This window comes from Aquabacterium sp., from assembly GCF_029946005.1.
In the GTDB taxonomy this organism is placed as follows: Bacteria; Pseudomonadota; Gammaproteobacteria; order Burkholderiales; family Burkholderiaceae_C; genus Aquabacterium.
Window position 1 is genome coordinate 1 of sequence record NZ_JAQSDR010000014.1, and the last position, 57,478, is coordinate 57,478.

50 protein-coding genes, 2 tRNA genes and 1 pseudogene (1 of these 53 cut by a window edge) are annotated in these 57,478 nt (G+C 62.2%); 19 read left to right on the forward strand and 34 right to left on the reverse strand.

Features of this window, described 5'->3' with window-relative positions:
* Positions 1–440 (forward strand): annotated as a pseudogene (locus tag PSV38_RS09955) (hypothetical protein); the annotation flags it as partial.
* A gap of 191 nt (positions 441–631) precedes the next feature.
* Here the strand turns inward: PSV38_RS09955 and PSV38_RS09960 are convergent.
* Positions 632–1,255 carry a tyrosine-type recombinase/integrase gene (locus PSV38_RS09960; protein WP_300547022.1) on the reverse strand — a complete coding sequence of 208 codons (624 nt, stop codon included), beginning with the start codon at positions 1,253–1,255 and terminating at the stop codon, positions 632–634.
* Positions 1,256–1,921: 666 nt separating this feature from the next.
* The gene (locus PSV38_RS09965; protein WP_300547024.1) at positions 1,922–2,554 is read right to left on the reverse strand and encodes a ParA family protein; all 633 of its coding nucleotides are present in this window, start codon (positions 2,552–2,554) and stop codon (positions 1,922–1,924) included.
* A 351-nt stretch (positions 2,555–2,905) separates the two neighbouring features.
* On the opposite strand from PSV38_RS09965, the gene PSV38_RS09970 reads away from it, so the two are divergent.
* The 8 genes from PSV38_RS09970 (at position 2,906) to PSV38_RS10005 (ending at position 10,350) form a co-directional block, all read left to right on the forward strand.
* Positions 2,906–4,294, forward strand: a complete 1,389-nt coding sequence (locus tag PSV38_RS09970; protein ID WP_300547026.1) for a site-specific integrase — start codon at positions 2,906–2,908, stop codon at positions 4,292–4,294.
* A gap of 38 nt (positions 4,295–4,332) precedes the next feature.
* The gene (locus PSV38_RS09975) at positions 4,333–4,662 is read left to right on the forward strand and encodes a type II toxin-antitoxin system RelE/ParE family toxin (protein WP_300547028.1); all 330 of its coding nucleotides are present in this window, start codon (positions 4,333–4,335) and stop codon (positions 4,660–4,662) included.
* Positions 4,659–5,030 (forward strand): XRE family transcriptional regulator, encoded by a 372-nt coding sequence (locus tag PSV38_RS09980; protein WP_300547030.1) that lies wholly within the window; start codon positions 4,659–4,661, stop codon positions 5,028–5,030. The genes PSV38_RS09975 and PSV38_RS09980 overlap by 4 nt, the downstream gene beginning before the upstream one ends.
* 140 nt (positions 5,031–5,170) lie before the next feature.
* Positions 5,171–7,120 carry a hypothetical protein gene (locus PSV38_RS09985; RefSeq protein ID WP_300547032.1) on the forward strand — a complete coding sequence of 650 codons (1,950 nt, stop codon included), beginning with the start codon at positions 5,171–5,173 and terminating at the stop codon, positions 7,118–7,120.
* Between the two features lie 412 nt (positions 7,121–7,532).
* Entirely contained in the window at positions 7,533–8,021 is a 489-nt protein-coding gene (locus PSV38_RS09990; RefSeq protein WP_300547034.1) for a hypothetical protein, read from the forward strand.
* A 97-nt stretch (positions 8,022–8,118) separates the two neighbouring features.
* Positions 8,119–9,219 carry a plasmid recombination protein gene (locus PSV38_RS09995; RefSeq protein WP_300547036.1) on the forward strand — a complete coding sequence of 367 codons (1,101 nt, stop codon included), beginning with the start codon at positions 8,119–8,121 and terminating at the stop codon, positions 9,217–9,219.
* The gene (locus tag PSV38_RS10000; RefSeq protein WP_300547038.1) at positions 9,216–9,653 is read left to right on the forward strand and encodes a hypothetical protein; all 438 of its coding nucleotides are present in this window, start codon (positions 9,216–9,218) and stop codon (positions 9,651–9,653) included. Before PSV38_RS09995 ends, PSV38_RS10000 begins: the two co-directional genes overlap by 4 nt.
* A gap of 154 nt (positions 9,654–9,807) precedes the next feature.
* The gene (locus PSV38_RS10005) at positions 9,808–10,350 is read left to right on the forward strand and encodes a hypothetical protein (protein WP_300547040.1); all 543 of its coding nucleotides are present in this window, start codon (positions 9,808–9,810) and stop codon (positions 10,348–10,350) included.
* Positions 10,351–10,830: 480 nt separating this feature from the next.
* Here the strand turns inward: PSV38_RS10005 and PSV38_RS10010 are convergent.
* The 6 genes from PSV38_RS10010 to tolB all read right to left on the reverse strand — a co-directional run bounded on the left by PSV38_RS10010 (position 10,831) and on the right by tolB (position 14,688).
* A tRNA-Lys gene (locus tag PSV38_RS10010) sits at positions 10,831–10,906 on the reverse strand.
* Positions 10,907–11,017: 111 nt separating this feature from the next.
* Positions 11,018–11,093: transfer RNA gene (locus tag PSV38_RS10015), tRNA-Lys, on the reverse strand.
* Between the two features lie 29 nt (positions 11,094–11,122).
* The gene (locus tag PSV38_RS10020) at positions 11,123–11,887 is read right to left on the reverse strand and encodes a tRNA threonylcarbamoyladenosine dehydratase (protein WP_300547042.1); all 765 of its coding nucleotides are present in this window, start codon (positions 11,885–11,887) and stop codon (positions 11,123–11,125) included.
* A 12-nt stretch (positions 11,888–11,899) separates the two neighbouring features.
* Positions 11,900–12,700 carry a tol-pal system protein YbgF gene (gene ybgF, locus PSV38_RS10025; RefSeq protein WP_300547043.1) on the reverse strand — a complete coding sequence of 267 codons (801 nt, stop codon included), beginning with the start codon at positions 12,698–12,700 and terminating at the stop codon, positions 11,900–11,902.
* A 17-nt stretch (positions 12,701–12,717) separates the two neighbouring features.
* The gene (pal, locus tag PSV38_RS10030) at positions 12,718–13,269 is read right to left on the reverse strand and encodes a peptidoglycan-associated lipoprotein Pal (RefSeq protein WP_300547467.1); all 552 of its coding nucleotides are present in this window, start codon (positions 13,267–13,269) and stop codon (positions 12,718–12,720) included.
* A 72-nt stretch (positions 13,270–13,341) separates the two neighbouring features.
* Positions 13,342–14,688, reverse strand: a complete 1,347-nt coding sequence (gene tolB, locus PSV38_RS10035; RefSeq protein WP_300547045.1) for a Tol-Pal system beta propeller repeat protein TolB — start codon at positions 14,686–14,688, stop codon at positions 13,342–13,344.
* A 155-nt stretch (positions 14,689–14,843) separates the two neighbouring features.
* Between tolB and PSV38_RS10040 the strand changes: the two genes are divergently transcribed.
* Positions 14,844–17,234: a diguanylate cyclase gene (locus PSV38_RS10040; protein ID WP_300547046.1), complete on the forward strand. Its 2,391-nt coding sequence runs from the start codon at positions 14,844–14,846 to the stop codon at positions 17,232–17,234.
* On the opposite strand, the gene rng is transcribed toward PSV38_RS10040, so the two are convergent.
* The 9 genes from rng to PSV38_RS10085 are packed head-to-tail and all read right to left on the reverse strand — an operon-like array spanning position 17,202 to position 24,826.
* Positions 17,202–18,704 carry a ribonuclease G gene (rng, locus tag PSV38_RS10045; RefSeq protein WP_300547048.1) on the reverse strand — a complete coding sequence of 501 codons (1,503 nt, stop codon included), beginning with the start codon at positions 18,702–18,704 and terminating at the stop codon, positions 17,202–17,204. The genes PSV38_RS10040 and rng overlap by 33 nt on opposite strands.
* Positions 18,705–18,732: 28 nt before the next feature.
* Positions 18,733–19,392, reverse strand: a complete 660-nt coding sequence (locus PSV38_RS10050; protein WP_300547049.1) for an NAD(P)H-binding protein — start codon at positions 19,390–19,392, stop codon at positions 18,733–18,735.
* A gap of 9 nt (positions 19,393–19,401) precedes the next feature.
* Positions 19,402–20,025 (reverse strand): Maf family protein, encoded by a 624-nt coding sequence (locus PSV38_RS10055; RefSeq protein WP_300547051.1) that lies wholly within the window; start codon positions 20,023–20,025, stop codon positions 19,402–19,404.
* Positions 20,022–20,492: a 23S rRNA (pseudouridine(1915)-N(3))-methyltransferase RlmH gene (rlmH, locus tag PSV38_RS10060; RefSeq protein ID WP_300547053.1), complete on the reverse strand. Its 471-nt coding sequence runs from the start codon at positions 20,490–20,492 to the stop codon at positions 20,022–20,024. The genes PSV38_RS10055 and rlmH overlap by 4 nt, the downstream gene beginning before the upstream one ends.
* Complete coding sequence (rsfS, locus tag PSV38_RS10065) at positions 20,489–21,232, reverse strand: ribosome silencing factor (RefSeq protein WP_300547054.1); 744 nt, start codon at positions 21,230–21,232, stop codon at positions 20,489–20,491. Before rsfS ends, rlmH begins: the two co-directional genes overlap by 4 nt.
* Positions 21,233–21,898, reverse strand: a complete 666-nt coding sequence (gene nadD, locus PSV38_RS10070) for a nicotinate-nucleotide adenylyltransferase (protein ID WP_300547055.1) — start codon at positions 21,896–21,898, stop codon at positions 21,233–21,235.
* Positions 21,885–22,793 carry an oxygen-dependent coproporphyrinogen oxidase gene (gene hemF, locus PSV38_RS10075; RefSeq protein ID WP_300547057.1) on the reverse strand — a complete coding sequence of 303 codons (909 nt, stop codon included), beginning with the start codon at positions 22,791–22,793 and terminating at the stop codon, positions 21,885–21,887. The genes nadD and hemF overlap by 14 nt, the downstream gene beginning before the upstream one ends.
* A 7-nt stretch (positions 22,794–22,800) precedes the next feature.
* A complete protein-coding gene (gene purD, locus PSV38_RS10080; protein WP_300547059.1) occupies positions 22,801–24,087 on the reverse strand; it encodes a phosphoribosylamine--glycine ligase in 1,287 nt (428 codons plus the stop codon).
* A gap of 16 nt (positions 24,088–24,103) precedes the next feature.
* Positions 24,104–24,826, reverse strand: a complete 723-nt coding sequence (locus PSV38_RS10085) for a YebC/PmpR family DNA-binding transcriptional regulator (protein WP_300547061.1) — start codon at positions 24,824–24,826, stop codon at positions 24,104–24,106.
* A gap of 140 nt (positions 24,827–24,966) precedes the next feature.
* Here PSV38_RS10085 and PSV38_RS10090 point away from each other — a divergent pair, with 140 nt between their 5' ends.
* Entirely contained in the window at positions 24,967–26,541 is a 1,575-nt protein-coding gene (locus tag PSV38_RS10090) for a helicase HerA-like domain-containing protein (protein ID WP_300547062.1), read from the forward strand.
* A 27-nt stretch (positions 26,542–26,568) separates the two neighbouring features.
* Here PSV38_RS10090 and PSV38_RS10095 read toward each other — a convergent pair whose 3' ends face one another.
* Positions 26,569–27,000 (reverse strand): hypothetical protein, encoded by a 432-nt coding sequence (locus tag PSV38_RS10095; RefSeq protein WP_300547064.1) that lies wholly within the window; start codon positions 26,998–27,000, stop codon positions 26,569–26,571.
* A gap of 139 nt (positions 27,001–27,139) precedes the next feature.
* A complete protein-coding gene (gene lplT / locus PSV38_RS10100) occupies positions 27,140–28,417 on the reverse strand; it encodes a lysophospholipid transporter LplT (RefSeq protein ID WP_300547066.1) in 1,278 nt (425 codons plus the stop codon).
* A 116-nt stretch (positions 28,418–28,533) separates the two neighbouring features.
* Between lplT and alr the strand changes: the two genes are divergently transcribed.
* The 3 genes from alr (at position 28,534) to radA (ending at position 31,623) form a co-directional block, all read left to right on the forward strand.
* Complete coding sequence (gene alr, locus PSV38_RS10105; protein WP_300547067.1) at positions 28,534–29,640, forward strand: alanine racemase; 1,107 nt, start codon at positions 28,534–28,536, stop codon at positions 29,638–29,640.
* Positions 29,641–29,736: 96 nt separating this feature from the next.
* Positions 29,737–30,240, forward strand: a complete 504-nt coding sequence (locus tag PSV38_RS10110) for an acyl-CoA thioesterase (RefSeq protein ID WP_300547468.1) — start codon at positions 29,737–29,739, stop codon at positions 30,238–30,240.
* Between the two features lie 12 nt (positions 30,241–30,252).
* Positions 30,253–31,623, forward strand: coding sequence for a DNA repair protein RadA (gene radA, locus PSV38_RS10115; RefSeq protein WP_300547068.1), 1,371 nt, complete (start codon positions 30,253–30,255; stop codon positions 31,621–31,623).
* 666 nt (positions 31,624–32,289) lie between these two features.
* On the opposite strand, the gene murJ is transcribed toward radA, so the two are convergent.
* Entirely contained in the window at positions 32,290–33,852 is a 1,563-nt protein-coding gene (gene murJ / locus PSV38_RS10120) for a murein biosynthesis integral membrane protein MurJ (protein ID WP_300547070.1), read from the reverse strand.
* 159 nt (positions 33,853–34,011) lie between these two features.
* Here murJ and rpsT point away from each other — a divergent pair, with 159 nt between their 5' ends.
* Positions 34,012–34,308 (forward strand): 30S ribosomal protein S20, encoded by a 297-nt coding sequence (gene rpsT / locus PSV38_RS10125; RefSeq protein ID WP_300547072.1) that lies wholly within the window; start codon positions 34,012–34,014, stop codon positions 34,306–34,308.
* 93 nt (positions 34,309–34,401) lie between these two features.
* On the opposite strand, the gene PSV38_RS10130 is transcribed toward rpsT, so the two are convergent.
* Positions 34,402–34,719, reverse strand: a complete 318-nt coding sequence (locus tag PSV38_RS10130; protein WP_300547470.1) for a DUF3579 domain-containing protein — start codon at positions 34,717–34,719, stop codon at positions 34,402–34,404.
* A gap of 265 nt (positions 34,720–34,984) precedes the next feature.
* Between PSV38_RS10130 and PSV38_RS10135 the strand changes: the two genes are divergently transcribed.
* A complete protein-coding gene (locus PSV38_RS10135; protein WP_300547074.1) occupies positions 34,985–36,187 on the forward strand; it encodes an aspartate aminotransferase family protein in 1,203 nt (400 codons plus the stop codon).
* 2 nt (positions 36,188–36,189) lie between these two features.
* Positions 36,190–37,122 (forward strand): ornithine carbamoyltransferase, encoded by a 933-nt coding sequence (gene argF, locus PSV38_RS10140; RefSeq protein WP_300547076.1) that lies wholly within the window; start codon positions 36,190–36,192, stop codon positions 37,120–37,122.
* Positions 37,123–37,140: 18 nt separating this feature from the next.
* Here the strand turns inward: argF and PSV38_RS10145 are convergent, their stop codons facing one another.
* The 13 genes from PSV38_RS10145 to PSV38_RS10205 form a co-directional block, all read right to left on the reverse strand.
* A complete protein-coding gene (locus PSV38_RS10145; RefSeq protein ID WP_300547077.1) occupies positions 37,141–38,571 on the reverse strand; it encodes a methyl-accepting chemotaxis protein in 1,431 nt (476 codons plus the stop codon).
* A gap of 64 nt (positions 38,572–38,635) precedes the next feature.
* Positions 38,636–40,018: a methyl-accepting chemotaxis protein gene (locus PSV38_RS10150; RefSeq protein WP_300547078.1), complete on the reverse strand. Its 1,383-nt coding sequence runs from the start codon at positions 40,016–40,018 to the stop codon at positions 38,636–38,638.
* A gap of 4 nt (positions 40,019–40,022) precedes the next feature.
* Positions 40,023–40,736 carry an RNA polymerase sigma factor FliA gene (locus tag PSV38_RS10155; RefSeq protein WP_300547080.1) on the reverse strand — a complete coding sequence of 238 codons (714 nt, stop codon included), beginning with the start codon at positions 40,734–40,736 and terminating at the stop codon, positions 40,023–40,025.
* Positions 40,737–40,753: 17 nt separating this feature from the next.
* Positions 40,754–41,581, reverse strand: coding sequence for a flagellar biosynthesis protein (locus PSV38_RS10160; protein ID WP_300547082.1), 828 nt, complete (start codon positions 41,579–41,581; stop codon positions 40,754–40,756).
* Between the two features lie 14 nt (positions 41,582–41,595).
* Entirely contained in the window at positions 41,596–43,374 is a 1,779-nt protein-coding gene (gene flhF, locus PSV38_RS10165; protein ID WP_300547083.1) for a flagellar biosynthesis protein FlhF, read from the reverse strand.
* A complete protein-coding gene (gene flhA, locus PSV38_RS10170) occupies positions 43,371–45,482 on the reverse strand; it encodes a flagellar biosynthesis protein FlhA (RefSeq protein WP_300547085.1) in 2,112 nt (703 codons plus the stop codon). The genes flhF and flhA overlap by 4 nt, the downstream gene beginning before the upstream one ends.
* Positions 45,479–46,621 carry a flagellar biosynthesis protein FlhB gene (gene flhB, locus PSV38_RS10175; RefSeq protein ID WP_300547087.1) on the reverse strand — a complete coding sequence of 381 codons (1,143 nt, stop codon included), beginning with the start codon at positions 46,619–46,621 and terminating at the stop codon, positions 45,479–45,481. The genes flhA and flhB overlap by 4 nt, the downstream gene beginning before the upstream one ends.
* A 182-nt stretch (positions 46,622–46,803) precedes the next feature.
* The gene (locus tag PSV38_RS10180; protein ID WP_300547089.1) at positions 46,804–47,208 is read right to left on the reverse strand and encodes a hypothetical protein; all 405 of its coding nucleotides are present in this window, start codon (positions 47,206–47,208) and stop codon (positions 46,804–46,806) included.
* 14 nt (positions 47,209–47,222) lie between these two features.
* Positions 47,223–48,413 (reverse strand): porin, encoded by a 1,191-nt coding sequence (locus PSV38_RS10185; protein WP_300547091.1) that lies wholly within the window; start codon positions 48,411–48,413, stop codon positions 47,223–47,225.
* A gap of 161 nt (positions 48,414–48,574) precedes the next feature.
* Positions 48,575–50,122: a SpoVR family protein gene (locus PSV38_RS10190; protein ID WP_300547093.1), complete on the reverse strand. Its 1,548-nt coding sequence runs from the start codon at positions 50,120–50,122 to the stop codon at positions 48,575–48,577.
* A complete protein-coding gene (locus PSV38_RS10195) occupies positions 50,119–51,417 on the reverse strand; it encodes a YeaH/YhbH family protein (protein WP_300547095.1) in 1,299 nt (432 codons plus the stop codon). The genes PSV38_RS10190 and PSV38_RS10195 overlap by 4 nt, the downstream gene beginning before the upstream one ends.
* Before the next feature lie 19 nt (positions 51,418–51,436).
* The gene (locus tag PSV38_RS10200; RefSeq protein ID WP_300547097.1) at positions 51,437–53,359 is read right to left on the reverse strand and encodes a PrkA family serine protein kinase; all 1,923 of its coding nucleotides are present in this window, start codon (positions 53,357–53,359) and stop codon (positions 51,437–51,439) included.
* A gap of 229 nt (positions 53,360–53,588) precedes the next feature.
* Complete coding sequence (locus PSV38_RS10205) at positions 53,589–56,174, reverse strand: ATPase, T2SS/T4P/T4SS family (protein ID WP_366526653.1); 2,586 nt, start codon at positions 56,172–56,174, stop codon at positions 53,589–53,591.
* Positions 56,175–56,383: 209 nt separating this feature from the next.
* Between PSV38_RS10205 and PSV38_RS10210 the strand changes: the two genes are divergently transcribed.
* Together PSV38_RS10210 and PSV38_RS10215 are read left to right on the forward strand one after the other, a co-directional pair.
* Positions 56,384–56,695 carry a DUF2282 domain-containing protein gene (locus tag PSV38_RS10210; protein WP_300547099.1) on the forward strand — a complete coding sequence of 104 codons (312 nt, stop codon included), beginning with the start codon at positions 56,384–56,386 and terminating at the stop codon, positions 56,693–56,695.
* A gap of 5 nt (positions 56,696–56,700) precedes the next feature.
* Positions 56,701–57,478: the 5' portion of a DUF692 domain-containing protein gene (locus tag PSV38_RS10215; protein ID WP_300547100.1), read on the forward strand. Its footprint extends 143 nt past the window's final position; 778 of the gene's 921 nt are visible here — the first part of the coding sequence; its start codon is at positions 56,701–56,703; its stop codon lies beyond the right edge, outside the window.

Genomic DNA, 57,478 nt, shown 5'->3' on the forward strand with positions numbered 1-57,478 from the left:
CCAAAAACACGGCGGTAAACCGTCTGGCAAGGACGTCGGCGAGTTACCGCTTACGCCGCAACGTCATGCGCATGACATTTCACCCGCAGGGCATGCAGCCGCGGCTGAAGAACTGGCCCCAGGTGGCCACCTTGCTGTTGAATCGGCTGCATCGCGAATTGGCGGCAGACCCAACGCACCAGGCATTGCGCCAGTTGCTGGCCGATGTCAGTCGGTTCCCGGGCGTGAGTGCGTCATGGCGCAGCCAGGACTGGCTCAGCGGCTCGCCACCGCCCATCTTCCCGATGGAATATGACTTGGGTGAGCACACGCTCAAGGTGTTCTCCATGGTGTCGACGTTTGGCACAGCGCTGGACGTAACGGCTGACGAGTTGCGAGTGGAAACGTTCTTTCCGGCAGATGAGTTCTCTCGGAGTTTCTTCCACATGCTGTCGGCTTGACCGAACGACCGGCGCCGCGCCTTTGCTTGGCTGAGAGAGGCGCTACCGCGACCGTCGCAGAACCCGACATCGGCGAATTACCGCTCGTGGCCGGGAGTTCCAGTTCGGTTTGCTTTCCCATAGCGGCCTATCGCTTGGTCGAGTCATCCACCAGGCCGGAACCCGGCGGATGGTTGGTTGCTATGGGATAGTCAGATCTCCGTCTGCTCCGAGATCTCTAGGGCGTCATCGACCTCCATGCCGAGGTATCTCACGGTCGATTCCAGCTTGGAATGCCCGAGGAGCAGTTGTACCGCGCGCAGGTTCTTGGTCCGCCGATAAATCAGCGTCGCCTTGGTTCGACGCATTGAATGCGTACCGTAATCGGCCGGATCAAGGCCAAGCTCCTTAACCCAACACTCAAGGATCCGGGCGTACTGCCGAGTGCCAATGTGAGGTGATCCGTGGAGGCGGCTTGGGAACAGGAAGTCTTCAGACTTCAGTCCAGCGGCTTTGATCCATTGCTGCACAGCATCACGAGCGGCCTGGGTGATTTCGAACTGAACCGGGCGCTGGGTTTTGTGCTGCATCACGATAGCTCGTGTCGCAACTTGATCACCATGACAGACGTCGCGGACTTTCAGGGCGACGAGGTCGCATCCACGAAGCTTACTATCGATACCCAGGTTAAAAAGTGCTAGTTCGCGTACCCGGTGGTCCATCTGAAAGCGGACGCGAAGTGCCCAGATGTCTTTGAGCTTGAACGGTGCCTTCTGGCCGACGATCTTGCCCTTGTTCCAGGGTTCGCGGTGAAGGGTGTTGGCTGAAGTTTCCATGATGGTCTCCCATCGAGTTGAGGGGCGTCAACGATGCTCCATTTCGATGCTGCTGCCTATGTTGGTGACGCCGGATGACCGCTCATTGGGAAGCTGCCGGAATATCAGTCCCGGCCAGTAGCGGACGGTCGTGTGTCCCGCACGGGAAGACTTTCGACATGTTGGAGTACCGCCCGGTAGGCGCGCACGGCCAGCGGCGTGACGCCGAGGGCTACGCCGAATACGAGAACGTGCAGGCGTAGGCGTGCCGCTGAGACACGGGGGAGAACGCCCATTCCGCAGGGCACCGGGCTGAAACCCGAGGTCGGCTTTTCTTGTTGAGGTGCGGACCCTGACCGCTCCACCGCAATGCATCCATCGTTTGGTGGTCAAGACAGCTAGTTTTCATCCAGCGAACCAGGGTTCGATCCCCGTGGTTGTACCAAGACACGCCTGTGCTCGCCGGCGGTCCTGAGGCACAGTTAGCCGCACTCCGCAACTAGGCCGCTGACGCGAGCAAACCCCTGTGCTCGGCCAAGTCACTCTGCCGAGCGCGGAAGGGCGCTGACAACTCCGACGTAAGCGCGGGAGCGCAATCCGGCACGGGTGGAATACCGCAGGATTGCGTAGTCGGCACTCACAGCAAGTCCGACGCAGAGCAAATTGTCGCTCGGCTCGAGATGAAGTCTATGTGTGTTGGCGCCGATTCAAAATTGAGCCACGGCTCAGTTTTCGGTCGGCGTCAACAGCCTTGGAGATCAGGACGTGCAGCGGGGCCAACATCGTGTTGGGCTCGTCCGGAGAGCCTTCGATCTGCGAGAGCACATGCAAGGTGCCCGTGGAGAACTCGCGAATGGAGGCTGTATCCGGCGGCAACGGGCAAAGGACGGTATCGGCTGCAAAAGCGGCTGCCGTCGGCACGGGACCAATCGCGCCCTGCGTGTCGATCAGGACGAAGTCGTAGTTGTCCTCAATGATCGGCGCGGACAGCGCCACGGCAAGTCGGGTGCGACGATCTGGCCGTGCATCCAGCCAGAACTGGAGCCGAGCATTGCCATCGTTGCTCTTGATGAGGTGCAGGTTTGGTCGGTACGTGCGGGAGATGCACGATTCGGAAACGATCCCCGATGTGACGACCTCGACCAGGCCGTGGGGCGCCTCGTACTCCAGCGGGTAGTACTTCGACAGCGTGGGTTGAATGTCGCCATCGAACAACAACACGCGCGCGCCCATGTCGGCGAGCAAGCCGCCGAGATTGGCCAACGTGGTGCTTTTGCCTACCCCACCCTTACTATTCAGGGCGGTGACTTTCCTGGTCATTGTGTGCTCCTCCGGTGTCAAACGGAGAGGGCACTGCAAAAGCGAAAACCCGCCTGCGGATCTCAATGATCTACAAGCGGGCTACAAATAAATTTGGTGGGCCCCGACAGATTCGAACTGTCGACCAACGGATTAAGAGTATGCGAAAGCCGGTGTTTATCAGTGTTTCGCACTGTTGACCGCAAAGCAGCACACCCCACAAAATCCATGTTAATCAACAACATACAAGCCTACATGAATCCGTAGGTCGTTGACTTGCGTTGATTGAAATGTCAATATCGTGGCTACATGGTGGCTACATGAGAAAAAGACCTCTCCTTGCAACCACCCCACGAACGCATCGGGGGATGCATGACAGACACCAAAAACACCAAGCCAACGCGATTCAAATTCACCCGTGAAAGCGTGGATGCTGCCCAGTGCCAAGAAGGCAAGTCACAGTCCATTTACTGGGACACCATGCAAACGGGGCTGGGCCTGCGCGTCACGGCCCATGGTGCCCGCGCCTTCATCTTTGAAGCCAAGCTGGGACGGCAAACCATCCGAATGACCATCGGCGCGGCATCCATGCCGATACGGGTTCCCAAGGACAAAAAGGGCAACCCCACGGGGCCGGGTGCTGACGGCGTGGCCGCTGAGTACAGTTCAAAAATCAAACAAGGCATTGACCCGCGCCAAGAGAAGGCCGCGACCATCGCAACAGACCAGGCCGACCGAGCCGCCGTCAAGGTGGGCAAGCAGCGCCTAGAAGTCATCGCCCTGACGGCCTGGGCCGACTATTGCAAGGCCCGCCGCCGTGCCTGGAGCGAGCGCAACTACACCGACCACATCGGCTTCGTCTCACCCGGTGGCGAGAAGCGCAAGCGGGCCAAGGGTGACACCATCCCCGGCCCGCTGCACTCTTTGCTGAATCGCCCACTGGCTCAGATTGACAGCGAGGCCGTGCGCCAATGGGTGGAACGCGAAGCCAAAACACGCCCGGCCCGTGCCCTGCTGGGCTTTCGCTTGTTGCGCGCTTTCATCAACTGGTGTGCCGAGGACGAAACCTATGCACCCCTGGTACAGCCTGAAGCCTGCAAACCCAAGAAGACCCGCCAAGCCTTGCCAAAGGTGGCGGCAAAGGACGATTGCTTGCAGCGCGAACAATTGGCCCTTTGGTTTGCCGAGGTACGCAAGCAGTCAAACCCCATCATTTCGGCCTACCTGCAAGCCTTGCTGATAACAGGCGCCCGCCGTGAAGAACTGCTGGGGCTGCAATGGTCTGACGTGGATTTTCAATGGCAGACCCTGACCATTCGCGACAAGGTGGACGGCGAAAGAACCATCCCGCTAACCCCGTTCGTGGCGCAAATGCTGGCCGCACTGCCCCGCCGCATGCAGCACAACGGCAAACCGAACCCCTGGGTCTTCTCAAGCCCGCAAGCTGAAAGCGGACACCTTCAAGACCCGCGCATCAATCACAACAAGGCATTGCAAGCCGCTGGACTGCCGCACCTCACCTTGCACGGCCTGCGCCGCTCATTTGGCACCCTCAGCGAGTGGTGCGAAGTGCCGGTGGGCATCGTGGCGCAGATTCAAGGCCACAAGCCCAGCGCCATTGCCGAGAAGCACTACCGCGTGCGCCCCATCGACCTGCTGCGCCAGTGGCACGCCAAGATTGAAGCCTGGATGCTGGAGCAAGCAGGGATTGAATTCGACGCTGGCAAGCCCAACGGCCTGCATGTTGTCACCGCTGCCTGAGCACTTGCCAAACATACAAGAATCAATATAATTCAAGCATGAAGGATATCGAGTTCAGAGGCACCGCCCTTGATGACCTGCGAGCATTCCCACAGACAGCCATGCGCGAAGCGGGCTATCAACTGGACCGCGTGCAGCACGGTTTGCCGTCGAACGACGCCAAGCCCATGACCAGCATTGGGCCGGGTGTGACTGAGTTGCGAATCTGGGACGAGGCGGGCACGTTTCGCGTGGTCTATGTGGCCAAGCTGGCAGGCACGGTGTTTGTGCTGCACTGCTTTCAGAAGAAGACGCAGCAGACCGCGAAGCGAGACATTGACCTGGCCAAGAAGCGGCTCAAAGACTTGATGAAGGAGTTTGCATCATGACCACCAAACAACGATTTGCCAGCATCTGGGACGCCATCGAAGACACCCCCCAGGAAGCCGCCAGCCTGCGCACCCGGTCGGGTTTGATGATGAGCATCACCGAGGCCATCCAGCAGCAAGGCATGACCCAAGCGCAAGCCGCCGTTTTGTTTGGCGTCACCCAGCCTCGCATTTCCGACCTGATGCGAGGCAAGGTCAACCTGTTTTCATTGGATGCCTTGGTGGACATGGCCACGACTGCGGGCATGGCGCCAACCATCACCGTGACCATGCCAAAGAAGCCAGCACCACGCACAACAGCGCGCAAGACGCCGCCCCTGGCCAAGCCCAAGGCTTCGCCAAAGGCATTACACAAAACCGCCGCCTGACCGTTCAGGGACTTGCAGGGCGCGCAGTCTGCATAATGTTTTGAGCCCCAGCTAGGCCCGGCCCGCAAGCCAGTCTGAAAGACTATGCCCCCGCATGGTCCCGCTGGGGCATCTTCTTGGCGGGGTGTGCACGGGGGTGCATGTTGAGCGAGTCAAAACGTTTCCTTTTTTGGGCAAGCATTCCTGAAGACAAGCCCGTCAAGGTCGGCGAAATCCCCTTTTTGGTGGCCGAAGCAATTCACACGAGCGAACTTGCACAAGCAGCAGCAGAAGTGAACGTATGGGAGGAGATTCAACGGCTCGTGAAACCTGACGGGTGGACCGTGCGCAACCCGCTGGACATGGGGCCGCACACATGCCCACTTGGGCAGGCATTGAGAACTGCCGTGATTTTCCCGTGGGAGGCCGTCAAGTGGTTTGAGCATTGGGGTGTTGGCTTGAGGCTCCTCCCTGCTGGCAACGGGCCTGAGTTGTGGAATCTTGCAAACGCGGCAACCGCAATTGCAACTCAAGAGGGCTGGCATATTGGCGCCCGTGGCACGTTTTTAGAACAGATGATGCAAGCCGTGCGCGACAGGGTGCTAACCGTTCGCCACCCTCACACGGACCAGCCCTATTGGCCCAACGTAGTACGCGACTTCTACGAACTGGTGACCCCCACCGACGTAAACCAGTGGCTTGCGCTCGACCCTGCTTCATCACTGAGGTGGAAGGCCAGCGAGCGTGCCCCCTCACAAAGTCAACCGAACAGCAGCGGGCAAGAAGAATCCAGCATGCTCGACGAAAGGCTAAGGCTCGACGCAGTGGACCGCGAAGCGAAAAAGCGCGAACGGGGGGCCGAGCAAGCCGCCACCGGGTGGTATTACCTCTTTGAAGTCGCTGAATACATCACGCGCCAGCGTGGCATCAATGAGGCATACAGTGACAGGTTACTCAAAAGCATGATTCATGCAGCCGAGCAAGAATTACTCAAGGTGTTTGATGAGTTGCACCAAACCAAACTAGCCAAGGGCGAAGAGATTCACAGCTTACGCATGACACGCCGCGAACATGTCAATGCATGGCTGTTGGCTGATGGCGCTGGCTATCAATGGGCGGATGAGTCGCGGGCCGCAATCGGAAAATCCGAGCAAAGCCCGCCCAGTACATACGGGATGCCGGATGGTCAATTCCGGGAATGCGTCCAAGCCATCATTAGCCGAATCAAGTTCCTAGAGAGTTGGGGAAGCAGGAATGCCCCTGCCGCAGAGGGTGCGGGACTTGTTTCCGTCGGCTATGCGATACGCAAGCTGGCCATTCAATACCTTAAGCCGTATGACCGTTGGCCGGGCCGCGAGCATGAAAGCTTCCCCCAAGAAGTCACAGACGGTTGGGCGCTCAAGTGGTACTTCAACTACCAAACCGCAATGCGCGACCACATCAGAGGCGTTCAAGAAGCCGTGCGCAAAGGGGAGTTGACCCTTCGTACGCTGAACCGAGCCAAAGTCCCAGACGATGTGGCGCAGAGTTGGTGCAACTCGGACCCATGGCCAAAAGCAGCCACCGACTTGCGATTGTTTCCGGACTGCTCCAAATGGGATGTGATGGCATCCGATTGGCCCGATAGCCTAGGCATACCTTCTGGCGGCTTCGACCGCGATGAATGGGCGGACTGGGCGGAGCGTGCGGGCTTAGTTGAGCTTGGCTTGGCTGGAGCTATTGCCATCAAAGCCATTGCCGCGAACAGCCACACAGAAGCCGCCCAAGAAGTCGAGCAAGCAATCCTAGAAGACCCAAGGATGCGGATTCAAGCAGCCGCCGCCGAATACTGGATTGAACTCCTGGCAAAGAACTGCAATCCGACTGTGCATGGAATTAGCGAATACATCGCCAAATGGTGCGCAGAAAACGAAGTCAGAACAAAGGGCAATGTGAACCCACGGGCTGAGACTATTCGGAACTCTATCCTGAACAGCCAAAGCTGGACCCCCCCGACGATGAGCCGAGAAAAAGCGAGCGCACACGTACAGGCGAAAAAGCAGGTTGCACAACCTGCACAAGTTTCACAGCCACAAGTTGCAAAACCTGTGCAGGACGCCTCAAAGCAATGATTGGCCTTTATCCATGCGGGTTACGGCCCGTTTACGCCTTTTGCAATGTGATTGTGTTGAACGGTGATTGTGCAAACCAGGATGGGTTTCCAACCTAGCCCGTGACTGACCTGTGATGTCGGTCTGTGCTGCTAGGTCTGGAGACCATTTTGCAAACATCGACCCTTCGAAACAGCGAAGCCCGACAAGGCACGACTGCCGCGCCTACGCTCCCCCCTGACTTCATCCCCCTTCACCTTGAACTGAGGACGCACGTCAACACCAAGTTGATGTGCGCGCACGTTGGCGTCAAAGAACAGACCGCAAGAGCCTGGGCCTGCCTGGAAAAAGGCCCACTGCGCCCGATACGCATCAATGGCGCCCGGCTTGCTTGGCCGGTCGCTGAAATCAAGCGCGTCTTGGGGGTATCGCAATGAAAGACGCCCGACCCAACATCAAAACCGAATCGAGCGCCACCGTGCAAGGTGCCCCGATTGTCATGCCCTTCGGCTTTCCCGCAAAGCTCAATACCGTTTGCGCCGAGGTCTTGTGCCGCCTGCTTTTGGGCGAACGCCTGACCGGCCTGGGTGCTGTAGGCGAAGCCAGCACCACACGACTTGCCGCCCACATCTTCTATCTTGAAGACTCCTACGCCTGGCAGATTGAGCGCATTGACAAGGTAGCAGGCTGCAAGGATGGCCGCATCACCTACGTGGCTGAATACTTCTTACATCAATCCGTCATTGCACACGCAATGGGCCGAGATGCCGCCCAATGGTGCGCCAAGGTCAAAGCTGCACGCCTGAAGCTGCGCGCCAATGCAGCCAAGGCCAAGCAGCAAGCCGAACGCGCCAACCGCGCAACAGCCAAGCGCCGTCAGGACGCCGAGCAACGTGCCTTGTTTGATGGTGGCACAGCATGAGCGCAGCAGCCCGTCGTCTCGTATCGTGGGCAGGTTGCTGGGGCCTTATCCTCGCGCCCATGGCCTGCTGGCTGCTGCGCTTGCTGGGGTGCAAGACATGAGCGCCGCCGCCTTCTTTCGGCTCAAGAAGTTGAAGGGCGGCGGCATCTTGCTAGCCGCCGCCCGACACAACCGCCGCACCATTCAAGCCGAGCTTGGCGCAGACAGCCACATCAACCCGGCACGCTCACACCTTAACGAAACCTTGTGCGGCCCGCCAAGCCCTGACGGTGTGGCGCAGCAGGCCAAGGACGCCATGCAGGCCGCTGGGGTAGGCAAGCTGCGCAAAGATGCCGTGGTGGGCTTGGAGGCCGTCTTTAGCCTGCCTGTCGGCCATGTCATTGACCGCCGCCAATACTTCGCGCAATGTGTCGAATGGGCTGGGGTGCAATTCGGTGGCGCTGCAAACATCATGAGTGCAGACATTCACCACGACGAAGCGCAGCCCCATGTGCATGTCTTGCTGGTGCCTCTGGTCAATAGCCGCATGGTGGGGTCTGACATGGTGGGCAACCGTCAAACATTGCTGGCCCTGCAATCAAAGTTCTTTGATGAGGTGGCGCGCCGTTTCGGCCTGACCAAGCCCCCGGCCCGCCTCATGGGCACCGCCAAGACCGACGCAGCGGCCCGAGTCATCGCCGCCATGAAGGCGAGCAACGACCCAGCGATAAAGAGCGCCGCGTGGGCTGTGATTCGCGCCGCCATCGAATGCGACCCTGCGCCGTTCATGGCAGCGCTTGGCGTGGTCATGGCCCCCAAGGCAAAGCACCTCAGGTCATCGACCGCGATTTTCACCAGCCCTGGCAAAGGGCCAAAGACTGAGGCCAAACAACTCAAACCCTATAGGGTTCAAAGCGCCGAAAAAGAGCAAACCCTATCCTGTGTAGGGTTCGCCTCAAAATCACCGCCATCAATCGCGCCCATCTCAGCACCGACAGCCGTGCAACGAGGCAGCGAAGACCGCGCCCACATCGAAACCGTGCGCGTCCGTGACGACGACATGCACGCCGAAAGCTGGGACAGCGACACCGGCACCTTCCACCCCAAACCACACCGCGACCACTCGCAAAGGGCCGCCGCGCAAGCCTGGGTATCGGACGCCTTGCGAGGCATCAAAGCCCATCGGGTGAGCGCCACCAACTCAACCCTTGAAACATGAACAAGGACAACGACATGCACGCCATTCAAAACTTCCCCGCCGTGAACATCGAAGCGCTATCGAACGGCCTTTTCAGGCTTGAGGACGACAGCCCCATTGATGGCAGTCAGGTTATCGACCTGCACCCCGCACAGGTTCAAGTGCTGGCCTCAATGGTGGGCTTCGCGATGCCGGACAAGACCCGCCGAAGCATCGGGCGCATTCATGAACGGGTCAAGGCACTGAGCGAGCAGGCAAGCGACCTGGAGGACTTGCTAGACCATGCCTTGACCATTCAAGACCTGGACGTGACACCCGAATGGAAAGCCTGCCAGTTCATCGCCTTGAACCTGGCCCAGGTGGTCAAGGATTTGGACGACCTGCGAGCGCCAGACCTTGAGCCCGCGCCCGATGCCATCGCCAACCCTGGCGGGCAAATGACGCTGCCGGTCTGAACGTGGCCGCGATGATGAAGGGCCCCGGTCCCGCCGCGTTCGCCTGCATGGTCCGGGTGCTGGCACCACCCCCAGTTTCTTAAATGGTTTCGTATTCATAGGAGCTTGAGCCATGGCAAAAGGTGGAAGCAGATGGAACGCGGGGCGCCCTAGCTTGCATGTCAAAGCCGAGCACTGCCGCCGAATCGACGTGCGCCGCTTTGCACGGGAAAACATGTTGCGGGTCGGTTCGTGGGGCTGGCAGTGGACCGACTCAGACACGGGCCGCACCCTGGCATCAATCGGCATCATTGGCACCCCGCATGCCTTGAGGCTGGAATACGCTGTTGATGGGGTGCCACGGTCAGAGCAAATCGACATCACGCGCACAGCCTGCGCCTATGGTAGTGAACGCCCTTGGTTCAAGTGCCCGAAGTGCTGGGGCCGGGTTGCGCTTTTGTTTCTGAGGCAATCCCGCTTTGCCTGCCGCAAGCGTCACAAGCTGGCCTATGTGTCGCAAAGCCTGGACACGTGCGGCCGTGCATGGCGCAAGCAATCGAAGCTAGAGGCCCGCCTAGGCCCGAACTGGCGCCGCCCCAAGGGCATGCACAGGGCGACCCGCGAACGCATCCTAGAAGCCATTTGGGAATGTGAAGCAACCCGCGATGTTGCGCTAGCCGACTACCTGGGGCGGGTCGGCTTCAATGGGTGGCGGTAGGGGCCGGTTTCAATCTCTAAGCCGTTGCATCCCTTGACCGACTTGTTCCCGCCGCTTTAACGCTAACGCACAACTTGTGTCTTGCGCGCGCGAGGGGCGGACTCTCCAATCCGGTAACGCTACCGGATTGGGCTGTGTCGTGCGTGCGCGAGGGGCGGGCGAGACGGTCCAGGCACTGCGCTCGTGGCCCAACGTCGAACACCTCAGGGGGGGGCGGTCTGATTCTTTGGAAAATCGCCTTTTCCCTGACCGCCCTGTTCCGCACGCGCAGAAAAAATCCCGTCTTTGGAAACAATCAACAAACAAGCGGACGGGCACCCACCCCACCCTGCTGATTGTTGGTCTTTGCAGGCTGGTTAAGGGGCAAGTGTTGACCTACCGTGGCTACACAGTGGCTACATGACTTTCGACCGAGCAAAAGAAAAGCCACCGCTAAGGGTGGCTTTTTGCGCTAAGTGATTGATTCATTTAGCTTAATTTTGGTGGGCCCCGACAGATTCGAACTGTCGACCAACGGATTAAGAGTCCGCTGCTCTACCAACTGAGCTAGGAGCCCGAAAACTTCAATTTTAAACCTTGCATTGCTGCCAGGCTGCAAAGCTTGAGTACTTTGCCAAGATTTCAATTATAGAACGAAACCAAGCGTTTCGTCAAAAAACTGAAATTTTGGTGGGTCGAGCGAGACTCGAACTCGCGACCAACGGATTAAAAGTCCGCTGCTCTACCGACTGAGCTATCGACCCCCGAAAAGCCTAAGATTATAACGTGGTTTTCAGCCTTTGATCAAGGTGTTGATCAGTTGCGCCGCCGAAACCATGCCAAAGGTCGCAGTCACCACCACGCTGGAGCCATAGCCATGGCAGTTCAGCGAGCCATCACCAATGTCGCAATCGGCATCTTGCGGCGGCAGCACCGCCTCGCGTGAGAACACGCAAGCCAGGTTCATGCGCCCCTTGCGCGAGCCCTCATGGCGCTGCCGCAAACGCTGCCGCACGCTGGCCAACAAGGGGTCGTGGGTCACCTCGGACAAGTCGCCCACCTGCACCAGCTGCGGCTGGGATTTGCCCCCCGCCGCGCCCACGGCCACCACCGGCACTTGGTGCGCCCAGCCCCAAGCGGCAATCGCGGCCTTGGCCTTGACCTGGTCGCAGCAATCGATCACGCCGTCCAGCGCCTGGGCCGACAGCAGCTCGGCCACATTGGCCTCGTCGATGAACTCTTCAACCGTGCGCACCACGCAGCCCGGGTGGATCTGGGCGATGCGGTCCTGCAAGGCCAACACCTTGGCTTGGCCCACGGTGCTGTCCAGCGCATGCACCTGGCGGTTGATGTTGGACTCGGCCACGTGGTCCAGGTCGACCAGCGTCAACTCGGCCACACCGCTGCGCGCCAAGGCTTCAGCTGCCCACGAGCCGACGCCACCCACGCCAATCACCGCGATGCGGGCCGCGCGCAGGCGCTCGTAAGCCGCAGCGCCATGCAGGCGGCGCAGGCCGCCAAACCGGCGCTCCAGGTCGGGCTGCTCGTTCGGGATCATCAACGCCACCACTCAGTTCTTGCGCGATGCTGCCTTGGCCGCGGCGGTGGACGCGCTGGCCAAGCGCTCACGCGCGGCCTGGGCCGCTTCGGAGTCCGGGTAGTTTTTGATCAGATCGTCCAGCGCCTTGCGGGCCGCCTTGGTCTCTTTGAGCTCGGTGTGGCAATTGGCGATGGACAGCATGGCCTCGGGCGCGCGGGCATGCGCTGGGGCCTGCGTCAACAAGGCGCGAAAACTGACCAGCGCCTCCTTATAGTTGCGCAATCCGTATTGCGCATTGCCTTGCCAGTACAAGGCCGACTCGCGGTAGCCCGTCGATGGATAGCGTTTGATCAGCCCAGCCAAGCCCGCCGCGCCACCGGCAAAGTCGGCTTGCCGCAACTTGCCCAGCGCGTCTTCAAACAACACTTTCTCTTCGGGCTCGACCTGGAAGTTCTTGCCATCCAGGTTCACCGTTTGCGGCTCCAGCTTGCGCACACGTTCGTCCACGCCTTGCTGCAGATCCTTTTGATGGCGCTGCAACTCGGACAGGTCGCGGGCCAGCAACTCGTTCTGGCCACTTTGCCTGGCCAGGTCGCCGCGCAGCTGCTCGATCTGGGCATTCAAATCAACCAGGCTGCGCTTGACCTGGTCCAGCTGCGCGTTCAGGGCGCTGATCTTGGCATTGCCGGACTCGCTGTCCTTGGCTCGTTGCTGGCGCAACTCCAGGATGGCACGGCGTGCCTCGTCATCGTCCAGCAAGCCCGCATGGGCGCTGAGCGCCCCACAAGCCGAGGCCAGGGCGAGCACCCAGGGGCGAACACGTTTCAACATCAACGCGGCCCCCATGATCAACGGTCTTTGAACTCAGCACGACGGTTACTGGCCCAGGCTTCTTCGGTGCTGCCGGTGGCGGCAGGACGCTCTTCGCCAAAGCTCACGGCCTCAACTTGGTCGGCCGACACGCCGAGGAGCGTCAAGGACTTGACGACTGCTTCAGCCCGCTTCTGGCCCAGCGCCAGGTTGTACTCGCGGCCACCGCGTTCATCGGTGTGTCCTTCGATGAACAGCTTCTTGCTGCGGATGGTCGTCAGCACCTTGCCGTAGCCGTCCAGCACAGGGCGGAACTCGTCCTTGACCACAAAGCTGTCGAAGTCAAAGTAGATGACGCGGGGCAAGCCGCTGAGTGCGGCATTGGCGGCACCGTCGGCATCGGCCGCCACCACGGGGGCCACGGTCGAGGCCGCATTGGACGACGATGACGTGCCCGTGCTGCCCGACACATTGCGCGACTCGATCGGAGGCGCCTTGTCGTCCAGCTTGACGGAGCTGCAGCCGGCCATCCACAAGGTGGACGCACCCACCAGGCCGACCACGGCCAAGCGGATGGCACGGGCGGACATTGAAGCGGAAGTTGGTTGGATCGTGTTCATGAAGGCTCCTTACAGGTCAATCAAAGATTCAAAAATGAGGTGTCAGCGCTTGGGGCCGACGATGTTCGGACCCCAAACGGGCTCGCGAACGTCTGCTTGGGGCGTGGCCAGACTGGCCTTGATGCGGCCGTCCAGCGAGGTGGTCATCAGCACATCGCGTCCTTGGTTGCGCGTGGCATAGATGATCTGCTTGCTGTTGGGCGCGAAGCTGGGGCTTTCGTCGTCGCGGGTGTCGGTCAGCACGCGCACCGTGCCGGTGGACAAATCCATCAGCTGCACCTTGTAGGCGCCATTGACCTGGCCGATGAAGGACAGCCATCGGCCATCGGGGCTCAGGGCGGGGCTGATGTTGTACGGCCCATTGAAGGTGACGCGCTGGGCGCTGCCGCCTGCCAACGGCGTCTTGTAGATTTGCGGGCTGCCGCCCCGGTCGCTGACGAAGTACACCGTGCTGCCATCGGCCGACCAGGCCGCTTCGGTGTCGATGCCACCGCTCTGCGTCAGGCGCCGGACGTTGTCCCCATCGACGCCCATCACGAACAATTGCGAGCCGCCATCACGGCTGAGCGTGACCAGCATCTGTTTGCCATCGGGCGACCAGGCAGGTGCGCTGTTGGTGCCCTTGAAGCTGGCCAGCACGCGGCGGCGTCCAGTGCTCAACTCTTGCGACATGACCTTGGCCTTGCCGCCTTCAAACGATACATAAGCCAGCTTGCCGCCGTCAGGCGACCATGCGGGCGAGATGATGGGCTCGTTGCTGGTCAGGGCATCGCGCTCGCCCTTGCCATCGGAGTCGGCCACCCACAGCACATAACGGCGGCCGGTTTTGGCCACGTAGGCAATGCGCGTGGCGAAGGCGCCCTTGTCACCGGTCAGCTTTTCATAGATGTCGTCGGCGATGCGGTGGGCGGCCAGGCGCAGGTCAGCGGCGGGCACCACCAGGCTTTGCACGCCCAGGTCTTTGTTGCGGGCGGCATCCCACAAGCGATAGCGGATGTCGAAGCGGCCGTCGGCCAAGGGCAGGATGGAGCCAGCCAGCAAGGCATCGGCGCCTTTGCCGCGCCAGTCGGTCAGCACCGGACGCGAGGCTTCATCCAGCTTGTCGGCCGAAGCGTCGAGGGTCTTGAACAGGCCGCAGCGCTGCAGGTCGGCGATCACGATGCTGGCGATGGGCTGGGGCACGCCCTCCTCGCCTTTGAAGCGCCCGATCGCCACCGGAATCTGTGTGGCCCCCACGCCGGCAATTTCGACCCGGAACTGGGCCAGCGCTGGCGTGAGGCTCCACAGGCCCGCGCTGGCCAGGGCGCCCGTCAAGGCCCATGTTTTCAGGCAAGCGCGGCGAGACAAGGGCTTGGGGGGGGCAGCAAGAGTCAGATCGGTGTCAGGCATCGTGTCGGCCATCAGGCTCCAAGGTTCAGCCTTGAATTGTGCCGTGACTGGCCCCAATACAAGGACCCCAAGGGCAAGGGGCGTGCAAAAACATGTAAAGCACAGCCCGAGGCGGCCGAAAATGTGACGAAGGCTTCAGCGTCGAGCTCCCCGCCATGCCCAACCCCCACCAGCCCAGCGCTGACCTGGTCAAAATCAGGCAGCAGGGCGTTCACCGCTTTGTGGTCATGCTGCCTGCATACGGTGCGGTGATGGCCATTTTGTGGGTGGGCGTCTGGCTGGCCATTGTCCGCCCGGCTGTGGCACTGGTGATTTCGGGCGTGATGGTGTTCACGCTGGTGGGCTTTTACCAGGCATTGCGCAGCGGTGCCGCCGCCCGCACCAAAGACCCGTTGCTGGCCTTTTCACAGATTTTGTTCAACATTGTCCTGGTGGCGATGGGCTATGCCTGGCTGGATGATTTGCGCAGCACGGCGCTGCTGTGGCTGAGCGTCATCATCGCTTTTGACATGTGGCGCCTGCCCGGGCCCCAGATCCGGGCCGCGGCCACGTTCTGCATTGTGCTGCCCCTGCTGGCCACTGCCGCACGAGGATGGTGGCACCCCGTGGCGCTGGATTGGGTTCATGAGCTGTTCACGCTGCTGATGCTGGCGGTGGTTTTGCCCGTGTTGTTTGCCGTGTCGGCCCAGGCGCGGGCCGTCCGCAGGCGCCATGTGCAGCAAAAGGAGCAGATGGCACAAACGCTGGCCCAGTTGCACCAGCTGTCGCTCCGCGACGGGCTGACCGGCCTGTACAACCGCCGCCACATGCTCGATTTGCTGGCCGCAGAGGTGCGGCGACTGCAACGCTCGGGGCAGCCGTCCTGCGTAGCCATCCTGGACCTGGACCTGTTCAAAAGCGTGAATGACCGCTTCGGGCATGCCATGGGCGACACCGTCTTGCAAACCTTTGCACGTTTGGGGCAGGCCGTTTTCCCTGGCAAGGCAGACGCCCTGGCGCGCTGGGGCGGCGAAGAATTTTTGCTGTTGCTGCCGCAGACCACCGAGGCCGAGGCCCGCCAGGCGCTGCTGCGGCTGCGCGATGAAATGCACCGCTACCACTGGTCGCAGCACGCGGCGGGCTTGAGCGTCACCTTTTCGGCGGGTGTGTGCCGGCATCAACCTGACCACACCCTGGCACAAACGCTGGAGCAGGCGGACCAGGCGCTGTACCGCGCCAAGGCCTCGGGCCGTGACTGCATCTTGGGCACAGACCTCGCTGTGCCACCCGCGGTGGTGGCCCCCTTGCCCGCTGACGCGCCATGTGCACGACCATCGGTGCACCACACGCCTCCAGCGGCCAGCGCGATCCAGGCGACGGCCGAAGCTGCCACGCCATCGACACGACCACCAAGGCGCAGCCGATGGGAGCCGCTGCTGAGCGTGGTCTTTGGCCGCAACCCCCGGCTGCGCCCTTACCAGACCATGTGCCTGCTGGCAGCGTGCGTGTACCTGAGCTCCATCGCGGGCTTCCTGCTGTACGTCGCGCCCCACCACTTGCTGAACCCTGATCAAGCGCTTCTGTTCGTGGTGCACAACGCGTTGGGGGCCTTGGTCCCCTACGTGCTGTTGCGCCTGGGTATCACGGCCCATTGGCGCGACCCGTCCCTGGTCTTGCTGCAAATACTGTGGGGCGGCACGGGCGTGATCATCGGCTACGGGCTGATGCCAGCGACCAGCCCGAGCACCCTTCAGATGATCTGTCTGAGCATGGTGTTTGGCTTTTCAAGCCTGCGCCCCTCCGAGACCCGCCTGGTCGGCATCTACATGATCGCGCTGATGGTGGGTGTGCTGGGCGCCAAGGCCTTCATCGGCCCCGCCAACTTCAACTGGCCGCGCGAACTCCTGGAGGTCTCGATGACCTGCCTGGCCCTGTGGCTGCTGACGCTTCAATCGCACCGACTGAGCGTGACCCGGGAACGCGTCCGGGCCGAAAAGCGCGCGCTGGCCGATGCCACCGAGCAAGTCAACCAGGTCATGATGCATGACCCGTTGACTGGTCTGTTCAACCGGCAACACATGCAGTCGCTGCTGGAACGCGAGTGCGACCGCCACCACCGATCAGACACCGGCTTTTGCGTGGCCCTGATCGACCTGGACCACTTCAAGGCCGTCAATGACACGCATGGCCACCCGGTGGGCGACGAGGTCCTGATCGGCTTTGCCCAAGCCGCTCAAGCCGTGTTGCGCACCACCGATGTGATCTGCCGTTGGGGCGGTGAAGAATTCCTGGTGCTGCTGATCGACACCGACCCGGGCCCCGTCGGCATGCGCGCGGTGGACCGTTTGCGCCAGCACCTGGCCAGACAGCCGGTGTGCCCCTCACAGCCTCAGCTCAAAATCACCTTATCGGCCGGGCTGGCCGAGCACCAGCAGGGCGAGTCGATTGCCGACATGCTGCAACGCGCGGACCAGGCCTTGTACGCGGCCAAAGCCGCAGGCCGCGACCGCTGCATCTGCGCGGCGATGTCGCCCTCACAACAGCACGATGTCGTACTGCTCGGGTGACACCCAGGGCTCAGTCTGCAAGGACACAGGCTTGCCGATGAAATCGATCAGACCGGCCAAGTGCTGGCTTTCTTCATCGAGCAGCATCTCGACCACCGCGGGGCTGGCCACGACCCGGAACTCGCGCGGGTTGAACTGGCGCGCCTCACGCAGGATCTCGCGCAGGATGTTGTAGCAGACCGTGCGCGGCGTCTTGACCTGGCCGCGTCCTTCGCACGTGGGGCAAGGCTGGCAGAGCATGTGGGCCAGCGATTCACGCGTGCGTTTGCGCGTCATCTCGACCAGGCCCAGCGGCGAAAAACCACTGATGGTGAGCTTGGTGCGGTCGCGGCTCATCTGCTTGCGGAATTCGGCCAGCACGTTGTCGCGGTGGTCCTCGCGCAGCATGTCGATGAAGTCGACGATGATGATGCCACCCAGGTTGCGCAGGCGCAGTTGCCGCGCGATGGCCTGCGCGGCCTCCAGGTTGGTCTTGAAGATGGTGTCGTCGAAATTGCGCGCGCCCACGTAGCCGCCGGTGTTGACGTCGATGGTGGTCAAGGCTTCGGTCTGGTCGATGATCAGGTAGCCGCCTGACTTGAGGTCAACCCGCCGCGCCAGGGCTTTTTCGATTTCCTGGTCGATGTTGTACAGATCGAAGATGGGCCGCTCGCCCTTGTAGTGCTGCAGCTTCTCGACTGACGTGGGGGTGAACTCGGCGCCAAAAGCACGCAGGGCATCGAACTGGATCAGTGAGTCGATGCGGATGTTGGCCGTCTCGTCGGTGACCAGGTCACGCAGCACGCGTTGGGCAAGATTCAAATCTTGGTGCAGCAGCGAGCCGGGCGCGGCCTTGAGGCCTTGCTCGCGGATCGTGGCCCAGGTTTTGCGCAGATAGGCGATGTCGGCGCCCAGCTCTTCGTTGGTCGCGTCTTCGGCGTTGGTGCGCAAGATGAAGCCGCCCGAGCGCGTGCGCCCTTCCTTGCTTTCGGCCTCGCCCAGCAGCTGCAGCATGCGGGCGCGCAATTGATCACGCAACTCGGGCGAACCAATCTTTTGCGAGATGCCGATGTGGTCGTCTTGCGGCAGGAACACCAGCAAGCGGCCCGCAATGCTGATCTGCGAAGACAGGCGCGCGCCTTTGGTGCCGATCGGGTCCTTGATGACCTGCACCATCAGGGTCTGGCCTTCGTGCAGGCGCTTTTCAATGGGCGTGGCGTTGTCGGGCGACCGCACGCTGCCGCGCTGGCTGGGATCTTCGCGGTGCAGGTCAGCCACGTGCAAAAACGCAGCGCGCTCCAGGCCGATGTCAATGAAGGCCGATTGCATGCCGGGCAGCACGCGCGCCACACGGCCCGCGTAGACGTTGCCGACCAGGCCGCGCTCCAGCGTGCGCTCGACGTGCAGCTCCTGAACCGCGCCATTTTCAACCACGGCGACGCGGGTCTCCTGCGGGGTCCAGTTGATCAGAATATCGTGTGAGTGGGCCATCTGATTTCCTGATTGTTCATGGGTAGAGTCAGCTCAGGCGCCTCAGTTCAATGTTGCTCAAGCCATGCACGCCAGGACGGGCCGATTTGGCAGCATTGACCAGGCCCTGCGCGACCTGGCTGGCCTGCACGGGGCGGTAACGCTCGGGCAGCAACCAGCCGAATTTCAGGCCGATGCGTTCGGCGATGCGCACCTCGTCTCGGTCGCCCGCCAGCAAGGAAGGCCGCGCGAAAGTGACCGACTCAAAACCGATGTCGGCAATGGCCTCTTCCAGCTCGCCCTTGACCCGGCTGTAGAACACTTTGGATTTGGCATCGGCCCCGGTGGCGCTGACCAGCAGGAAGCGCTTGGCCCCCTGGGCCTTGGCCAACTGGGCCACTTGCAGCGGGTAATCAAAATCCACCTGGCGGAAGGCGGCGCGCGAGCCAGCCTTGGCGATGGTGGTGCCCAAAGCGCAGAACACCCAGTCGGCCGCCAGCCATTCGGCGTGAGCTTCCAGGCGGTCAAAATCGGCCACGCAGACCTGCACCTTGGGCGAGTCCACGGCCATGGGTCGGCGCACCAGCACGCGCACCGCACCCACGGCCGGGTCTTGCGACAACAGCCGCAGGCATTGCTTGCCGACCAGGCCGGTCGCGCCAACAAGCAGCGCCACGGGCCGGGTCGCGGAGGGGGTTTCAGTGGTCATGCAGTGGGGTCAAAACCGCCAGCCCAGGGGCCTGAGCAATTCGGCGGTTTCATACAAGGGCAGGCCCATGATGCCACTGTAGCTGCCCTCGATCTTTGGCATCCAGGCGGCGGCCTGGCTCTGGATGGCATAGGCGCCGGCCTTGCCCATGGGCTCGCCGCTGGCCACGTAGCGGTCGATTTCATCGGCGCTGACGGTTCGCCAGGTGACATGCGAGGTGCTGAGCAACAGGCTGCCGTCCACCACCACCGCGGTCAAGACACGGTGGGTGCGGCCGGACAGGCGCGCCAGCATGCGGGCCGCATCAAGCTGGTCAACCGGTTTGGCCAGGATGTCAGGCCCGATCGCCACGGTGGTATCGGCGCACAGCACCGGCGCCTTTGGCACACCTTGAGAGGCCTGTCGGTTGGCCAGGCGCAGGCGCGCGGCCTCCCACTTGGCCAGCGTCACGCGCTGCACATAGTCTTCCGGCGATTCGCCTGCGCGCTCAGCCTCCAGGGCCTCGGCGTCTTCATGCAGATCGGGCAGCAGCAACTCATGCCGCACACCGAGTTGGTCCAGCAACTGGCGTCGGCGCGGGCTTTGGGAGGCCAGGTAGATGAACGGGGCTTCCAGCTCAGGCACGGTGCTCATGCGCGGTGATAGGGGTGGTTATTGCGCAATGACCAGACGCGGTAGAGCTGCTCCAGCAAGAGCACCCGGGCCAGCGCGTGCGGCAAGGTCAGGTCAGACAAACGCAGGGTTTCGTCGGCGGTTTTTTTGAGGGCGGGGTCGATGCCATCGGCCCCACCGATCACGAAGGCCACGTCGCGGCCATCGTTGAGCCAGGCCTCGGCGCGCTGGGCCAACTCGACACTGGTCAGGCGGCTACCGCGTTCATCCAGGATGACGCGGCGCACATCGCGGCCCAAAGCCGCTTCGATGCGAGCGGCTTCGGCCTGCATGATGGCGGGCACCGACTTGCCGCCTTCGCGGGGCTCGGCCTTGAGGGCCTTGACCTCGACTTTCCAATCAGCAGGAAAGCGCTTAAGGTAGTCCTCGCAAGCGGTTTCCGCCCAGGCGGGCTGGCGTTGGCCAATGGCCACCACCGTCAGCTTCATGAAGCCTTGCGGGCCACTTTCTTGGCAGCCACCATCTTGCGGACCGGCGCCTTCTTGGCGGCGACCTTTTTAGCCGCCACTTTCTTGCCGGCGACTTTTTTCACGGCGAACTTGTTGACCACCATGGTCTTGGGCACCACGGGGATCGCAGCCAGCACCTTTTTCGCAGCGGCTTTCTTGGCGGCGATCTTCTTGGCCGCCACGGGCACGCGGTTGGAGGTGGAGCGCTCGGCCGGGGTCTTGGCCACGGCCTTTTTCGCCACGACCTTCTTGGCCGCCACTTTGCGGACTGGCGCATCCAGCTTGCCCGTGACCGACTTCTTGCCAGACGCCTTCTTGGGCGCGCCATCCTCGTCGTCCATGGGCTCGGAGGCCTTCACCAAGCGGGTGACCACGTCGTTGAGCTTGATCTTGATGGGCTTCTCGCCCCAGATTTCTTCCAGCAGGTAGTACTGGCGGATGGCGGGCTGCATCAGGTGCACCACGGCGGCGGCGCAGTCCACGATGATCCATTCGCCGTTGTCTTCGCCCTCGGTACGCATGACGTCAAAGCCAGCGGCCCTGACGGATTTGCGCACGCTGGCGGCCAGCGCCTTGGTCTGCCGGTTGGACGTGCCCGACGCGACAATCACCCGCTCGAACAGGGCCGAGAGGTGCTCGGTGTTGAAGACGACGATGTCTTGGCCCTTGACGTCTTCGAGGCCATCGACGATGGCGCGTTGCAGTTTACGGATGTCCATTCAGCGGGGGGTGCCAGCGGCGTAGAGTTGATGTTGTTCAATATAGCGCGCCACGGCGTTTGACACCATGGCAGGCACGAGGGTTTTGGCAGCATCACCTTGGGCCAGGCGAGCCCGGATGCTGGAGGAAGAAACGGCCATCGCGGGCATCGGCAACACCACCATGTGGTGAGGATGCGAGGCCAGTTCAGGCGCCGGTTGAGGCGATTGCCCCGCCCGGCTGGCGACGGCCAAAGTCACGCGTTGGGTCAGTTCAGACCAGCCATGCCACGTGTGCAGATTGGCATATTGGTCCTGGCCAATGATCAAAAACCAACGCTCAGGCAGGTCGGAATTGGTCAAAGATTCGGTGTTTTGCAGGGCCCGAACGGTGTCGAGAGTGTACGACGGACCAGCGCGGTCGGTTTCCAACGTGTCGACGACGAATCGCGGCTCGTGTTCAGTGGCCAGCCGGACCATGGCCACGCGGTGCTCTGCCAAGGTCAAAAGACGCGCCTTTTGCCAGGGCTGGCCCACTGGAATCCAGCGGACCTCGTCGAGCTGCAGGTGACTCAGCGCCGTGTGCGCCAAGGCCACGTGTGCCAGGTGAACCGGGTCAAAGGTGCCGCCGAACAGGCCGATTTGGCGGCCTTGGGTACCCTGCCGCAAAGGATCAGACCCAGTCACGCGGGGGCAGGAAGTCGGAGTAGAGGCGAGCCTCGGGTGTGCCGGGCTGCGGGTGCCAGTCGTAGCGCCACTTCACGATGGGCGGCATCGACATCAGGATGCTTTCGGTGCGGCCGCCCGATTGCAGGCCGAACAGGGTGCCACGGTCCCACACCAGGTTGAACTCGACGTAGCGACCACGGCGGAAGGCCTGGAAGTCACGCTCGACCTCGCCATAGGGCGTGTCGCAGCGGCGCTTCAGGATCGGCAGGTAGGACTCGATGAAGGCATCACCCACCGAGCGGGTCATGGCCAAGCCTTGCTCAAAGCCCAGCTCCGAGAAGTCGTCAAAGAAGATGCCGCCCACGCCGCGCGCCTCGTTGCGGTGCTTGAGGAAGAAGTATTCGTCGCACCATTTTTTGAAGCGAGGGTGCTTGTCGTCGCCGAAGGGCAGCAGCGCGTCCTTGCAAGTACGGTGAAAGTGCTGGGCGTCTTCTTCGAAACCGTAATACGGTGTGAGGTCCATGCCGCCACCGAACCAGGCCACCACTTCGCCATCGGGCTTGTGCGCGGCCAGCATGCGCACGTTCATGTGCACGGTGGGCGCGTAAGGATTGCGCGGGTGGAAGACCAGCGACACGCCCATGGCCTCGAAGGGGCAACCTGCCAGCTCGGGCCGGTGTTGCGTGGCCGAGGGCGGCAGCTGCGGACCCTTGACATGCGAGAAATTGCAGCCGCCACGCTCCAGCACCAGGCCTTCTTCGATCACTCGAGAACAACCATCGCCTTGCAGGCGTTCGCCAGGCTCGCGCACCCAGGCATCACGCTTGAAAGGCGTGCCGTCCTCAAGCTCAAAGGCCGCGACGATGCGGTCTTGCAGGCCCAGCAAATATTGGCGTACAGCGGCGGTGTCCATCATCAGCTCAGCGGGGTTTGTTGATGGCGCGCCAGCCAATGTCGCGGCGGAACTGCATGCCATCGAACTGGATGCCCAGCAGGTATTCGTAGGCGCGTTGCTGCGCCAGCTTGGCCGAGTCGCCCAGGGCGGTGACGCACAAGACGCGACCACCGTTGGTCACCACTTTGCCGTCGACCACCTGTGTGCCGGCGTGGAAGACCATGGCATCGTCAGCGTCCGCAGGCAAGCCGGTGATGACGTCGCCCTTCTTCGGGTTGAGCGGATAACCGCCAGCCGCCACGACCACGCCCAGCGCGAAGCGGCGGTCCCATTGCAACTCGACTTGGTCCAGCGTGCCATCGGTGGCGCTGAAAAACACGTCCACCAGGTCGCTCTTCAAACGCATCATGATGGGCTGGGTTTCAGGGTCGCCCATGCGGCAGTTGAACTCCAACGTCTTGGGATTGCCCTGCGCGTCGATCATCAAACCGGCGTACAAAAAGCCGGTGAAGGGGATGCCATCTTTGCCCATGCCGGCCAGCGTCGGCAGGATGATCTCCTGCATGGCCTTGGCATGCACATTGGGCGTGACCACGGGCGCGGGCGAGTAGGCGCCCATGCCACCGGTGTTGGGGCCTTCGTCGGCGTCCAGCAGGCGCTTGTGGTCCTGGCTGGTGGCCAGCACAGTCACATTCTTGCCGTCTGACAGCACGATGAAGCTGGCTTCTTCGCCTTGCAAAAATTCTTCGATCACCACCCGAGCGCCGCCCGCGTTGTGCGTGACGCCCAACTTGTTGTCGAGCAACATCCAATCGACGGCTTCATGCGCCTCAGCCAGGGTCATGGCCACGACCACGCCCTTGCCCGCTGCCAGACCATCGGCCTTGATCACGATGGGCGCGCCGTGCTTGTCCACGTAGGCGTGGGCCGCCACGGCATCGGTGAAGGTTTCGTAAAACGCCGTGGGGATGCCGTGGCGCTTCATGAAGTCTTTGGCGAAGGCCTTGGAGCTTTCAAGCTGCGCGGCCGCCTTGGTGGGGCCAAAAATGCGCAGGCCACGCGCGCGGAACTCATCGACCACGCCAGCGGCCAGGGGAGCCTCGGGGCCCACCACCGTCAGGTTGATTTTTTCGGTTTCAGCGAAGTCGGCCAGGGCCTTGACGTCGGTGATGTCGATGTTGACCAGGTGCGGACTGCGGGCGGTGCCGCCATTGCCCGGGGCCACGTAGACCTTCTGGGCCTTGGGCGATTGGGCGAGTTTCCAGGCCAGGGCATGTTCGCGTCCACCCGAGCCGATCACAAGAATATTCATACAGTCCGTCGATTCTTCAGTTCAATTCAGCGTTGTGGAACACATCCTGGGCATCGTCCAGGTCTTCCAGCATGTCCAGCAGTTTTTGCTGGCGGGCGGCATCTTCGCCGGTCAATTCAACCGAGTTTTCAGCGCGCATGGTCACTTCGGCCACCTCGGGGGTCAATCCCACGTTCGTCAAGGCGGCCTTGATGGCTTCAAACTCCAGCGGCGGCGCCAGTACTTCGATCGAGCCGTCGTCGTGGGTGATGACATCGTCGGCGCCAGCGTCCAGCGCCACTTCCATGACCTTGTCCTCGCTCGTGCCCGGGGCAAAGATGATCTGGCCGCAATGCTTGAACTGGAACGCCACCGAGCCTTCCGTGCCCAGGTTGCCACCGTACTTGCTAAAAATGTGCCTGACTTCTGCCACGGTGCGCACGCGGTTGTCGGTCATGCAATCGATGATGACGGCCGCGCCGCCGATGCCGTAGCCCTCGTAGCGCACTTCTTCGTAGTGCACGCCTTCGAGGTTGCCGGTGGCTTTGTCGACATTGCGCTTGATGGTGTCCGCGGGCATGTTGGCCGCCTTGGCCTTTTCAATGGCCAGGCGCAGGCGCGGGTTGACGTCCAGGTCACCGCCGCCCAGGCGCGCCGCGACGATGATTTCGCGGATGACCCGGGTCCAGACCTTGCCCCGCTTCTCGTCCTGGCGCCCCTTGCGGTGCTGGATATTGGCCCATTTGGAATGTCCGGCCATGGTGGTTGTGCTCCAAGCTGTTTTTCGCCGCAAAACGGCGCCTTGCGTACCCTATTGGGAGGGTGCGCGAACATGATTTGCAGAGATACTGGGATCTCGTGATTTCCCGAATTTTACCTTTGCCCTCAGGAGCCCCGTTCATGGCCGACCCAATTCTGATTGCCCGCCACGGCGAGACCGAATGCCACCTGCTGCCGGAACTGGCCAATCGGCACGGTTTGATCACCGGCGCCACGGGCACGGGCAAGACCATCACACTGCAAAACCTGGCCGAAAACTTCTCGAAACTGGGCGTGCCGGTCTTCATGGCCGACATCAAGGGTGACCTGACCGGCATCTCGCAGGCGGGTACCCTCAGCCCCAAGCTGGCGGGCATCCTGAAGGAACGCGGCATCGAGCCGCCCCCCGCCCTGGCCTGCCCCACCACGCTGTGGGACGTGTTCGGCGCCCAAGGTCACCCCGTTCGCGCCACGGTGTCCGACATGGGCCCGCTGCTGCTGTCGCGCATGTTGAACCTGAACGACACCCAGCAAGGCGTGCTGCAACTGGTGTTCAAGATCGCCGACGACAACGGCCTGCTGCTGCTGGATCTGAAAGACCTGCGGGCCATGCTGCAGCACGTGGGCGACAACGCCAGCACCTTCACCACCGAATACGGCAACGTCAGCCCAGCCAGCGTGGGCGCCATCCAGCGTGGACTGATGCAGGTGGAAGAGCAAGGTGGCGACCAGTTCTTTGGCGAGCCCATGCTCGACATCCACGATTTCATGCAAACGGTCGATGGCCATGGCGTGATCAACATCCTGGCCGCCGACAAGCTGATGAACGCGCCGCGTTTGTACGCGACCTTCCTGCTGTGGATGCTGTCGGAATTGTTTGAATCGCTGCCCGAGGTGGGCGACCTGGACAAACCCAAGCTGGTGTTCTTTTTTGACGAAGCCCACTTGCTGTTCACGGACGCGCCCAAAGCCTTGATCGAACGCATTGAGCTGGTGGTGCGCCTGGTGCGCTCCAAGGGCGTGGGCGTTTATTTCGTCACTCAAAATCCGCTGGACGTGCCCGAGACCGTGTTGGGCCAATTGGGCAACCGCGTTCAGCACGCCCTGCGCGCGTTCACGCCGCGCGACCAGAAAGCGGTCAAATCTGCCGCCGAAACCATGCGCGCCAACCCCGGCCTGGACATCGCCACGGCCATCACCGAACTGGCGGTGGGCGAGGCCTTGATCAGTTGCCTGGACGACAAGGGCCGCCCCGGCATCACCCAACGCGTGTTCGTGCTGCCGCCCGGCAGCCAGATTGGCCCGATCACCCCCGAGCAGCGCAAAACCCTGGTGAGCACCTCGCTGGTGGCCGGTGTGTACGAAAAGGTGGTGGACCGGGATTCGGCCTACGAGAAGCTCAAAGGCCGGGCCGCCAGGGCGCCCACCCGTGAGCAGGCCGAAGCCCATCAGCCCAACTCGATGCGTGAAGAAGCGGAGGCAGCGGTGCGCGGCAAAGGCCATGCCACCACCACCAACCAGCCCCCACCCGATACCGGCGGCTCCTGGCTGGGAGACCTGGCCGGCGGACTGCTCAGGGGCAGCGGGCGCAAGGATTCCGTGCTGGAAACCGTGGCCAAGTCGGCTGCGCGAACGATCGGCTCATCGGTCGGCCGCGAAATCATCCGCGGTGTGCTGGGATCGCTGCTGGGCGGCAGCAGCAGCCGACGCCGCTGACCGCCAGGCAAGCCCCGCCGAGATCGATCAACGGCCTCGGTGACCCCAATCGCCGCCACGACGATCGTCGTCGTCATTGCCCCGGTCGTAGCCGCGCTCGTAGCCTTGGCGATAGCCGTTGGCGTAGGCTTCGGCGCGACCATGGCGATGCCTATGTTGCCCCCAGCCACGGTGCGGCCGGAAGGCGGGCTGCGGCATTTGGTACACCACGGGCTGGACACCGTAATAGGGCTGCGGAACCACCATCATCCGGCGGGGTTGGACATACACGGGCTGAGGCGGGTAGTAGTAGCCACCGCCATTCGACACCACGGCGTTCACATGGCCCGGTCCGGGGATGAGGGGCGCATTCACCCCCACCGTCCAGGACACACCGCCCGCATTGGCCACACCGGCCACGGCCAGCAAGGCCGTGGCGGCCAGTGCTTTGGATCGAGAAAATAATTGGCGAGCATTCATGCTGTTTCTCCTTGTCATGACGGCTGGCCCTGGATGAACAAGCGGCACGTTCTCCGTCATGTCACTACAACGGCCAGCTTACAACCGCCGATGACAGGTTTTCGTAAAGCTATGTTGCCGATGTGTGAGCGGTGGTGACTCAGTGGCAATCGCTGCGGGCCACGGCCAGCAGGCGCTCGACCTCGTCACGATGGTGAATGGTGTTGCTGCGGTGCCAGAGCCAGATGCCGAACATGGCCACCGCGACCGCCAGCCCAAAGATGGAGATCTGACCGTAGGCGGAAAAACCGAGCTTGGTCAAAACAATCAGCAACAGACCAAAGCCCAAGATACAGGCTTGCTCATTGAAATTCTGAACCGCAATCGAACGACCAGACCCCATCAGGTTGTGGCCACGGTGTTGCAGCAGGGCGTTCATCGGCACAACCAGGAAGCCCCCCAAACCGCCCAGGATGATCATGAAGGGCACGGCCACTTCAATGTCGCGAATCACATTCATGCCCAAAACCAACAAACCCATGGCCACGCCCAAAGGGATCACGCTGGTCGCTTGAGCCAAGGTCATCTTGGCAGAAGCCAGAACAGCGCCCACTGCCGTGCCCACGGCCACCACACCAACCAGCGATGAGGCGTGGGTCGTGTCATACCCCAAGGCCACCGCTGCCCAGGCCAGCACGATGTAGCGCAAATTGCCGGACACGCCCCAGAACAGCGTGGTCGTGCCCAGAGAAATCTGGCCCAGCTTGTCTTTCCACAAACGGCGGTTGCAGTCAAAGAAGTCGCCCACCAGCGACCACAGGTGCACTGGCAGCGGTTGCAGGGGGGTTTCAGTGCGGGGAATGCGCAGGTTGAACAATGCCGCCACCACGTATAGCAGGATCATCGTGGCGATGGCGGCTTCGGGCGGCGTGTCGATCCCCGTGTCCACGAAAGGCAGGTCAAACGCCAGCAGGTGCGGCGAGACGACCTCGCCCATCAATTGCCCGCCGAGCACCACGCCCAGGATGATGGAGGTGATGGTCAGCCCTTCGATCCAGCCATTGGCCTTGACCAGTTGCGAGGGTGGCAGCAACTCGGTGAGGATGCCGTACTTGGCGGGTGAGTAAGCGGCGGCGCCCAGGCCCACCACCGCATACGCGATCAAGGGGTGGCTGCCAAACAGCATCATCAGGCAACCAACCACCTTGATGCTGTTGGAAAAGAACATGACCCGGCCTTTGGGCACCGCGTCGGAAAACGCGCCCACGAACGGGGCCAGCACCACGTAGAACAAAGCGAACATGGGCACCAGCGCCGCTGGCTGCCATTCCGGGGCCCCTGAACTTTTCAGCAATTCCACCGCGGCCACGAACAAGGCGTTGTCGGCAAGCGAGCTGAAGAACTGCGCCGCCATGATGGTGAAAAAGCCTTTTTTCATAAGCGGGCAGTCACTGTCTTCATGCGTGTGATGTTGGACCTTCGCCGCCCACCAGACATCGGTAAAGCGGCAGGCCAAGCCGCGGTTTATAGCATGGCCGCTGGCACAATCCCCTCATGCCCCGCCCCTTAGAAGCCTTCATCCACGTCGATGCCCTCCTCCACAACTTGCAGCGTGCCCGCGACTGCGCGCCGGATGCGCGGGTGTGGGCCGTGGTCAAAGCCAACGCCTACGGTCATGGCCTTGAACGCGCCTTTGAAGGCCTGCGCGCCGCCGACGGTTTCGCCTTACTGGACATCGCCGAGGCGCAACGCCTGCGCAAACTGGATTGGCGCGGCCCCATCCTGTTGTTGGAGGGCGTGTTCGAAGCGCGCGATCTGGAGTGGTGCTCGCGCCTGGGCCTGTGGCACGTGGTGCATTGCGACGAACAGATCGACTGGCTGGCGCAGCACAAGACGGAGTGGCCGCACCGCGTTTTCCTGAAGATGAACACCGGCATGAACCGCCTGGGTTTCACGCCGCCCGCTTTCCGCAGTGCCTGGGCGCGCTTGTCGGCCTTGCCGCAGGTCGACGAGGTGTCGCTGATGACGCACTTCTCAGACGCGGACGGGCCACGCGGCATCAGCCAACAGACCGAGTTGTTCCTCAGCACCTGCGCGGACCTGAGCGGCGAGCGCAGCCTGTGCAACAGCGCCGGCACCTTGCGCCACGCCCAGGAGGCCAGCGTGCGTGGTGACTGGGTCCGCCCTGGGATCATGCTGTACGGCTCATCGCCCGACTACCCAGAGCACAGTGCCGCCCACTGGGGCTTGCAAGCCACCATGACCTTGAAGTCGCGGGTGATCGCCATTCAGCACTTGAAAGCCGGCGACACGGTGGGCTACGGCAGCCGCTTCGTCGCCGACCGCGAGATGCGGCTGGGCGTGGTCGCCTGCGGCTATGCCGATGGCTACCCTCGCCACGCCCCCAACGGCACCCCCTTGCTGATCGACGGTGTGCGCGTTCCTTTGATTGGGCGCGTGTCCATGGACATGGTCACCGTGGACCTCAGCGCGGCATCCCAAGCCCGGGTCGGCAGCGAAGCCACCCTGTGGGGCCATGGCCCGCTGGTCGATGGCCAACCCACCTTGCTGCCGATCGACGACGTGGCCCAGCATTGCGGCACCGTGGGCTATGAACTGATGTGCGCGTTGTCGCAACGCGTTCCGGTCACCGCCGTGTAAGTGCCGCATGAGCGCACCATTTCGGCACAGCACTTGCATGCAGTCGTTCCTTTTGCCCCGACCCCAATGAGTTTTGCACCAGAATCAAGCATGGACATCGACCACCACCGCCACCAGTTGCGCATGACCTTGCTCATGACGCCGGACATGGCCAATTTCTCCGGCAATGTCCACGGCGGCACCATTCTCAAGCTGCTCGACCAGGTCGCTTACGCCTGTGCCAGTCGCTATGCCGGCTGCTATGTGCTCACCTTGTCGGTCGACCGCGTGACCTTCCGCCAACCCATCCACGTGGGCGAACTGGTCACCTTTTTGGCCTCTGTCAACTTCACGGGCAACTCGTCCATGGAGATAGGCGTCAAGGTGATCGCCGAGAACATCCGCACCCAAGTGGTGCGTCATGCCAACAGCTGCTTCTTTACCATGGTGGCGGTTGACGACAACAACCGCCCCAAACCCGTGACGCCGCTGGAACCCAGCACAGGCGAAGAAAAGCGCCGCTTCGAATCCGCCCTGCTGCGCCGTCAATTGCGCCAGGAACTGGACCGCAAATTCAAAGCCATCCACGATGGCCAGAAGGACGGCGACGAGATCGCCTGAACGACACCTTTCATGGCCAAAGAGAAAACGATCTACACCTGCTCGGAATGCGGCGGCACCAGCCCGAAGTGGCTGGGCAAATGCCCTCATTGCAACGCCTGGAACACGCTGGAAGAAACCCGCGCCGACACAGGCCCGGCCAAAAACCGCATGCAGGCCCTGACTCGCGGGCTCAACGCCCCGCAGCCCGTGGCCACCTTGTCCCACATCGAAGCGGCCGACATTGCCCACACGCCGACCGGGCTGGAAGAGCTTGACCGCGTTCTGGGTGGCGGCATCGTTACCGGCGGCGTGATCCTGATCGGGGGCGACCCAGGGATCGGCAAATCGACCTTGCTGCTGCAAGCCTTGGATGCGCTGTCGCGCCAAATGCCAGTGCTCTACGTGACCGGCGAAGAGAGCGGCGCCCAGGTGGCCTTGCGTGCGCAACGACTTGGCCTGGACGGCTCGAAGGTGCGGGTGCAGGCCGAGATTCAGTTGGAAAACATCATCGCCACGCTGGATGCCGAGCGACCGTCTTTCTGCGTGATCGACTCGATCCAGACGATTTACTCCGACCAGCTCACCTCGGCCCCCGGTTCGGTCGCGCAGGTGCGCGAATGCGCCGCCCACCTGACCCGCGTGGCCAAGTCCAGCGGCTGCACCATGGTGTTGGTGGGCCACGTGACCAAAGAAGGCGCCTTGGCTGGGCCACGGGTGCTGGAACACATCGTCGATACGGTCTTGTACTTTGAAGGCGAAACGCACAGCAGCTTCCGCCTGGTCCGCGCCATCAAGAACCGCTTTGGCGCCGTCAACGAGATTGGCGTCTTCGCGATGACCGACAAGGGCTTGAAAGGCGTGAGCAATCCCAGCGCCATCTTCTTGTCCACCCACGATGAGCCCGTGCCTGGTTCGGTCGTGATGGTGACGCTGGAAGGAACGCGCCCTCTGCTGGTCGAGATCCAGGCCCTGGTTGATTCAGGCGGCCCCAGCCCGCGCCGATTGAGCGTGGGCCTGGAGCGGGATCGATTGGCCATGTTGCTGGCGGTGTTGCACCGCCACGCGGGTATGGCCTGCGGGGATCAGGACGTGTTCGTGAATGCGGTGGGCGGTGTGCGCATCAGCGAACCGGCGGCCGACCTGGCGGTGCTGCTGGCGATTCAAAGCAGCTTGCGCGGCAAGCCTTTGCCCAAGGGATTTTTTGCCTTTGGCGAAGTGGGCTTGGCGGGTGAGATCCGGCCGGCGCCGCGTGGTCAGGAGCGTTTAAAGGAAGCGGCCAAGCTGGGATTTTCGATCGCGGTGGTGCCGAAGGCGAATGCGCCCAAGAAGCCGATTGAGGGGCTCACCATCCATGCGGTGGATCGGGTGGAGCAGGCGGTGGACTTGGCTCGATCGCTTTGAAGGCTCAGGCTTGATGAGGCAACGCTGGGGATGCGATTGGTGGTGTGCTTTGTGTTGGAGCGCGAGGCGGGGATGAGGCGGTGACTGGCAGGGCTCCGATGGTGGCGGTCCACCGCGTTGCGGCGGACTGCTCTGCGGTGCTCGCCCAGGGCGGGGATCGTCCGAAACTCGCCCTTGCAGGGCTCAGACAGCGGACGATCCTTTTTCCGCCCTGAGCTGCGCTCCTCGACGCCCCCGACGTCGCCCTGCCAGTCACCGCCTCATCCCTGATCGCCTCGCTGGTGGCGTGCCACGAGGGGACTCCTTCCATTGCCATCACTGAGCGATACCCACCACGGAGCCGTGCCACGCCACCAGCGGGGCGCAAAGGTGCCGGGGCGGCATCCGGCGGGGCGCCTGGGTGGGGGCTGAGAAGCACAGCGCCGAGGTGGGCGCGCGTTAGCGCGCATCAATCACTGACTTGCCGTGGTTGTTTGAGCGCAGCGGCCAGAGGCCGCGAAGCGAGTTCCACGGCACCACCTTGGCGCGAGCATCGCAAGGCAGTCCCGCGCAGCGGGACCACCCACCTGAAGCCCTGACGGATGCCGCCCCAGCAGCCCCCAGCCCCGCGCTACCCCTCCAGCGCCCAAGCCGTCGTCGACCAAGACCACGACCCCGACCGAACTGCTACCGCCTGATCGCCTGCCGCAAGTTCATCCCCGAAAGAATCAGCGTGCCAAAGTAAAGCACGCCCGCAGCCGCCAGGCAGGCCGCCATCAGGCCCACGCGCAACAAGGGCTGGCCATGCAAGCCCAGCCAGTCAATGCGATGCGCCGCGAACCAGAGCAACACCCCCAGCAAGGCCGACGCCAGAACCACGCGCAGCGCGAACAAGACCCAACCCGGAGAAGGCTGATACCGCCCGGTGCGGCGCAAGCCGATCAGCAACCAAGTGGCATTGATCAGCGAAGCCACGCCAATCGACAAGGCCAGGCCCGCATGCCCCAACCAGGGCACGAACACCAAGTTAAGCACCTGCGTGAAGACCAGCACGGTGATGCCGATGCGCACCGGCGTGCGAATGTCCTGCGTCGCGTAAAAGCCCGGCGCCAGAATTTTGATGCCCACCAGGCCCATCAGGCCGACGCCGTAGCCACTCAAGGCCAGCACCGTTTGGCGCACATCGGTCGGGCTGAAACGCCCGTAGTGGTACAGCACCGACACCAGCGGCTCGGCAAACAACAACAAGGCCACGGCGCAAGGCAGCGCCAGCAAGACCACGAGGCGCAGACCCCAATCCAGCAGGTTGGAGAACTCTGCTTTGTCGCCACTGGCTTGCGCCTTGGACAGTTGCGGCAGCAACACCACACCCAGCGCCACACCCAGCATGGCCGTCGGGAACTCCATCAGCCGGTCGGCATAGGTCAGCCATGACACCGAACCCGCTTGCAAATGCGAGGCGATCTGCGTGTTGACCAGCAATGACAGCTGTGCCACCGACACCCCCAACACCGCTGGCCCCATCTGGCGCAGGATGCGCCTGACGCCAGGGTGATGCCACGCGTTCTTGATGCTCGACAACGAAGCGCCAATGCTGGGCAGCGAGTGGATCCGGATCAGGGCCGGAATCTGGATGGCCAGTTGCGCCACGCCGCCCACCATCACGCCCACGGCCAAAGCCAGCACCGGATCCAGTCCGTGCGAGCGGAACACGGGCGCTGCGAACCAAGCCGCCGCGATCACTGAGAGGTTGAGCAACACAGGGGTGGCCGCGGGGACGGCGAAGCGCCCCCAGGTGTTAAGGATGCCCGCACTCAGGGCCACCAGCGACATGAAGCCGATGTAGGGGAACATCCAGCGCGTCATCACCACGGCGGCGTCAAACCCCCCGCTTTCGCGCAAGCCCGACGCCATCATCCACACCAAAACCGGCGCCCCCACCACGCCCAGCACGCTCACCACCAGCAAAGTCCAGAACAGGACCGTGGCCACGGCGTTGATCAGCAGGCGGGTGCCCTCGTCACCCTGACGGGCACGGCTTTCGGACAGGATCGGCACAAAGGCCTGCGAAAACGCTCCCTCGGCAAACAGGCGGCGCAGCAGATTGGGGATTCGGAACGCCACATTGAAGGCGTCCGTCGTGGCACTGGCCCCAAAGGTGGCGGCAATCAGCAGTTCGCGGACCAGGCCCGTGATGCGGGATGCCAGGGTCAGCAGGGAAACGATGGACGCGGATTTCAGCAAACTCATCGACGGGATTATAGGAAGCGCAAGGGGCGGCCTAGGCAAAAGCTTTCTGGGACGTTATAATCGTCGGCTTTTCAACCAACACTGGCTCTGTGGGGTGCGAATTGGATGTGATCTCCTGAATGGGGTTGCGCCAGGCATCTGCAAGGCCCAAAAAAAATCATGCCATCAGCATCGAAGCCCAAAAAGACCGTCCGCATTGCCTCAGGCCTCAAGCGCGTTCGTCAAGACGTCAAACTGAACGCCGCCAACTCGGCCCTGCGTTCGAAGTTCCGCACCGCCATCAAGGGCGTGCTCAAGGCTGTCAAGGCTGGCGACAAGGCCGTGGCCTCTGACGCTTTCAAGACCGCCCAAAGCGTGATCGACTCGATCGCCGACAAGGGCCTGTTCCACAAGAACAAGGCCGCTCGCCACAAGAGCCGCCTGTCGGCCAAGGTCAAGGCCCTGACCGCCGCCTGATCGAAAGATCAAGCCATCAATCAGGCTCCGGCCTTGATTGTCAAAAAGGCCCGCGTCAAGCGGGCCTTTTGCTTTTGGGAAACGCCGGAAGCCTCAGGGCAGTGAGCAGGCATCCGTCACCTGCAGATCGTTGTCACGGGCAAAGTTCATCACGAAGTCCCAGGCCATGGGCTCCAGGTCTCGCAATGCTTCGTTGACGATCACGCATTTGACATCGCCAATCGACGTCGGCACGCAGTAGGGCGAGTAACCGATGTGCGCCGAACGGCCCATGTGAGAGGCGCCAGGCCGGAACGATGACATGGCCCCCGCCAGACGCTCGGCCCAGTCGCTGGGCCGGAAAGTCTTGCCTGATGTGGTCAGGCCCTGGATGAAAACCTCGCGAGGTTTCGGACTTCGAGGGGGAGTCAATGACACGGTGGGGCTTTCGATGGCGGCCGGTTTTGCCGGCGTGCTGCAAAGAGAGGTCGCGACTTCAAGGGTGGTATCCATCGTCAACAGCCCCACATTGTCGATCACAAGACTGGTGCGCCGCAACATTGATGCCAGTAACCCCGTGCATTGGTGGGCGCAAACACAACGAAGCAGGCGGTGCGCCGAAGCCGTGCCTTTTCCTTAGAATGCCCATAGCGCAGTATTGCCACTGCGCTTTTTCTTTTTTGCGAGAAACCAAGCCATGAACGCCCCTGTGACGATGCCCCACGTGATGCCCACCTACGGTCGCCTGCCGATTGCCTTGTCGCACGGCCAGGGCACCCGCGTCTGGGACACCGATGGCCGCGAGTACCTGGACGCGCTGGCCGGCATCGCCGTGAACACCCTGGGTCACAACCACGCCAAGCTGGTCCCTGCCCTGCAGGATCAGCTCACCAAGATCATCCACAGCTGCAACTACTACCAGGTGCCCCTGCAGGAAGAGCTGGCCCGACTGCTGGTCGAGCGCTCGGGCCTGACCAACGTCTTTTTCTGCAATTCGGGCCTGGAAGCCAATGAAGCGGCCTTGAAGATCGCCCGCAAGTTCGGCCACGAAAAAGGCATCGACCGCCCTGAAGTGATCGTCTACGAGAAAGCCTTCCATGGCCGCTCGATCGCCACGCTGTCGGCCACGGGCAACCCCAAGATTTGGGCTGGTTTCGAACCCCTGGTGGAAGGCTTTGTGCGCGTGCCGCTGAACGACATGGCCGCGCTGGACGAAGTGGCCGAGACGCACCCCAATGTGGTCGCTGTTTTCCTGGAAGTGATCCAGGGCGAAGGCGGCGTGAACCCCGCCCGCAACGACTACCTGCAAGCCGTGCGCAAGCTGTGCGACGAGCGCGGCTGGCTGCTCATGCTGGACGAAGTGCAATGCGGCATCGGCCGCACCGGCAAATGGTTCGCGCACCAATGGGCGGGCATCCAGCCCGACGTGATGCCGCTGGCCAAGGGCTTGGGCTCGGGTGTGCCGATCGGTGCGGTGGTGTGCGGCCCCAAGGCGGCCCATGTGCTGCAGCCGGGCAACCACGGCACCACTTTTGGTGGCAACCCGCTGGCCATGCGCGCCGGGGTCGAGACCTTCAGGATCATGGAAGAAGACGGCCTGCTGGCCAACGCCGAGCGCGTGGGCGCGCACCTCAAGTCCGCGCTGACACGCGAACTGGGTGAGCTGAAAGGCGTGAGCGACATCCGCGGCCAGGGCCTGATGATCGGCATCGAGCTGGACCGCCCTTGCGGCGTGCTGCTGAGCCGCGCCATGGAGGCCGGGCTGCTGCTGAGTGTGACCGCCGACAAGGTGATCCGCCTGCTGCCCGCCCTGATCCTGACCACGGAAGAAGCCGACCAGATCGTGGCCTTGCTGGCGCCCCTGGTCAAACAATTCCTGAACGAACCCAACGCGGCCTGAGCATGAAACCCGGATCCAGCCTGATCAAGCATTACCTGCAGTTCAAGGACCTCCGCGCCGAGGAATACGCCTACCTGTTCGAGCGCGCGGGCCTGATCAAGCGCCGCTTCAAGAACTACGAGAAGTACCAGCCGCTGGCTGACCGCACGCTGGCGATGATCTTCGAGAAGGCCAGCACCCGCACGCGCGTGAGCTTTGAAGCGGGGATGTACCAGATGGGCGGCTCCGTGGTCCACCTGACCACCGATGGCAGCCAGTTGGGCCGCAGCGAGCCCATCGAAGACAGCGCCAAGGTGATCTCGCGCATGGTCGACATCGTGATGATCCGCACCTACGAGCAATCCAAGCTGGTCAAGTTTGCGGCCAACTCGCGCGTGCCAGTCATCAACGGGCTGACCAACGAATACCACCCCTGCCAGATCCTGGCCGACATCTTCACCTACATCGAGCACCGTGGTTCGATCAAAGGCAAGGTGGTGGCCTGGGTGGGCGATGGCAACAACATGGCCAACACCTGGCTGCAGGCGGCCGAGATCCTGGGCTTCACGGTGCACGTGAGCACACCCAGCGGCTACGAGATCGACCCGGTCGTGGCAGGCATCAACAACACCGATTGCTACAAGGTCTTCAAGGACCCGATGGACGCTTGCCGAGGCGCCTCATTGGTCACCACCGACGTGTGGACCAGCATGGGCTTCGAGGCAGAGAACGAAGCGCGCAAGATGGCCTTTGCCGACTGGTGCGTCGATGAAGAGATGATGGGCGTGGCGCAGCCCGATGCCCTGTTCATGCACTGCCTGCCCGCCCACCGTGGCGAGGAAGTGGCCGCCGAAGTGATCGACGGCACGCAGTCAGTGGTGTGGGATGAAGCCGAGAACCGCCTGCATGTGCAGAAGGTGCTGATGGAGTACCTGCTGCTGGGCCGCATTGGCTGACCCAGGCTGACCAACCGCTCAGCGCTGCAACGACGCGGGCACGCGGAACACGTCCATCGCGTGCGACAACTCGTCGGCCTGGCGACTCAGGCTTTCTGCGGCGGCGGCTGTTTGCTCCACCAGTGCAGCGTTTTGTTGCGTGGCCTGGTCCATGCGGCCAATGGCCTGGTTGATCTGGCCGATGCCGTCGTTCTGCTCGGAGCTGGACACGGCGATCAAGCCCACCAGTTCTGTCACGCGGCGCACCTGGCCCACCAGCTCGCCCATGGTCTGACCCGCGCTGTCGACCTGCGATGAGCCGGCCTCGACCTGGGTCACGCTGCTGCCGATCAACTGCTTGATTTCCTTGGCGGCTTCGGCGCTGCGCTGGGCCAGCATGCGCACTTCGGAGGCCACCACCGCAAAGCCGCGACCTTGTTCACCGGCCCGGGCGGCTTCCACCGCCGCGTTCAACGCCAAAATATTGGTTTGAAAGGCGATGCCATCGATCACACCGATGATGTCGGTGATCTTGCGGCTGGATTGCTGGATGTCGCTCATGGTGGTCACCACGCGGCTCACCGACTCACCGCCCGCCACCGCGAATTGCGACGCGGTGCCGGCCAGTTGGTTGGCTTGCTGTGCGTTGGCCGAGGTGGACTTGATGGTGCTGACGATCATCTCGACCGAGGCGGCGGTTTCTTCAATGTTGGCCGCAGCTTGCTCGGTGCGCTGGCTCAACGATTGGTTGCCCGAAGCGATCTCGCTGGAAGCGATGCGCACGGATTCAGCCGCCTGGCGTACCTGGTTGATCGACTGTGCGATGTGGCGCAAGGCTTCGAGCAGGCGCTTGGTGCGGCTGTCGTCGGATTGGGTTTCGGCCACCGACAGGTCCACACTGCCATCTTCCGCGCGCAAACGATCCACGATGGTCATCAACTCTTGCGCGGTGGCGAAGTCCTTGCGGGCCTGCGCGGCCAGGAACAGAAGCACCGCCGTTTCAGCGACCACGTAGAGGGCGTGCTCCACCACTTTGCCAAAGCCAGGCTCGGTGAAGCAGATGGGGCCCCAGGCCCAGGTCTGGAGTTGATTGAACAAGACATGGTGAACGGCGATGGTGCCCGCCCCCACCAGCACTGGCACCGCTCGCCTGTAAGTGACCAGGCAGGCGAGGAAGGCAAAAACCGCAAAGTGTGCCTCGTTGTGCCCTCGCGCCACGTGGATCATCAGGCCAACCATGCCCATGCCCAGAAAGGGCAGCGCCCACTGGCTGAGCGCCTCGCCACGCGAACTGACGGCGGCCAGCAAGGCCGCGATCATGATCGGCAAGCCAATCGCCAGCGCCAGCCCCATGCCACCGTAATCGCCGGCATAGGCCAGGGTGCCCAGGAAGGTCGCGGCCATGGCCGACAGAACGACAAAGTCCTGGGCTTGGAGTTTCCAGATCGAACGTGTGGTGTCTTGGTTCATGGGTCAACCTGATGGGAAGTCACTTTATTTCGGCCAAATGACCGAATACTTGAGAAAAAATCGGTCAGAACCTGTAGGCCAGGCGCAGTCCGCCCCAAGGCCGCCCTTGCACCACGATGGGAGCCGACGCTTCCTTGAGCAGCACGAAGTTGCCACCGCCCATGTCACGCCGATAGGTCTGCAACAGGAAGGGCCGCTGGTTGCGCGCCGAGGCCAAACCGGTGCGGTCATTGAAGACGCGGCGCCAGCGTGAATTGGCCGTGTTCCACACCACATCGCCCGCGCGTTGAGGCTGGCAATATTTCTTGTTGTGGGTGGAGATGTAGCCATTGCGGTCGGCCGAGATGCAAAACACGATCTCGGGCAAAGCTGTCAGCGCGGCTTCCTGGATGGCCGGGAAGCTGGCATCGGTGACGGCATTGAACTTGGTTTGGTGCTGCTGCGGCTGGCTGCCTTGAATGGGACGGTAGTGCTCGTCGAACAAATCCGTCAGGCTGATCTTGCCCGTGGTCACAGCCTTGTCCAGCGATTGGGCAATCTGGTTGGCCACGCTCTGGGCCAGCTCGATGTAGGGCGTGTCAGGGGTTCGCACGCCGCTGCCAGCGATCAGCTCCATCAAGCGCTCCGACACACCCAACACGGCTTCACTGCGCTTCATGGCCGTGTTCAGCGCCACATGCGTGCGCTTGATTTGCGCCCCCATCTGCGAGACCTGCTGGTTCACGCCATCCGACAAGCCACGGCTTTGATCTGCGGCCTCCGTGATCCGAAGCACGCCTGTCTCGACCTGCGTCAAAGCCTGGTGAAAGGTCACGCGCTGGGCGCGGCCATCGCCGGACGAGGTGGCCTCATCCCGCGACAGCAATTCGCGTGACAAGGCCTGGATGCGGTCGTCCAGTTGACTGACCGTGCTCATGATGGTCTTGGAGGTGGCCTCCACCTGCGTGGCCAGGTCCTTGACGGCATCGGCCACCACAGAGAACCCACGCCCCGCTTCGCCCGCGCGCTTGGCTTCGACCGAGGCGTTGAAGGCCACCAGCCGGGTCTGCAAAGCCACCTGGGTGATGTCGCGCGCGGCCGAGGCCACGTGCTTGAGCGTGACAACCACCTGGGATACTTCATGCCCCACGTGTTCGACGCTTTGGCGGGCCTGCGCCACCGAGGCCAGGCTCTGGTGGCTGGTGTCCTGGATGCGGTGCTGGGCCTGGCCGATGTCTTTCAACTGACCCGTCAGCACGGCGAAGCCCTCTTCCTGGTGCACGGCCACAGCGCAAGAGTCTTCCAGCGTGCCGCGCAACTCGGCGGCTTCATGGCCCAGGCCATCGGTGTCTCGCTGGAGTTTTTGCGCCAGCGCGTGCACATCGGAGTTGGGTTTCTGCGCCGAATCGATCAATGCGGACGTGGTTGCCGGCGCTGCAACCGTGTCCTTGCGCTTGAAACCCAACACGTGGTCACCACTCTCTTAATTTGACTCTCAACCGGGCAATGGACTGGCTGTGCAACTGGCAGATGCGCGACTCGGTCACGCCCAGCACAGCGGCGATTTCCTTGAGGTTCATGTCCTGCTCGTAATACATGCTCATCACAAACTGTTCGCGCTCCGGCAGGTTCTTGATCGCTTCGACCAGGGCCGAGCGCATGCGATGGTCCGCCAGCAGGGCCAGGGGGTCGTTGCCTTCGTCGGTGACGTGGCGGTCGAGGTAGTCGTTGTCGCCATCCTCGCCACTCATGTCTTCGAGGTGGATGAGCTGGGTGCCACGCACCTTGCCCAACATCTCCTGGTAGTCGATCAGCGACATGTCCATTTCCTTGGCGATCTCGCTTTCGTGTGGCGCACGGCCCAGGCGCTGCTCCAGGCGGTGCACGGCGCCTTCGATGTCGCGCTGCTGCTTGCGGGTGCCGCGGCTCATCCAGTCGGCACCGCGCAGCTCGTCGAGCATGGCGCCGCGGATGCGCTGGGTGGCGAAGGTCTCGAACTGCACGCCCTGCCCGGCATCGAAGCGGGTCAAGGCATCGCTCAGGCCGATCATGCCGACCTGGATCAGGTCATCGATCTCAACGTTGGCCGGCAATTTCGCAATCATCTGGTGGGCCAGACGCCGCACCAGCGAGCTGTATTGCTTGAGCTGGGCGTCCATATCGAGGCGGCCTTTGGCGGTGTACATGCGCTGCTCCATGAACATCAATTGAGTACGGGGGCCATGCGCGAAGGCAAGGCAGACCCTGGTGAGACCAAATGGTCGAATGCAGCATCACCGAGGGTGAGCGGCAAGGCACACTGCAAAAGTCCGGCGGCCAGTTCCAGGAACCGGGGGCTGGGGTCGTGACTGGACGGCTCGTGGGGATTGATGCGCAGCCAGTCACGTTGCGCAGCACCCAGGAAGTTGTCGGCGCACTGGCCCAGGCGCTCGGCCACGGCATCGGCCTGGTCAGAATGGGGATGTGCGCACACCAGCAGGTCGTAGGCCAACCACGGGCCCCGCTGGCTCATGATCTTGACGGCGGCATAGGCCTGCTTGAGGCCTTCGGCCACATCGTTGGTGAACACCAGCGGGCGCAGGTTGCCGTGCCGGGCACGTTCGCCAAAGATGCGCACCAGTTCGCTGGCGGAGGCATGCACCAGCACCACATCGCATTGCGGTGCCGCATCGGCCAGGGCGTGCAACAGGCTGCCGCAGGAACCGCGCGCATCGGCGTGTCGCAAGGGCAGGCCGCGGGCGGCCAGGTAACTCACCTGCTTGGACAAAGGCTCGATGCCTTCGCTCAAGTCAAACTCCGCCAGTTCGCTAAGGCCTCTGGCTTGGTCACCGGCGTCCACCACCAGGGTGTGCAGGCCAAAGCTGGCGTAGGCGGCGCACAAGCGTTCCAGCACGACACCACCGCACGCCGCGCCGGGGTTGGCCACCACGGGCACAAACCGCAGCACGCGCGAGGCGAACATCTGGCGCAAACCCTGGGCCTGGTCGGCCGGGGGGCTGGCGGCAAGGGGTTGAGGCGAAAAACTGGTCATGGGCGGCGACAGGTTCAAAGCGCGGACGGTGAGGCCGTGACGTCGGTCATGGCGGGAGTCGAAAACACCAGGCTGACTTCATTGGGGTCCAGGCGGTACGCGGGATTGAGACTGGCACGCAAGGCGCGGTGCACCAAAGCCTGCGATGACAGTCTGTGCCAATCTTCTGGCACGCGTTGGCCGTTGGCGACGCCCAGCACCTTGGATTTGTGACGGATTAACGCATCCAGCGCCGGACCAAGCTTCACAGCCTCGTCCAGCTTGGACAGGATCACGCCAGCGCAGGCATTGACCTGGTAGGCCGCCATCACGTCTTCGATCGCATCGCCTTGCGACGAGGCGTTGATGACCAGCACTTTGCGAATCGCGGGGTGGGCCAGCATCTCGAGCAGGTCTTTGGTGCGGCCATCGCGCTGGGCCATGCCGGCCGTGTCGATCAGCACCATCTTCTTGCCAGACAGCAATTCGAGCAGGTCTTCCAGCGCGGCGCGGTCGTGGGCCATGTGCACGGGCACACCCAGGATGCGGCCGTAGGCGCGCAGTTGGTCGTGGGCGCCAACGCGGTAAGCGTCCAGCGTGATCAGGCCCAGGTTCTGCGCGCCGTGCTTGGCGGCGAACATGGCGGCCAGCTTGGCGGTCGAGGTGGTCTTGCCCACGCCGGTCGAGCCGATCAGGGCAAAGATGCCGCCCTGGTCTTCGATGGCCAGTTCCTTGTCGGCCGTGTTCAGGTTGCGTTGCAGCACCTGGGCGGCCCACACGTTTTCGTCTTGCGCACCGGAGCTGACGTCGGCGGGCATGGCGTCCAGCATCTTGCGGATCAGCACGGCGGAGAAGCCGCCGTCCAACAGCTTTTGGGCCAGGCCAGCCTGGGCAGGCGTGCGGCGCAGTTTTTCGATGAAAGCGATGGTTTCAAACCGTTCCTTCATCATGGCCCGCATGGCGCGCAGCTCAGTGAGCATGGAGGCATTGGCGTCTTGCGATGCCTTCAGCGCGGCCATGGTGGCGGCATCGGGGCGCGAGCTGTCGGCCGAGGCGGCGCTGCGGCCAGTCACGGCCTTGAGTGTCAGTTCAGCAGGGTCGCTGGCCGGGCGGGCAGCCTGGGCAGGCGCCTGACGCGGCGGGGCTTGGGTTTCTTCGCGAGATTCGGCACGCAATGGCAAGACCTGGGCCACGCGGCTGGTGTCTTGAGGCACGGCACGAACAGCCTGCACCGGGCGAGCAGGTGCTTGAGCCGACTGGGGCGGCGAAGACAACCAGGCGTCCAGGCCAGCCGACAAGTCCACATTGGCGCTTGGCTGCGCTGGCTGCTGAGGTTTGACATTGCCCAGGCGCTGCGAGAGCTGGTCTTCAGGCGTGCCGGCCAGCGCGGGTTCGGTGCGGGCGGCTTTCAGGGCCACCTGGCGGCGCTTGAGCATGCGTTCACGCACATAGTCCTGGAAGGACAAGGTGCTCATGGCCAGTTGCTTGACGTCATCCTGCACGGTCGAAGCCAGGTTGGACATCGCGGAGCGGGCTTGAGACTGGGCGGCCACTGGCGCGACTTCGGCCTTCCGAGCAGGCGCGGCGGCTTGTGGTGAAGCAGCTTGCTGACGAGCCGCAGGCGCACGCTCTTCGCGTTCGGCCGGTGGGTACGAATCCATCGACGGCACGCTGTCGGTGGCCATGGCCAGCACCTCGATGCCACCTTCAGGGGCGGGCTTGGTCGACAACACGACAGCGTCGTTGCCAAACTCGAGCTTGACCTTTTGCATGGCCTCGCGTGAGGTGCGTCCAATAAAGCGTTTGACGTTCATGCGTGGCCTCCAATCAGGGTACCGATGCGGATCGAATGGGTCTCAGGGATTTCGCTGTGACCCAGCACCTTCAGACGCGGTGCTGCGCGTTTCAACAAGCGGGCCACCGTGGGCCGGATGGCGTCGGGCACCAGCAGGCAAGCGGGGTGACCCAGGTTTTCCTGGCGCTGGGTGGCTTCAGCCGCCTGGCGTGTGAGGTGGTCGGCCACGCCGGGGTCCAGCATGGGGCCGCTCGGTGAAGTCAGGGCCTGGGTGAGCAAGCGCTCCAGATCGGGTTCGATGGCAATCACATCCAGTTCCTTCACGGGGCCATAAATCTGCTGGACGATGGCCGGGGCCAGACCGACGCGAATGCGGCGGGCCAGCTCGGCAGGATCGTTGGCCAGGTGGCCCGCGCCCGACGTTTGCTCGGCCAGCGTTTCAATGATCGAACGCATGTCACGGATGTGAACGCCTTCTTCCAACAGGAGCTGCAGCACTTTCTGCAAGGTCGCAATGCCAACCATCTTGGGAACCACGTCTTCAATCAGTTTGGGGGCCAGTTTCGTCACATGCTCCACCAGCTGCTGGGTCTCTACCCGTCCTAGCAACTTGGCCGCATGGACCTGCATCAAGTGTGAAAGATGCGTGGCCACCACGGTCGAGGGATCAACGACGGTGTACCCGGCCATTTGCGCCGCTTCACGTTGGCGCTCTTCCACCCACACCGCAGGCAAGCCAAACGCCGGGTCGACCGCGGCCGTGCCCTTCAAGGGATTGGTCACGTGGCCGGGGTTGATGGCCATGAGCATGTTGGGGAACACCTCGCCCTCGCCCACGATCGCGCCACGCAAGGTGATGCGGTAGAAGCTGGGCCGCAGCTCCAGGTTGTCCTTGATGTGCACAGAAGGCGGCAAAAAGCCCACTTCTTGCGCGAACTTGCGGCGAACGCCCTTGATCCGGGTCAGCAGGTCGCCACCCCGGTCCTTGTCCACCAGCTGGATCAGGCGGTAGCCCACTTCCAGGCCCAGGGTGTCCACGGGCTGCAAGTCTTCCCAGGTGGCTTCGCCGTTGTTGTTGACCGGCGCATCCACCGGTTTGTCGACCGGCTGGGGCGCCTTGCGGGCCGCCTCCTGCTTTTCCTGCATGCGCCAGGCCATCCAGCCAAAACCACCGGCCATCGGCAGGAACACCAGGCTGGGCATGCCGGGGATCAGGCCCAGCAGGCCAATCACGCCCGCCGCCACGCCCATCACCTTGGGGTTTTGGAACATCTGCGAAATGATCTGCGCGCCCACATCCTCGCCCTTGCCCACGCGGGACACCACCATGGCAGAGGCCACCGAGATCAGCAGGGCCGGGATTTGCGCCACCAGCGCGTCACCCACCGCCAGCAGCACGTAAGAGCTGGCAGCTTCGCTGGCCGACAGGTCATGCTGCGCCACGCCAATGATGAAGCCGCCGATGATGTTGATGAAAAGGATCAGGATGCCGGCGATCGCATCACCGCGCACGAACTTGGAGGCACCGTCCATGGCGCCGTGGAATTCAGCCTCTTCGCCCACCTCGATGCGGCGGCGCTTGGCTTCTTTTTCGTCGATCAGGCCGGCGTTCAAATCGGCATCGATGGCCATCTGTTTGCCGGGCATCGCGTCCAAGGTGAAGCGCGCGCCAACTTCGGCAATCCGCTCGGAACCCTTGGTGACCACCACGAAATTGATCACCACCAGGATCGCGAACACGATGATCCCGACCGCGAAGTTGCCGCCGATCAGGAAGTGGCCAAAGGATTCGATCACCTGGCCCGCAGCGCCTGGGCCGTTGTGCCCTTCCAGCAGCACCACCCGGGTCGAGGCTACGTTCAGCGACAAGCGCAGCAGCGTCGTCAACAGCAGCACCGAGGGGAAGGCGGCGAAGTCCAGCGGGCGCAGCATGGTGGCCGACACCATCATCACCATCACCGCCATCGCGATGTTGAAGGTGAAGAAGATGTCCAGCGCCAGCGGCGGCAGAGGCAGGATCATCATGACCAGCACCAACAGCACAGCAATGGGCGCGGCCAGCACCTGGAAGCCCTTGGCGGACTTGCCGCTCATCACGGTTTGAAGTTGTTGCAGGAACGGGTTCATGCGTGCGCCTTATTGGCTGGATCCAGGGAGGCGGGAACGTCCAGGTCTGGCAAGTTGCCCGGCAGGGGCGCCTTGCCAGCCAAGGCCGCTTTGAGTTGGTACACATAGGCCAGCACCTGCGCCACGGCGCCGTACAAGGCCATGGGCACCTCGGCATCGATCTCTGTGTTGGCGTACAGGGCGCGCGCCAGCGGGGGGGCTTCCAGCACGGGCACCTTGTTCTCGGTGGCCAGGTCGCGAATGCGCAGGGCCAGCAGATCCAGGCCCTTGGCCACCACGCGGGGGGCGCCCATCTTGCCTTCGTCGTACTTCAGTGCCACGGCATAGTGGGTGGGGTTCATCACCACCAGGTCGGCGGAGGGAATGGCGGCCAGCATGCGCTTGCGGGCCATCTCGCGCATCCGCTGCTTGATGCGCTGCTTGGCCTCCATATTGCCTTCCATCTGCTTGACTTCATCCTTCTGGTCCTGGTGGCTCATCTTCATGCGGCCCATGAACATGAAGCGCTGCAGGGGCCAGTCCACCATGGCGAACAAAGCCAGCACCAGCAACATGGAGGTCATCACGCTGCCCAGCGTCATGCCGAATTCACGGATGGCGGTCGGCAGGGGCAGGCCCATCAGGCCCACCATGTCGGGCCAGACGCGGGACAGGAAGAAGGCCCCGGTGCCACCCAGGATCAAACCCAGGGCACTCGCTTTCAAGGCATCGACCATCTGCTGCTTGGACAGCAGGTTGGCGAAACCAGTGATGGGGTTGAGCTTGCCAAACTTGGGAAAAATGACCTCGAAGGACATCACCCAGCCGCCCGCCAGGATGCTGGCCGCCACCGAGGCCAGGGCCACGCCAGCGCCCACAGGCACCACCATCATCATGGCCTGGGCGCTCCATTGCGACAGGCGCTGCACCATCACGTCGGGATTGGCCACCGCCCGGGCATCAAAGCGCATGCCGGCGTTCAGCTGCAGCTGCATCTTGTCCATCCAGACCGGCGTCAACGCCATCAGCACCCCCACCGCGGCCAGGATCACCAGGAAGTGCCCCAGGTCACGCGAACGCACCACCTGGCCTTCTTCGCGGGCTTTCTTAAGCTTCCGCTCTGAGGCTGGTAGTTGCTTGTCTTGGGAGCTGTCGGACATGGTGGGTGGGTGCCTGGGTACTTCTTGCTCCGATTCTTGGCGACCCGGCCGAAATCTTGAGCGAGATAAACAGCCACCAAGGCACCCATTTCGCGCCCCGTTTCAGAGGCCAAAATGCATCGCGGGACGCAGCGTGATGTTTGTCACGCTGCGTCCCGCGATGGGGCTGGAAGTGGAAAAACTCAGTCGAGTGAGAACACCACCTTCACCGAACCATCGACCGCGCCCTTGTCGATGTAGCCGATGGCTTTGGGATCGCTGATCACGGCTTTTTTAACGGCGGCGGCGTCCGGCAAGATGATGGGCGCCTGGCCTTTGCCCGTGAACACGATCCGGGACCAAGTCGCTTTGATCTGGGACTGGTCTCGGTCGGTGGCCTTCTTGTAGAACTGCTCACGCAAAGGCGAGGCCTCGGGCAGGTCGACCGGTTTGAGGTCGAAGCTTCGGCCCAGGTAAATGTTGGCCAATTGGTCTTTGCTGACTGGTGCCGCGCTGGGACCCATGATCACGGCCACTTGGGCCTGAGATGCCATGGAAACAGCGGACAGGCCCAAGGCGATCAAACCGCGTTTGATGTAATTTTTCATGGTGATCTCCTCCCTTAAAACACGAAGTCAACGCCAACGGCAAAGACATTGACAGTGCCTTTGGCAGCATCAGGCACCACGAATGCAGCGGTGTCCCGACCGTCATACCGGCTGACTTGCGCCTTCAAGGCTACGTTATTCATCAGGTCGTAGCGCACACTGAAATTCATGTTGTGCGTTTTGACCGAGGTCAAGGTGTTCTTGGCCTCGCCATAGACCACCATCGGCAGCCATTTCCCGAAACGCCAGCCGCCTCCCGCATACCACGAGCGGGTCTCGGCCAAAGGCTTGCCACCAATATTGAAAGGCGCCCCCGAAAAGTAACTGGGGTCGATGTCATTTTGCTTACGCTGAGCCCATTCGGCCATCACGATTGCTGTTCCGTTGTCGTACTGCAAACCTGCGCTGGTGAACACGTCTTTCATCTTGTGGTTCAACGGGCTGCCTGCCAAAAAGGGGCTAAGCACGAGGTTTCTCAGCATGGATGAGCCTCGCACCTGCCCGGCCCGAATCAGCCAATCACCAAATTCAAGGTTCGCATTGAGGCTGGCAACAGGGTGAGAAGTAGCTTTGAGAGGCAAGCCACTGCTGGAGATGTTGAACGCACTCTCACCATAACTGGGTTGAATGGTCATGATGGCGGGCCCCATGGGAATGCGCCATAACGCCTGGACGCCATCCAGCGTCGTCAATGGCATTTGCGCATACACCGACATCGGTGCACGCAGCCAAGGCTGTGTATAGCCTACGTTGCGCGAATCCGAAATCATGAATGATGGCAACACCACGCGCCCCAGGCGCAGATCGATATTGGAAGTGGGCGAATATTGGCCAAACAGCCATTCAAACCCAACATTGAAATCTTCATTCGAGGTAGGTGTGCCATCAGTGCGGCGGCGTTGCCCCAACAACTGCGAAGTGATGGAAAAACCAGATCCAAAATTGAGGACACCTTGCAAGCCCAGGCGGGAATCCACCCCCAGGTCCAGCTTATTGCTAGCACCCTCGGATTGACTCAAGGAATTGCGAAACTGAATGTCATCTTGGTCGGTCATGGTGGCCGCCAAAGTACCGTAGCCGCTGACCTTGAAAGTGACCTCGGCGGAAGCCTGATTGGCTGCCATCAAGCCGATGCCAGCTGCACACAATGTGGCAGACAGCTTTGTCCTGTAAAGGATATTCATCATCTTGTTCTCCGGTTTCATGATTGCGTGAGGAACTCGTCTCGGGGCATGTCGCGCCCAAGCCTCTTGGCTTATCGGACAGATCCCAAGTTAACTGAGCCCATCAATCACAGAATACGGAAAAACGCCTAAATAGGGGGTTTAGTGCAAGAACGCAACATGTTATGCACAAGCCCCTTGCATCACTCCATCGACGCAGGCACCACCGTCCACTGCTGGCGAACATCGCCATCACCGTTCACGCTCTCCATGTGAACCGGAAAACCCCACAGCCGGGCCACGTGCTTGAGCACCTCGCGCGTACCATCCGCCAAAGGCCGGTTGGCCTGCTGCGTGTGCCGCAAAGTCAAAGAGCGGTCACCGCGCAGGTTCACACTCCAGACCTGGATGTTGGGTTCGCGCGCGCTCAGGTCATATTGACGTGACAGGCTTTCGCGCAGCGCGCGGTAACCTGCCTCGTCGTGAATGGCAGACACCTCGTATTCCGGCTCATCCTCATCATCCCTGATGGCGAACAGGCGGAAATCTCGCATCACCTTGGGCGACAGAAACTGCCCCACAAAGCTCTCGTCCTTGAAGTTACGCATGGCGTAGTCCAGGGTCTTGAGCCAAGCATGGTCGCCCTTGGGCGCACCTTCAGCCGAACCCGCGAACTCGGGGAACCAATGCCGGTCTTCCTCAGTAGGGTGCTCGCAAATGCGCTTGAGGTCGGTGTACATCGCAAAACCCAAGGCATACGGGTTCAGCCCGCTGTAGGCGCGGTGCCCCACCGGCGGCTGGTACACCACATTGGTGTGCGATTTGAGCCATTCCAACATGATGCCGTCGCTCAGGTGGCCGTCTTCGTACATGGTGTTGAGCAAGGTGTAGTGCCAGAACGTGGCCCAGCCCTCGTTCATCACCTGCGTCTGGCGCTGTGGGTAGAAATACTGCGCCACCTTGCGCACGATGCGCACCACCTCGCGCTGCCAGGGCTCCAGCAACGGCGCGTTCTTCTCGATGAAGTACAGGATGTTTTCTTGCGGCTCCGACGGAAAACGCCGCGCGCCATCGTCATCACCAGTCTTGTCGACACGGCGCGGCAAAGTGCGCCACAGATCATTCACCTGCTGCTGCAGGTAGGCCTCACGTTCTTCACGACGGGCCAGCTCTTTTTCAAGCGACAACTTGCTGGGGCGGCGGTAGCGGTCCACCCCATGGTTCATCAGGGCATGGCAGGAGTCGAGGATTTCTTCGACGGCGTCCAGACCATGGCGTTCTTCGCAACCAGCGATGTAGTTCTTGGCGTAGACCAGGTAGTCGATGATGCTGGACGCATCCGTCCACATGCGGAAAAGGTAGTTGCCTTTGAAGAAGCTGTTGTGGCCATAGGCCGCGTGCGCGATCACCAGGGCCTGCATGGCCATGGTGTTTTCTTCCATCAGGTAGCTGATGCAGGGGTTGGAGTTGATGACGATTTCATACGCCAGCCCCATGAAGCCGCGCCGGTAGTTCTTCTCGGTGGCGATGAACTCCTTGCCGTAAGACCAATGCCGGTAGTTCACCGGCATGCCCACGCTGGCGTAGGCGTCCATCATCTGCTCGGCGGTGATGATTTCCAGCTGGTTGGGGTAGGTGTCCAGCTTGTAACGCTCGGCGGTGGCGCGTATGACGTCGTGGTACTGCTCGATCAGCTCGAAGGACCAATCCGAGGGGCCTGGGAGGGGATCGGGTCTCAAAATGGCGCTCATGAATCTGCCCCTTCCTTCTTGAACAGTTCACGGAACACTGGGTAGATCTGCGAGGCGTCCAGCACCTTGCGCATGGCAAATTGCTTGTGTGATTCGCTCAGGCCCATGTACTCGTCCCACAGGTTTTGCTCAGTTTGCGCCACTTGCACATAGGCAAAGTAACGCACCAGGGGCAGGATCTTGTCTTCCAGGATCTCGCGGCAACGGGCTGAATCGTGGTGCCAATTGTCGCCATCGCTGGCCTGGGCCACGTACAGGTTCCACTCGTTGGTGGGGTAGCGGGCGGTGATGATCTCGTCCAGCAGCACCAGGGCGCTAGACACCACCGTGCCGCCGGTCTCGGTCGCGTGGAAGAACTCGTCTTCAGTCACCTCTTGCGCCTGCGTGTGGTGGCGGATGAAGACCAACTCAATCTTGTCGTAGTGCCGGGTCAGGAACAGGTACAGCAGGATGAAGAAGCGCTTGGACAACTCCTTGCGCTGCTCATCCATCGAGCCCGAAATGTCCATCACGCAGAACATGACAGCCTTGGTGGTGGGCACGGGCACCTTGATACGGCTGCGGTAGCGCAGGTCGATCGGGTCCAGGAAAGGGATGCCACGAACGCGGGCGCGCAGATGCTCAATGCGTGCTTCCAGCGCTTCGATCTCGTGGGCGTGTTCGAGCGTTAGCGCGTCGTCACCGGCTTCGTCTTCGGCGCGCAGCGCGGCCACTTTGTCTTCCAGCTCTTTCAGCTCGCGACGCACGCCCGCACCCAGGGCGATGCGCCGACCCAGCGCGCCGCGCATGGAGCGCACCACGTGCAGGTTGCTGGCGGTGCCATCGCTGGAGTAACCGGCGCGTTGGCTTTTCCACTCGGGGATCTCGGCCAAGGCGGTTTTGACCATGTTGGGCAAAGCCAGGTCTTCAAAAAAGACCTGCATGAATTCTTCTTTGCTGAGCGAGAAAACGAAGTCGTCTTCCCCCTCGCCGGAATCGCTCGCTTCGCCCGAACCACTGCCCTGCCCGCCGCCACCCGGTGGCCGCTCGATGCGGTCACCTTGCACGTACTCGCGGTTGCCCGGGTGCACCACATCACGGATGCCACCCTGGCCGTGGCTGAACACCGGCTCGGACAGGTCGCGCTTGGGGATCGCGATGTCTTCGCCTTTTTCGATGTCCCGGATGCTGCGCCCATTGATGGCCCGCTGCACCGCATCGCGAACCTTGTCGCGGTAACGCCTCAGGAAGCGTTCGCGATTGCCGATCGACTTGTTTTTACCCGCAAGCCGTCGGTCAATGATGTGCTGCCGCATCGGGACTCCGTTTCAGGACTTATGACGACTTTCGAACGCGCAAATACCATTCGCACAGCAGGCGGACCTGCTTGGCGGTGTAGCCCTTTTCGACCATGCGGTTAACGAAGTCTTCGTGCTTTTTGACCTCGTCGGCGCTGGCCTTGGCATTGAAGCTGATGACCGGCAACAACTCTTCGGTGTTGCTGAACATCTTCTTCTCGATCACCGTGCGCAGCTTTTCGTAGCTGGTCCACAAGGGGTTCTTGCCACTGTTGTTGGCGCGGGCCCGCAGCACGAAGTTGACGATCTCGTTGCGGAAATCCTTGGGGTTGGAAATGCCGGCGGGCTTTTCGATCTTCTCCAACTCGCCATTGAGTGCGCCACGGTCAAAGCTCTCGCCCGTGTCGTTGTCGCGGTACTCCTGGTCCTGGATCCAGTAGTCGGCGTAGGTCACGTAGCGGTCGAAGATGTTCTGGCCGTATTCGCTGTAGCTTTCCAGGTAGGCGGTCTGGATCTCTTTGCCGATGAACTCGGCGTAGCGAGGCGACAGCGACTCCTTGATGTAGGCGATGTACTTGGCCTCCAACTCCGCCGGGAACTGCTCGCGCTCGATCTGCTGCTCCAGCACGTACATCAGGTGCACGGGGTTGGCGGCCACTTCAGCGGTGTCGAAGTTGAACACCTTGGACAAGATCTTGAAAGCAAAACGGGTGGACACGCCGCTCATGCCCTCATCCACACCTGCGTAGTCTCGGTACTCCTGCAGCGACTTGGCCTTGGGGTCGGTGTCCTTCAGGTTCTCGCCGTCGTAGACCTGCATCTTGCTGTAGGTGCTGGAGTTTTCCGGCTCCTTCAGGCGCGTCAGGATGGCGAACTGCGACATCATCTTGAAGGTGCCCGGGGCGCAAGGCGCTTTGGACAGCGACGAAGTGCGCACCAGCTTTTCGTAGATCTTGATCTCTTCAGAGACGCGCAGGCAGTACGGCACCTTGACGATGTAGATCCGGTCGAGGAAAGCCTCGTTGTTCTTGTTGTTGCGGAAGGCCTTCCACTCGCTTTCGTTGCTGTGGGCCAGCACGACGCCGTCGAAGGGGATGGCGCCAAAACCTTCCGTGCCCTTGTAGTTGCCTTCTTGCGTGGCAGTCAGCAGCGGGTGCAGCACCTTGATGGGCGCCTTGAACATTTCAACGAATTCCAGCAAGCCCTGGTTGGCCAGGCACAGGCCGCCAGAGTAGCTGTAAGCATCCGGGTCATCCTGCGCATAGGTTTCCAGCTTGCGGATGTCGACCTTGCCGACCAGGGAGCTGATGTCCTGGTTATTTTCGTCGCCCGGTTCGGTCTTGGCGATGCCGATCTGCTTGAGCACGCTGGGGTAGCGCTTGACCACGCGGAACTTGCGGATGTCGCCGCCGTACTCGTCCAGACGCTTGACGGCCCAGGGGCTGAGGATGCGTTGCAGGTAACGGCGGGGAATACCGTATTCGGCTTCCAGGATGGGGCCGTCTTCCAGCGGTTCGAACAGGCCCAAGGGCGATTCGTTGACCGGCGATCCCTTGATCGCGTAGAAGGGCACGCGCTCGGCCAGTTGCTTGAGGCGTTCGGCGATGGACGATTTGCCGCCGCCCACTGGGCCCAGCAAATACAGGATCTGTTTCTTTTCTTCCAAGCCTTGTGCAGCATGGCGGAAATAGCTGACCACTTGTTCAATGGCGTCTTCCATGCCATAGAACTCTTCGAAGGCCGGGTAGATCTTGATGACCTTGTTCGCAAAGATCCGCGACAGGCGCGTGTCGTTGCGGGTATCGATCGTTTGCGGCTCGCCAATGGCCTGGAGCATGCGCTCGGCGGCGGTGGCGTACGCGATTTTGTCGCGCTTGCAAATGTCAAGGTACTCCTCCAGGGAATACTCTTCTTCACGGGTGCGCTCATAGCGAGCGGCGAAGTTACTGATCACGTCCATGCAGACCTCCGAGACATCGACACAAGCCATCGATGCTGGGGTGAACTGCCGGATATCCGTCTGGTGGCCCGGCGCGAGCACACAAGCATCGCCATAACACCAAAGATCGCTGAAATCACCCCTTGTTCATACCCCGAATAACCAGAAGAAGACAGGGCTGATCTGTGACTTCATTGGTGCTTATCTTGCACCTTTTTCAAAGGCCGCGTGCGGCTTGGGCACAACAACGTCAAGAGTTGCTGGTCGCGCGCACTTCTTCCATGCTCGTGATGCCCATCAAAACCTTCTCGATGCCGTCCTGGCGCAAGGTGCGCATGCCCTCGCGCAGGGCCAGTTGCTGGATCTGTTCGGCACGCCCGCCAGTCTGGATCAGGTGCCGCAACTCGCGGCTCATCGACATCAATTCGTGCAGGCCGGCGCGGCCTTTGTAACCCGTTTGGTTGCAGTGGGGGCAGCCCGGGTTGTGGTACTTCATCAGCTTGCCGTCGCGGCCAAAGCGGCTCAGCCAGTCCTGGTGAACGTGCTCGCGGTCGAACTCGGGCACGTCTTTGGGCGAGACCTGCAGGAAGTCGCGCAGCAGGATGTCGATGTCTTCATCGGTGGCGGGTTCGGCCACTTTGCATTGCGTGCACAGGCGGCGCACCAGGCGCTGCGCCAGCACCACCAGCAATGAGTCGGCAAAGTTGAACGGATCCAGCCCCATGTCCAGCAGGCGGGTCACGGTTTCGGGCGCACTGTTGGTGTGCAGGGTGGACAGCACCAAGTGGCCGGTCAGCGAGGCTTCAACGCCCATGCTGGCGGTTTCCTGGTCGCGCATTTCGCCCACCATGATCACGTCTGGATCGGCCCGCAGGAAGGCGCGCAGGGCCTTGGCGAAGGTCCAGTCAATCTTGGGGTTGACCTGCACCTGGCGCAGGCCGGGCTGGGTGATTTCCACCGGGTCTTCGGCCGTCCAGATCTTGCGCTCGGGCACGTTGATGAAACTGAGCGCCGAGTGCAGCGTGGTGGTTTTTCCAGAGCCCGTGGGCCCCACGCAGAGCACCAGCCCGTAAGGGCGTTCCATGGCCTCTTTCAGGCGCGACAGGTTGTTGGGGCTCAGGCCGATCTTGTCGAGCGGCAAGGGCTTGGCCGAGGCCAGGATCCGCATGACGATGTCTTCCATCCCGTTGTTGGTGGGGATGGCGGCCACGCGCAACTCGATCTTGTGCTGCGGCACGAACTTGGCGAAATTAATCTTGCCGTCCTGCGGCTTGCGGCGCTCTGAGATGTCCAGATCGCACATGATCTTGATGCGGGCGATCATGGCGCTGCGGTAGTTGGGCGGCAGCTCCAAATACGGCATGAGCACGCCGTCCTTGCGGAAGCGGATCTTGATCTTCTCTTTACCGGGGTAGCTTTCAACGTGGATGTCAGAAACGCCCTGCGCGTGCGCCTCGATGATCATGGTGTTGATCAGACGCACCAGCGAGTTGTCGCTTTGCTCAATGGGGTGGTCGTCTTCGTTCCCGCGGGAGTCCTCGTTCTGCTTTTCCAGGTCCTCCATGAGCGAGCCGGAAGACTGCGCTTCCATGTCGAAGTCGTTGCTCTGGTTGTGCGAGGAGGCCCGCCCATAGGCATCGGCGGTGATGTCAGCGCCAATCTTGCTGTAGGCGTCCTTGATAGCGAACTCAAGCTGGGTGTGCTGGGCCAGCACCGGCACGATCTTGCACTGGGTGATGAACTCCAGCTCGGACAAGGTCAGGCGCTTGCTGGGGTCTTCGACGGCGATGATCAGGTTGCCATCGCGCAGCAACAAGGGCACCGTCATCAGGCGATGGGCCACGGGGAACGGCACCTTGCGCAGCGCTTCAGCCTCGATCGGGAACTTGTCCAGGTCCACCAGGGGATAGCCCATCTTGCGCGCCAGGGCGGTTTGCAAGTCGTGGCGTGAAACCAGGCCTTGGGTGACCAGCAACTCGCCCAAGGGCACGCTGCGATCGCGCTTTTGGCGTTCCAGGGCTTCTTCCAATTGAGCTTGGTTGATCATGCCCAGGGCGATCAGCGCTTCGCCGATGCGCACCATGGGCATCTTGCCCTGTTGCTCGATGGCGGCCAGCAACTGCTCGGGCGAAACCACCTGCTGGGTCAGCAGGATGTCACCCAGCTTTTGGTTGCGCATCTGGCTTTGCACTTCAACCGCCTGCTCCACCTGCTCTTGTGTGAGCGCGCTGGCGCCCACCAGGATTTCGCCGATCTTGCCGCCCACTTCAAACGACTCCAGGACCTCACGCCCCACGAACAGGCGTTGCACGGACCCGTCATCGCCCACGGGCGGGAACAGGAAGACGCCGAATTCGGTTTCCCGGTGGCCCATGGTCTGGCCCTCAATCTGACCTCCGGCCTTGAACTTCACCCGAAAATCAACGCTGGCGCGGTGCCCCAGCATGGACGCGTGGGGGTCCTGCCCATCCCCTGCTTTCTTGGGCTTGAGGGGGTTGGTGAGCAACAAAGTGCGGAACTGGCCAAAGCGCAGGGCCATGGTGGTGCGAGAGGGCGGCACTTGGATGTGGGCCACTTCCTCGTCCGGCACGAAAAAGCTCAGGCGCCCCTTCATGATCCGGCCATTGAGGCCTTCGATCTCGCAGGTTTCGTGTTCGGTTTGCTGACGGGCAGCCGGGTAGGTGGCGAAAGGCGGCGTCGGCCAGAGGAACACCCCACTTTCGCTGTCGATCATCGACTGATCCTGGTCCACCAAATCGGCCGACCCGGGCGCGGCAGAATCGAGCTGGCTCAAGGCACCCTCCCAGTTCAGCGGCGGCAATGGTGAATCAGACATGACACTCCTAACGTTCCACGGCCCGACAGTGGTCGTGAATGATTGCCATGCTATGAAATAGCCTAGGATCGTGAAGCGGCCATTTGAGGCAGTTTTTCACGGCAAATGGAAATCAAGGAATTCGGTGTCAGATTTCCGGGCGCCCGACGACCAAGAAATCAGAGGCCGCTACCGAAACCTCATCGCCAACCATTTTTTGGAGTTTACAAATGAACCAACGACAACTGCTCTCCTCCGCCCTTGCATCCGTCATGGCATTGGGCCTCGTGTCCCCAGCTGCGGCCGACATGGATTCTTCGATGGGCGCCGAAAAGGGCAAGGAAAAATGCTTTGGCGTGGCCAAGGCGGGCGAAAACAGCTGTGCCAACCTGTCGGGCAGCCACTCTTGCGCCGGCCAATCCACGGTGGACAAGGCCCCCGGCGAATGGAAGCTGGTGGCCAAGGGCACCTGCGCCAAGCTGGGCGGCCTGTCCGCCGCAGAAGCCAAGGTCGCCATGGCCAAGCAAGCCGACAAGAAGTAAAGCGGATGGTGGCCACATCCCACAGCGGATTGGCCGGCATCGGGCTGCGCCAGCCCCACTACCAGGCCTTGATGGCGCGCTTGCCCCCCCTGGGGTTTGTCGAGGTCCACTCCGAGAACTTCTTTGGTGACGGCGGGGCGGCCCTGGCCGTGCTGCGTGCCACGCGGGAGCACTACCCAGTGAGCCTGCATGGCGTGGGCTTGTCACTGGGATCGGCCTGCGGGTTGGATGCCGGGCACTTGGACAAGCTGGCGCGGCTGGTGGAACAGATCGAGCCCGTTCGGGTGTCCGACCACGCGTGTTTTGCGCGGGGCAGCTGGCCTGGCGGCGACACCGTGCATGCCAGCGACCTGTTGCCTTTGGCCTTCACCCCCGCCTCACTGGACATCCTGGTGCGCCATGTGGACGAGGTGCAGTCGCGCCTTCGGCGCCCCATCATGGTCGAAAACCTGTCCGCCTACCTGAGTTACGCGGACGATTGCCTGCCCGAGGCGCAGTTCCTCACCGCGCTGTGCCAACGCAGCGGCTGCCAATTGCTGCTGGACGTCAACAACCTGGTGGTGAACGGATTGAACGCCGTGCGCCAGGGCCGATCAGCCTTGGATGAGGTGTCTTTGCCTCGCGACCTGGCGGCGGCTGGGGCCTACGCCCGGGCCTTCATTCAAGCGCTGCCGCGCGACTTGGTGGGCGAAGTGCACCTGGCGGGTTTTCAAATGCCCACGAAAGCAGGCCAGCTGGTGGTGGACGACCACAGCGCCGAGGTGCAACCGGTGGTGTGGCAGG

Bases quoted from the DNA above. Each gene is read 5' to 3' on its own strand.
- PSV38_RS09960 (WP_300547022.1), bottom strand. From the start codon at position 1,255: ATGGAAACTTCAGCCAACACCCTTCACCGCGAACCCTGGAACAAGGGC.
- PSV38_RS09965 (WP_300547024.1), bottom strand. From the start codon at position 2,554: ATGACCAGGAAAGTCACCGCCCTGAATAGTAAGGGTGGGGTAGGCAAA.
- PSV38_RS09970 (WP_300547026.1), top strand. From the start codon at position 2,906: ATGACAGACACCAAAAACACCAAGCCAACGCGATTCAAATTCACCCGT.
- PSV38_RS09975 (WP_300547028.1), top strand. From the start codon at position 4,333: ATGAAGGATATCGAGTTCAGAGGCACCGCCCTTGATGACCTGCGAGCA.
- PSV38_RS09980 (WP_300547030.1), top strand. From the start codon at position 4,659: ATGACCACCAAACAACGATTTGCCAGCATCTGGGACGCCATCGAAGAC.
- PSV38_RS09985 (WP_300547032.1), top strand. From the start codon at position 5,171: ATGTTGAGCGAGTCAAAACGTTTCCTTTTTTGGGCAAGCATTCCTGAA.
- PSV38_RS09990 (WP_300547034.1), top strand. From the start codon at position 7,533: ATGAAAGACGCCCGACCCAACATCAAAACCGAATCGAGCGCCACCGTG.
- PSV38_RS09995 (WP_300547036.1), top strand. From the start codon at position 8,119: ATGAGCGCCGCCGCCTTCTTTCGGCTCAAGAAGTTGAAGGGCGGCGGC.
- PSV38_RS10000 (WP_300547038.1), top strand. From the start codon at position 9,216: ATGAACAAGGACAACGACATGCACGCCATTCAAAACTTCCCCGCCGTG.
- PSV38_RS10020 (WP_300547042.1), bottom strand. From the start codon at position 11,887: ATGATCCCGAACGAGCAGCCCGACCTGGAGCGCCGGTTTGGCGGCCTG.
- ybgF (WP_300547043.1), bottom strand. From the start codon at position 12,700: ATGTTGAAACGTGTTCGCCCCTGGGTGCTCGCCCTGGCCTCGGCTTGT.
- pal (WP_300547467.1), bottom strand. From the start codon at position 13,269: ATGTCCGCCCGTGCCATCCGCTTGGCCGTGGTCGGCCTGGTGGGTGCG.
- tolB (WP_300547045.1), bottom strand. From the start codon at position 14,688: ATGCCTGACACCGATCTGACTCTTGCTGCCCCCCCCAAGCCCTTGTCT.
- PSV38_RS10040 (WP_300547046.1), top strand. From the start codon at position 14,844: ATGCCCAACCCCCACCAGCCCAGCGCTGACCTGGTCAAAATCAGGCAG.
- rng (WP_300547048.1), bottom strand. From the start codon at position 18,704: ATGGCCCACTCACACGATATTCTGATCAACTGGACCCCGCAGGAGACC.
- PSV38_RS10050 (WP_300547049.1), bottom strand. From the start codon at position 19,392: ATGACCACTGAAACCCCCTCCGCGACCCGGCCCGTGGCGCTGCTTGTT.
- PSV38_RS10055 (WP_300547051.1), bottom strand. From the start codon at position 20,025: ATGAGCACCGTGCCTGAGCTGGAAGCCCCGTTCATCTACCTGGCCTCC.
- rlmH (WP_300547053.1), bottom strand. From the start codon at position 20,492: ATGAAGCTGACGGTGGTGGCCATTGGCCAACGCCAGCCCGCCTGGGCG.
- rsfS (WP_300547054.1), bottom strand. From the start codon at position 21,232: ATGGACATCCGTAAACTGCAACGCGCCATCGTCGATGGCCTCGAAGAC.
- hemF (WP_300547057.1), bottom strand. From the start codon at position 22,793: ATGGACACCGCCGCTGTACGCCAATATTTGCTGGGCCTGCAAGACCGC.
- purD (WP_300547059.1), bottom strand. From the start codon at position 24,087: ATGAATATTCTTGTGATCGGCTCGGGTGGACGCGAACATGCCCTGGCC.
- PSV38_RS10085 (WP_300547061.1), bottom strand. From the start codon at position 24,826: ATGGCCGGACATTCCAAATGGGCCAATATCCAGCACCGCAAGGGGCGC.
- PSV38_RS10090 (WP_300547062.1), top strand. From the start codon at position 24,967: ATGGCCGACCCAATTCTGATTGCCCGCCACGGCGAGACCGAATGCCAC.
- PSV38_RS10095 (WP_300547064.1), bottom strand. From the start codon at position 27,000: ATGAATGCTCGCCAATTATTTTCTCGATCCAAAGCACTGGCCGCCACG.
- lplT (WP_300547066.1), bottom strand. From the start codon at position 28,417: ATGAAAAAAGGCTTTTTCACCATCATGGCGGCGCAGTTCTTCAGCTCG.
- alr (WP_300547067.1), top strand. From the start codon at position 28,534: ATGCCCCGCCCCTTAGAAGCCTTCATCCACGTCGATGCCCTCCTCCAC.
- radA (WP_300547068.1), top strand. From the start codon at position 30,253: ATGGCCAAAGAGAAAACGATCTACACCTGCTCGGAATGCGGCGGCACC.
- murJ (WP_300547070.1), bottom strand. From the start codon at position 33,852: ATGAGTTTGCTGAAATCCGCGTCCATCGTTTCCCTGCTGACCCTGGCA.
- rpsT (WP_300547072.1), top strand. From the start codon at position 34,012: ATGCCATCAGCATCGAAGCCCAAAAAGACCGTCCGCATTGCCTCAGGC.
- PSV38_RS10135 (WP_300547074.1), top strand. From the start codon at position 34,985: ATGAACGCCCCTGTGACGATGCCCCACGTGATGCCCACCTACGGTCGC.
- argF (WP_300547076.1), top strand. From the start codon at position 36,190: ATGAAACCCGGATCCAGCCTGATCAAGCATTACCTGCAGTTCAAGGAC.
- PSV38_RS10145 (WP_300547077.1), bottom strand. From the start codon at position 38,571: ATGAACCAAGACACCACACGTTCGATCTGGAAACTCCAAGCCCAGGAC.
- PSV38_RS10155 (WP_300547080.1), bottom strand. From the start codon at position 40,736: ATGTACACCGCCAAAGGCCGCCTCGATATGGACGCCCAGCTCAAGCAA.
- PSV38_RS10160 (WP_300547082.1), bottom strand. From the start codon at position 41,581: ATGACCAGTTTTTCGCCTCAACCCCTTGCCGCCAGCCCCCCGGCCGAC.
- flhF (WP_300547083.1), bottom strand. From the start codon at position 43,374: ATGAACGTCAAACGCTTTATTGGACGCACCTCACGCGAGGCCATGCAA.
- flhA (WP_300547085.1), bottom strand. From the start codon at position 45,482: ATGAACCCGTTCCTGCAACAACTTCAAACCGTGATGAGCGGCAAGTCC.
- flhB (WP_300547087.1), bottom strand. From the start codon at position 46,621: ATGTCCGACAGCTCCCAAGACAAGCAACTACCAGCCTCAGAGCGGAAG.
- PSV38_RS10180 (WP_300547089.1), bottom strand. From the start codon at position 47,208: ATGAAAAATTACATCAAACGCGGTTTGATCGCCTTGGGCCTGTCCGCT.
- PSV38_RS10185 (WP_300547091.1), bottom strand. From the start codon at position 48,413: ATGAAACCGGAGAACAAGATGATGAATATCCTTTACAGGACAAAGCTG.
- PSV38_RS10190 (WP_300547093.1), bottom strand. From the start codon at position 50,122: ATGAGCGCCATTTTGAGACCCGATCCCCTCCCAGGCCCCTCGGATTGG.
- PSV38_RS10195 (WP_300547095.1), bottom strand. From the start codon at position 51,417: ATGCGGCAGCACATCATTGACCGACGGCTTGCGGGTAAAAACAAGTCG.
- PSV38_RS10200 (WP_300547097.1), bottom strand. From the start codon at position 53,359: ATGGACGTGATCAGTAACTTCGCCGCTCGCTATGAGCGCACCCGTGAA.
- PSV38_RS10205 (WP_366526653.1), bottom strand. From the start codon at position 56,174: ATGTCTGATTCACCATTGCCGCCGCTGAACTGGGAGGGTGCCTTGAGC.
- PSV38_RS10210 (WP_300547099.1), top strand. From the start codon at position 56,384: ATGAACCAACGACAACTGCTCTCCTCCGCCCTTGCATCCGTCATGGCA.